This window comes from Pseudomonas fluorescens (genome assembly GCF_902497895.1).
Lineage (GTDB): Bacteria > Pseudomonadota > Gammaproteobacteria > Pseudomonadales > Pseudomonadaceae > Aquipseudomonas > Aquipseudomonas fluorescens_BP.
Genome location: NZ_CABVHQ010000034.1, coordinates 1 through 57,671, shown reverse-complemented (window position 1 = coordinate 57,671; position 57,671 = coordinate 1). Strand labels below are relative to the sequence as shown.

The following is a 57,671-nucleotide window of genomic DNA, read 5'->3' as shown; positions in this document are numbered from 1 at the left end:
CCCCTGAACTCGAACGTGCGCAACAGTGCAATCGCAGGCTTGCTGCTGGTGACCCTGACCTTGTCCGGCTGCGGCGGCACCCTGTCCGGTGCAGGCCCCTACAAGGGCAGTATTGAAAGCAAGAACGATAGTTATGAACTGGTGGACATCAATGCCAACACCATCGCACCGTTCATGCGCCCGGCTACCAAACCCGCCGTCGTAACAATCACCAACCCACTGGCACCGACCGTGCGCCTAATGGGCGGTGACGTGATCAACGTATTGATCACCGACAACGCCCCCGAGGGGACTGGGCTATTCGCCCCGCTCTCCAGCGGTGGTACCCAACTCAAGGTGCGCATCGACTCCCAAGGTATTATCTCCTTGCCCTATGTCGGCCATCAATTTGTCGCAGGTATGACCCTGATCCAAGTCGAGGACATGATTCGCCAAAAGCTACACGGCTTGACCTCCGACGTGCAGGCGCATGTTGACTTGGTCGGCGACCTCTCCGGCTCCGTGCTGGTCGCGGGCGCAGTGAAAGTACCAGGGCGCTTCTCGACCCTGCAAGGTCCGCTGACCCTGCTCGATGCCATCAATCAGGCCGGCGGCCCGGTGCTGGAGCCCCACCTTGTCAACGTCACCGTGCGCAATGGTGATCAAGCCACCACACTCAACTACGAGGAAGTGCTGGCCGGTAATAACGCCGTTCTGAGACCCAATTCAGAAGTAATTCTGGAGCGCGCCCGTCAGCGTTTCGTGGCAATGGGTGCCGTGGGCGAGCCCGGCTTGCACGACCTACCGGCGCAAAACACCAGCTTGCTGGATGCCCTGGGCTCCGTTGGAGGCCTGAAAGAAAGCAACGCAAACCCTCAAGGGGTTTTCGTCTTCCGAATGGGTGAGGCCAAAAACAGCAAGCCTACGGTTATGCGAATAGATATGCGTGACCCAGCAGCCATTTTCTACGCACAGCAGGTTGCGCTGAAGCCTGATGACACTATTTATGTGACCAATGCCGCGATTTATGAATGGCAAAAAATTATTTCGCCAATCGTACAGACGCTGGTGCTTGGCAGGACTGTTGACGGTCTATAACTCGAACATGTGATTTATCTACCCATCAAAAACAGCAGTAGCGGGCAGAAACTAACTGTCGCATATAACTCTGCCCCTACCACAGTATAAGCTCGCCCTTAAAAGTGCTTGAGAGGATTTACCAATGGAAGCAATGCAAAACTTAATCATGTCCCCAGGCAATCTTTTTAGGGCCGTATTTAAGGCAACAAAAAAAAACATCACAGGCACTCCAACTTACGTTGTTGGCTTCAGCACGTGGAAGCAATATCTTCGCAAATACTTCCCCCAAAGAAACCTACATTTTCTTGCCAAAAACATAAGCAAACAAGAGTTTGAGAGTGTATGGCGCAAAAAAATACTTTCCCAGTCAAAATCGGAAATTTTTATATGGGGTTTAAAGGCACCTGATTTTATTTTGAATTTTGCAAAAGAAAATGATAAAAAAATCTTCTTTGTTGAAGATGGCTTTGTACGATCGGTCGGATTAGGCGCTCAAAAAACGCCTCCCATGTCGTTGACAATGGATTCAAAAACCCCCTATTTCGACGCACGAGAAGCATCTGACCTCGAATTATTATTAGGAAGTTATAATTTTTCTGCCGACACCGCACTGATGAAGCGTGCCGACTCAGCTATACAGCAGCTCCTAGCGAACGGGATCAGCAAATATAACAATTCTGAAAAAATCGACATCGAAAAATTCTATGGAACCAAAAAGCAAAAAAGAATCCTAGTTATAGGCCAAGTTGAAGATGATGCATCCATTCAACTAGGCTGCAATACAAAACTTTGTAACAATGATCTCGTTCGAATAGCAGCCAAAGAAAATCCAGGTGCCCAGATACTCTACAAGCCACATCCTGACATTCTTTCAGGAAACAGACCTCTACAATCCAATCCCGGAGACGTGAAAAGTATCTGTTCCATTATTGAAAGTGACATTCCACTTTCTCAATCGTTTCACTTAGTAGACCATGTATACACTATAACTTCATTAGCCGGATTCGAGGCGTTACTTCGCGGAATCAAGGTAACAACACTTGGCTGCCCTTTCTATTCTGGCTGGGGCCTAACTGATGACCGCCAAGCTAATCCAAGACGGACACGAACTCTAAAAGCTAATGAGCTTTTCGCCGGAGCGTATATTCTATATGCCAAATACTTCGACGTGGACAACGGCGGATCGTCCGCTCTTGAGTCTGTAATGGACAAGATATCCGAGGAGGCTACATCAGCTAGAAAAGTCGGCGATAACACATTAACCAGTGCCCTCTTAACGCTTTCTAACTCTAATGTACGCACACCTTTAGCCATTGCCTCCCCCACAAAAAAAAAACCTACGGTGCCTACTGTAAAACCGGCTGTAAAACCGGCTGTAAAACCTCCCACTAATGAAACGCTTCCAACCTGGTTTAACTCACGTCCTGGTATAGAATTAAAAACCGCCATCACAGATGGCAAACCAGTATTTCTTTACATCCCTTGGATCGCTGGGCATGGCGATACATTGGTAGAAAAACTCACAAATAAAGAATCTTACAATCTCGCCCCATTAGATTTTATTATTGGACTTGATACTCCGGGCGTACGCCAAGATGTATTAAAGTTTACCCGCTCAAACCCCGCACTATATCGCAAGATGCTAATTAATAGGATCGTACCATTACGACGTCATATCGCAGGAGTGATATTCACTTTTGATTGGTCTCCAGTAATGCGTTTGGTTGCTAGCATCTGCGAAGAGTTGCAAATCCCTAGAGTTCTCATACCTCACGAGTCCGTATTTGTAGACCGCGAAAAATACTACTGGGATATAACATCCAAAGCATCAACTCCAGTTGCGGACATAGTACTGGGGTGGGGCGGCATGCAGAAGGAAATCTTTACGGAGAGAGGTTATCCTGTTGAGCACTTCCGATCCGTAGGCGCTCCAAAATTCGACACCCACAAAAACTATCAAGCACAGCTCACCAGAGAACAATTCTGTCGATTGTTTGGCTTGCAGCCAAAAATGAAAATTATTTTATTTGCCTCACAACCACTAGATTCTCAATTAGATAAAAAAACGGCTCTAACTTCTCAACGCCTAGCAATTAACGATCTTTTAGACGCGGCCGCTCTAAACAACGCACAATTATTAGTTCGACTCCCCCCTAATAAGGAAGATATTTTAGGCGCATCGCTACGCAGCATCATCAATAACTCTTCTACTTCAAGTATCGATGACGGCAAGTGCTATTTAGTTTCACCGGAAGAAGCGATATATCACGCCGACATTATTACCTCCATCAATAGCACCATGCTATTTGAAGGACTATTAATGGGACGTCCGGCACTCTCCTTAAAATATGTTCACTTCGACCAAGTTTGGGAACACGCAGGAATTCCAGCCGCTAACAACGCCTCTGAATTGAACGCCCAACTCCCTTCAATGCTGTTAGGGGAGTGGTCTCCTTCAAGTGAAGGCATGGCATGGGCAGCCCAAATGTTTGGTGTAGGCGAATTTGATGGTAAGGCATCTGAGAGAATTCGCGCAGAACTAGCGACGATCGCCTCTAACAATAAAACAGTAGCACTACGCCCTTCTGCCCTAGAACGTCTTTTCAACAAACAACCGATTGATGTGATGGCAATTCCATCATCAGCAACAGCCATACGCGCAACCCAACGTTACATGCAAGCGATGCTACAAGCACGGACATGCGTACTTACGGTTGGACCCCAATTCAATAAACAAGAAGCTACATCAGTAGATATTTTCTTCCAATGGGGAATAACCGAAACGACCGGTAAAAAAAACCAAAGGGCCCTTGCGAAGGAGCTCGGACGTCCAATTGTATACATTGAAGACGGCTTTATTCGCTCACTTGATATTGGCCTATCCAAAGAGCCTGGGCTTTCTATTATTTTAGATGATACAACTGCATACTATGACGCAACGCGCATATCTAGACTTCAGCGGCTTTTAGAATCTGGGCCAGTCCTTTCAGAGGACCAACTTACACGATCCCGTAAAGCGATCGAAAAGATCGTTGAAAATCGAGTCTCAAAATATAACCACGCACCAGATGTAAAGCTTAATATTGGAGTTCCTGGTCGTAAAAAAATACTGGTCATCGACCAACGCTATGGTGACCAATCAGTTGCTTCCGGACTAGGAAGTGACATGGCTTTTGATCAAATGCTTCGAGATGTTTTTAGAAATCATGCCGATTGTGACATCATCATAAAACAGCATCCAGACGCAATCAAAGGCGGTAAATCTAGTTATTTCAGTAATGAAAAACTTGCTTTTTCCCATTACATGGATAATGTTCACCCCATTCTCTTTGACGTTAACCCTTTTTCACTATTCGACCTTGTTGACGAAGTTTACGCAATGACCTCAGGAATGGGATTTGAGGCCTTGATGGCAGGTAAAACGGTACATTGTTATGGAGTACCTTTTTATGCAGGATGGGGACAAACACAAGACCAACAATCGGTGTCAAGCCGCACGCGAGTGCGTTCCCTCGAGGAAATATTTCACTTTGCCTACATCGAAAGCAGCCGTTACTTTCACCCAGTGCGCAACGAGGTAGTTGAAGTCGAGGATGTCGTGGACTACATTGTTTCCCTTCGCGACTTCCGCAACTAACTTCCTTTACGTTCGGCGTCAATATTATTGGCGCCAAACAATATTTTATATCATATATAAATAAATAGTTTTTACTCATAAAAACCTTCTACACCCAGAAAACTCATGCTTAATTAACGATAAAAGAAAAACCAAGCCGTCGTTAAGCCCTTATCGAGGATAAAATAAAATGATAACGATTTCTGACAAAATAACTATTAGCAATACCTCCCCTTCGCTCTCTTTGGCGGTATCAATTATCTTGTAAAATCACACTGAAAAAAATTAGTTGAGTTTTACAAAAAGATTAGATTAGGCAAGGAAAGATTATCAATGGCTGTTTTTCCAGAACACGGCATTAAATACGCTGCCAAAAACATACAAGGCTCAATACTTATCGAAGCCCCTGTAAGCCTTGGAGCAATAGTCAAAGGAAATTGCGCAATTGGATATCTGTCTTATATTGGAAGAAACTCTGAAATATACAACACAGAAATAGGTAGATTTTGCTCCATAGCAACCGACTTCGTTTCCGGTCCTACCAATCACCCAACAGATAGACTCTCCAGCCATCTATTTGCATTCTCTAATAACGGCCCTTTTAAAGGCTGCCAAGAATATCTTGAGTGGATGAGAAAGCCACCACTTCCTTCCAACAATGAAAAAGTCATAATCGGCAACGATGTGTGGATTGGAAGAAACGTTACAATCAAAAGGGGAATTACTATAGGTGATGGCGCCATAATTGGGGCTGGCGCCGTAATAACAAAAGATGTTGAACCCTACACAATTGTAGGGGGAATACCTGGGAAAACAATCCGAAAAAGGTTTGATGACAATACTATTCAGCGCCTGATCAATATCAAGTGGCATAAATACGACCTAAGAAAATCATTAGTCCCAGACTTAGACATAACTAACATATCGAAAAGCATTGAAAAAATTGAAACACTGATCAGTACTAAAAATATTAAAACCTTGAGCTGCAAGACTTACAAGCTCAGCATCGAGGGTATAAAAGAAATATCCACCTAGAACCAATAACAAGACATTATTGATGATATACGCATCGAGAACAGCCTTAAATATGCAAGACACTTTATGATCCCAAAACCTCTTCGTTGAGAACACACAAAAAACCGAACTGAACAAGGACAATGATAATGAATATAGCAATATGTTTAAGTGGCCACCCACGTACATTTAAATTGGCTGCCGCGCAAATTAAAAAAACTTTCGGGGAAGCAGACTTTTATTTTTCGACTTGGAGCAGTTCCGAAGACCAAGAATTGCTTGAAACATTTCAGGAACACAAATTCAACTTAGTAGGCTATGAGTTTATTTCGGAGCCTGCTCAAATCGAAAATGAGAGAAAAATTGCAAATGATTTTCAAGACAGTTTTCCTGACTTCTTCATTCTTAATCAATGGTATGGGGTAAAGCGAGTAATACGGCTGATGCAGGATTATGAACTCATAGTGCAAAAAAAATATGATTTTGTTTTCCGCTGTAGATTCGATCTAAGTATCAATTTTTCTCTTGATCAGGCTATAGAAAAATCAATACCCAACGGTTTAAACTACGTCTCGGCACATACAGGAGGAAGTGATCAGTTTTTATACGGCCCACCGGAAGTCATGACGCATTTTTTAAATTTCGAAGCATGGCTTTTAGGATTTTCTGAGAAATTTGGCACACAGTACGGATTTTTTGCCAGCCCCCTAGTCAGGGCTTATTTTCTAGACAAGAATATACCAATCAACCGTGTAGATTTAAGTATGAAAGTTCTTAGAACTGCTACTGCTAAAGCAAAAGAAGATCGAGAAAATCGCACAAGAAGCTATATAAAAACGCATTTTCCTGAGCTGTCCAATACAACATGGAATGGTGAAAAAAATATTAAACACATATTAAAGCCAGGCCCTTGGGATAAAAATTACCATATGGGGAAAAAGCTTTTTCTCGAAAATGGTGAGCTAAAATAACCTTCCTCTTACTGAACTATTTATTTATGGGCGCTATAGAAATCTCATGAAGCGAATTATCATGGATCTCGATGAAACTATTTGTTCAACCATCAACGGAGACTACAATAACTCTGTATTGCGACCTGGCATTCTGGAAAAACTCTTAGAATACAAATCTCTTGGATTTGATATTGTAATATCTACAAGTCGCAATATGCGAACCTACGAAGGGAATGTAGGAAAAATTAACGCAAACACATTGCCAATTATCATCAAATGGCTAAAAAAGCATGAGATCCCTTACGACGAAATTTACATCGGGAAGCCATGGTGTGGAAATGAAGGCTTTTACGTAGATGACAAGGCAATTCGGCCGAATGAGTTCACGAATTTAAGCTACGAGGAAATAAAAATTATCGTTGGAATGAATAAATGATCATTATTAATTCTGGTGCTTACATTATCCCAGAGCTGCAGGCTGAGTATGGAAAAATCCCTCCGTGCATGTTGCCACTTGGTAATAGAAGACTGCTCCAGCATCAAGTCACTGCAATAAGAGAAAAATTTCAATTGGCGAGAATTGTTCTTTCTCTGCCTGAAAGTTATAAGCTGACTATTAATGATGGACTTTTGTTGAAGCAAACTGGAGCGAATGTCGTCCGGGTGCCAGATGTCTTCTCCTTGGCCGAGTCCGTTTTATACGTTCTAAATACTCAAGACGAGGACCCAGCAGATCCAGTTATTCGTTTAATGCACGGTGACACTCTAATTACTGATATACCTGATACTAATGACACCATTGGTATCAGCAAGACCACCGATGATTATGGCTGGGAACTTGAATCGAAAGACGACTCGGAAGAACTTGTTTGGTGTGGCTTGTTTACCTTCTCATCCGTACGATTGTTGATCCAATCCTTGACACTGGCGCGGGGCAACTTCATTGAAGCAATTCGCCGATACTCAGCTAAGTGTCCACTTTCATCTTCACATATAAAACAATGGCACGACTTGGGTCATGTCAATACATACTTCAAGTCTCGGTCTTCCATAACTACCCAGCGCTCATTCAATTCGCTACATATAGAAAATGGGATTGTGTACAAGACCGGACATCCTAATAAGAAAATCGAAGCAGAAGCCCAGTGGTTTCTGAATATTCCTCCGCGAATCAAAAAATATACGCCTCAACTCATCGACATGGGTAAGGATGACGCAGGGCTTTCATTCTATTGCCTTGAGTTTTTATCTCTCGCCCCCTTGAACGAAATTTTCGTTCACGGCCGAAATCCTCCTTTTTACTGGAGGAAAGTCTTCGATTTATTTGGTAATTTACTAGGCGAATTCAGTTTTTCCGATGTTGGCCAGGTTAAAAAACTGAGTAATCTGACCGCTGAAACAGAAACACTCTACAAGGAAAAAACTTACAGAAGATTGGCCGAGTTTGGCGAATGTAACTTTTACGATATACATAAACCCACGCACTACGCCGATCAAGACGTCCCATCGCTGATGGATCTGGCGACAATATGTATCGAGAGAACGCTCGCGCTGCCGGTCGTCCCATCAATACTTCATGGCGATCTTTGCTTTAGTAATATCCTCTATGACTCTCGTAGTGAGGCAATCAAAGTTATTGATCCGAGAGGTATTAGCGAATCAGGGGAGCTATCGATATTTGGCGATCAGAAGTATGATGTGGCAAAATTGGCTCACTCCGTCCTAGGTCTCTATGATTGGATCATAGCTGGCAGGTACGAACTTCATGTCAATGAAAATAATATGGTTTTGGACTTTCATTTGGATGAGCGGATTCTTGCGATCCAAAACACATTTGAAAAAAAATCGTTTATGCCTAATATTACCGTAAGAGAATTGATGCCTGCGGTCGTGTTACTTTTTATATCCATGCTACCACTTCACGCCGATCGTGCAGACAGGCAAAAAGCAATGGTGGCGAACGCATATAGAATTTATCTTAAATACTGTACGATGGAGCACCTATCTTGATTGTTATTCCAATGGTTGGTAAAAGCAGCCGTTTTTTTAATGCAGGCTTTAAACGTCCAAAATATGAATTACTTATAGGTAGCGAATCAGTATTTTCCCTTGCAGTAAAATCATTTGAAAAATATTTCAAATCAGAGCATTTTTTATTTTTAGTAAGAAATGACTACTCTGCCAAGACTTTCGTTGAATCAGAGCTCAATAAATTAGGCATTAATAACTATTCTATAAAAGTATTTGAAAAGGAAACTTTAGGGCAAGCAGACACTGTTTACCAAGGGTTAAAACACATACCAAACGAGACCAATATATATATATTCAATATCGACACATTCAGACCAGGATTTACAAAACCTGAATTTAGTCACTCGTGCGATGGATACCTTGAAGTATTCAAACACCACGGGGAACACTGGTCTTTTGTAGAGCCTGCTGAAGACTTAAAAGTAGCTCGTACCACAGAAAAGGAAAGAATTTCGGACCTATGCAGCGATGGGCTATACTACTTTAAATCTAAAGGTGACTTCGACTTTGCTTTTGAAGAAGCATTTAAAGCTAATGAAACAGCCAAGGGAGAATATTATATAGCACCTCTATACAACAATTTAATAAAAAATGGAAAAAACGTAAAATATGACTTAATCAATATAGAAAAAGTTATTTTTTGTGGAACTCCTGATGAATACTACCTAATTGAATCAGGTCTTAATAGCGATATCTGGAATACTTAAACTTTGTGAGGGCACGCCATCAAACCCCACAATCTCGTCATAAAACCATATCAAAAATCAGCAAAATTGGCACTGAGCTGCGCTCCTAACTTCTTTGGAGCCAGCCCCTCATGGCGCCTCAAAGTCAAAGTAAATTTTACATTCCCTTTTCCGTAGTACTTATCAGCAATAGAAAAGTTTTTCCACAAAGCCGTTCCTTCTCCGGCGGGGCTTATGACGCGATTACATAATATCGATTATAATCAACCCCCTATGCCATTTCGATCAAAAATAACAAATCAATCCATTATCCAATAATTTTACACTACTTGGAAATTCGTTATTTGGCTCTGTGCCACACCCTTCTAAAAAAATTTTATTTTAATCACTCCAACAGGCGTGATATTTATCATTATCCAAAAAGCTTGTTTGAACCGCCAAACTGCGCACACTTTCCCTCAACCCAAAACACCGCCCCGCACAAACAACGGTAAGCGCTTCATAATCCCCACATTCAAAGTCACCGCCTGATCCCCGATGCCGGCGTTTTTCAAGGTAGTTGTCGCGTCAACCGTCTCGCTATGCGACTTTTATTTCGACCGTCAGCTCTCTTTCAGGATTCAGATAAACCGTACCGATCGGTTCCTAGTTGCTAATAAGGCCAGTGGTACAAAAATTGGTACGGGCTTCACCCCTCTAAGCGTCCTGCCGATCCCTTCGGCGTAAGCATCGTAGGAGAACCCATGACCCGCTCACACCTCACAGCAGAAAACGCTGCTCTAATCATCGGATCAGCATTCGCTCCACTGCGCTGCGTAGCTGAACCCTGGGACTACGGCGAACGTGTACGATTTCGGGTGTTCTCCAGTCATGCTTTTCTTTAGGCGAAAAAAACCCCGGAGACCAGGGTTTTAATTTTAAGTGCGTAGCTATTTCGCGAGATCGCCCAGATAAACGAAGCGATCGTTGGCCGGCTGAGTATGCATCGGTTAGAGATCAGTCATAACCTGTTACAACTGAGGCGGCCCGCTCCCGAGCTCGACAATTTAACTGCCATTAATGAATGATGGGGCGCTGTGACATTCGCCAGAGCAAAAGGGGCGTCAGCGTGTCGAGCCTGCCACACTCGACAGAACAAGCTTCTCTGGTGCGTATCGCACGACCTCTCCAGAGCCTATGCGCTTCTCAAGCTCATCGCAAAAACCGAGAGGGCTTTGAACGTCAATCCCTGAGAAGTCGGTAAATTTGTAGTTCCACCACTCACTAGAAAGCAGCCTATTTACAGTCTTGTCATCGAAGCGTCGCTTGATAATCTTCGCCGGATTCCCTCCAACTACCGAATAAGGAGGAACATCCTTCACCACTAGCGATGAAGCAGCAATAACAGACCCCGTTCCAATCGTAATACCAGGCTTCAAGGTCACGTTTCCGCCGATCCACACATCATGACCAATCACTATGCGACTTTCAAAGACTGGTCGCTTAGCAGGCTTGAAAAGACCGCCCTCTGCATCATTTAGCTCTTTGAAGAGCGGGAATTTTCCGTCGTATGTGAACGACGAGGTTGAGACCCACTCCATCGGGTGGCGGCCCCCCAGAAGCTTTAATCCAGCCGCGATTGAGCAATATCGACCGACGCGAGCATTACCGTGCAGCTTGGACCATGAGTACGAGAAACTCCCCATTTCAAATAGATTATTCCCACCGAGAAATCCGCAATGGGGCTCGATGCTGCATCCTTCAACATATGTAAGCACGTCAGAATCTGAAAACCTACTGCTGCCTTTATTGGTGAAATGCACCGATGCAGCCTTCAGCCTATCCTTCAAAACCCCGTAAGCAACCCGCATCCTTGTACCCCACCTTTATCAATTCAAAACTGCACGCAGATTGTATCGGCCACAATACAAAATTCTAAATAGGGATGGTATTTGGTCCGCTAGGTGCCCGATCTTTGCCTCAAGCGTCTTGGGGCTGTATCCCTTAAAACGGCGGACATGATCAGGCGTATCGAGCCGTCGACGGCCTGGTACCGAAAGTCCGTGGTCAAGACCCACTCACCCTGGGCATAGGCGCGTAGGATCAGTGGGTGGAGGAATTTTTCAGCGCTTATGGCACATCCTTGAAAAAGATGTGACGGCCCAACTTCAGTGTCTGCTTGGCCCTCGCCGTCCAGGCTGGGGCCTTCGGCATCGTGGTCGCGTAGTAATGGGTTGCACCACCGGTTGGGTCAGGCTGCTTGCCATCTATTACGCCCAAGGCCGCCTGCTGGGCCTGTGCGTACTGAGCGGCAGAAATGGGCTTCGCACCAGACAGGAATGGGAAGTTCGGATCGTTCTTGTTCCAGCAGCTGAACTGCCACGCCTTCTGGCATACACCGGCATAGCCCTCGCCCCACCAATCAGGCTTGCCATCGTTGTGCAAATCCATTTCCACCCGGTTGCGGATAGTCCAAGCGACGGCGATCTGGCCCGCCAACCCTTCCCCGCGGGCCTCCCCCCACAGCGTGCGCGCAAGGATGTCCCGGTCCTTCTCAGTTGCAGTCATACTTTTCTCCAGGCGAAAGAAAGCCCGCGCGAGGGCGGGCTTGGGCGGACTTATTGGTATGCGCGTAGAAATTGCAATCGGATGATCATTGCGCAGCCTCAAGCGCTGATAGGCGCTGCTCGAACCCCTTGGCAATAAAGGCCAGCAAGCCCTCCATCCTGAAGCTGAATATTTCGCCGGCCGGGGTAACCAAGGTGCTGACGCCTTCTACATCCTCATACTCGTCCTCCCATTTGTCGTAGCATATGAACGAGTAATTAAAGGGGTCCAGGTCGTTCCGTTCCATAATTTCTACGGCGCGCTGCACGGTCATGCCGCAATGCTCGCGAGCGGCGTCGACGCCTTTTAGGCTTACAGCATCCAGGAACTTGTACAGGCCAAACTCCGCGCCGAGTTCTTTTGAGGCGGCTAATTCAGAGGATGATAGTTTTCGAACTGCCGTTTTGTGATTTGCGTCGGAAGTGTTGATGGCTCCGGTTTGCGCGAATACGGTGCCCCAGCGTCGGATGGTACTGCCCAGATCTGCGGCCTGATAAGTCTCAAGGCTTGTTCCCTGAAAACGAAGTCGGGCGGTAGCAATTGCGCCTGTACCGTACCTGTTTAAGTACAGGTTCATTTGAGAGGTATCGCAATTTATTGACACCTCATTGGTCGCGGTAACTATGTGATCCGAGACCGTAGAAACCAGCCCAGCCAAACGGAGGTATCGTGCGGTTGCAGTAGCACCAAACGACGCGCTAAGCCCGCCGACCACAGTGAAGTCGCTTTGCCCCGAAGTGATAACAGACCCGCATCTGTCAGTGCCGTAGAAGCCTCCGCTTGCGGTTGTTTGACCAGCAGCCTGCGTAAGCGTCTGCCCTTTGGTTATGGCTCCGGTTATTATTTCAGAAATCACATAGGCGCGGCCTGCCGACGCATCAAAACCAACACCTCGGACCACCAGGCTACCCGTAGCAGTGGTCATCACAGCCCCTATCCGAAGCTTTTGCTGCAAGACATCTATGCGCACATTGTCCGTCAAGTACACCCATCTCAACGTCGGCACGGTGCCGGAAGCACCGGTCCACTCCGCCCCCCCATTTGCAAGTTTTGTGATGGCGCCGAGCGCGTCAACTGTCTTCCTCAGAAGCGAGGTTACGCAACGGTCTGGGCGGGTCTCTCCGTAAAATGCGTCAAACTGCTCAAACCTGCCCCTGTCCAGGAAAACCGCATACGCGCTCTGGCTCCCAATGCGGCTGTTCGTGTGGTACCGATTCTGGAAGTCGTTATGCACGTCTCGATAGTATCCGCCCGAGTCCTCTGGGAAGTTGGGGCTGATTCCTAAAGGCTCGTTATCTACTCGGTTGTTTATTTCGCTTAGGTTTGAAACGCCGCCCGGCGACCACATGTTTGCGGACGTGTCAGTTCGATTGGTGCCCTTTACCTTGAGGCCCCAGTTCCCGCCATGCAGCCAGCAAGTATCCAGGGTGACCTCGTTTGAACCTTGGTCAGACGGAATTGCTCGACCGTAAGTGAGGGCGTGCAGATTTTGCAAGGCGGTATTGGTGTTTGACCACGTTGCGTCGATATAGCAACCAGAGATTTTGAAGCGCCCCATCGTTTCGCAGCGATAAAGTGCAGTGCGTTTTACGGAAGGGTTGAAGAATCCGATGTCAAAAGAGTCGCTGCCGTCTGCAAGTTCGCCCCCTTCGAGAGTGATAAAGCTGACGGTATCCCAGCTCCCGGTGAAAACGAAGGCCACCGATACGGGCTCATCTACGAGCGTTCCGGCAGAAGTCGCTGCCAGACCTATGTCAGTCCAAATTCGTTTAACCCCAGTTCCATAGGTCTTTATCCGACTGCCTTTTATAGAGGAACTGATCCCAATGTTGTCCCCTGTTGACACACCGGTCACGGTTGACGCCGGAGACATGTAGAGCGTGTCAGTAATTAGGTACGTGCCGGCGGGGATATGGAGGTTCCCGCCTACCGTTGCGTCTAGACCCGCTTGAATAGCTGCCCAGTCAATGGAGTCGGTTGCAAGCTTTACGTGCGGGTAGTCGACTTGTACCGCCGCAAGGTTTGCGTAGCCTCGATATGCCGAAAAGCCCTTGGTGTACCAATCGGAAACCGGGTGATATACGCCGTCACCAATTGCGCCGAAGTCCTTAACGGACACGGTATCGCCGAGTTTGGCTGACACCAGTCGAGGCACCCCCGATGGCAGAGGCGACCGACAACCCAGCATCTCTGCGCCGGTATCCGAGGCAAGCTCCTGCCGCAACGAGCTGTCCCCGTTAGAAATCCATTTCGCCTCGTCTGCTGCGAAGGTCGTGGTTACGAACGGGATTGCATTGTCCTTCGGGCGGTACAGTTCGCCGAGGTAGCGAACTTGCTGCGTGGTGCGAGTGATGCTAATCCCCGGCGCGTAGTCTACCGGCGTCTCGTACCCGCTTGAACTAAGGAACTGCTTGAACTCGACAACTCGCTCGGCCTGATCGGTGTCAAATTCAGACTCTCGTCGAACTTGGTCGGCGTCGAACTCAGACTCACGCCGCGCCTGGTCTGCATTGAACTCGCTCTCCATCCCCTTCCACGACTTACGTGGCACCCCTTTACGATCAGGGTAAGACGGATTGAGCCCTAGAGACAGATAGTCCAGATTCCGAGCGTTATCGGACAAGTCTTTCGGGGATGTTGAGCCAATCGGATTGCCGGTGTTGTAGGCCATGGTTATCTTGCTCGCAGAGTACGCCAGCGGCACCGCGAAAGACGCGGTGCCGAGGGCGCTGAGTTTTAACAATTGCCGGCGATTAACCATGACGACCAAACCTAGAAACGGGAACGGCCGGCAGTATACCGGTGGGGATGTGTTCGTGAAGGCCAGGGCTGGCCATCACTGGACGTTATTCGTCGAGGTGGCGAGGCCACTCCTGGTTCATGGCCCTGTCGAAGATGCTCGACATGAGGATGTACTCAGGTGCAATCAGCACCCACTCGGCGTCTATGAGGGGACGCTTGAGCAGCCAGAGCGGTGATTTGAGTGGGCACTCAAATGGCAGCGTTCCAGAAATCAGAACGTGCTCAAACCAGCCCTCGAACAATTGCGCCTCGGAAGCACTGAGCAACCAAGTGACAGAGGTTCTGGTCGGCACGTTCTGATAGGCGCGGCGCCGGATTTTCCTTCCGGTCACCAGTGTCGAACTGGTCATCGGGCTGACAGGATCAAAGCCATATCCCTCCCTCAGCGGGAAAGGACGAAGTCATGCCTGAAACAAAAGAGCGGCCGATCCTGTTCTCGGCGCCGATGGTGCGCGCCATCTTGGATGGCCGGAAGACGGTCACACGCCGGGCGATCAAGCCTCGACCAGAGGCCTGCGATCACACGTTGTGGTCAGACCGCCCGGATACCGCCTGAGGCATGGACCCGGACGACGAGGGGTGGTGGTGCGGTATTTGTGGAAACGGCATACGGCTAAGCAGGCGCACGGCCACAGGAATTAAATGCCCGTATGGCAAGCCTGGCGACCGGCTGTGGGTGCGCGAGACCTTCGCACTGCTGGGCAACGAAGATGGCGTCTGCGTCGACTGGAACGACAACCTGCAGAAAGGCGATGAGAAGTCAGCTGCCAAAATCTACAGGGCGAGCTGCAACCAAGGCGACTATGGCTTGTGGGAGGTTCCCGACGCAGCAGATTGGAAGCCGAAAACCGATGGCCTTTTGTATGAGGGCGCCTGGTGCCCCAGCATCCACATGCCGCAATGGGCCAGCCGCATCCTACTGGAAATCACGGACGTTCGGATCGAGCGGTTGCGAGACATCACGACAGAACAAGCTGAAGCCGAGGGCTGCTTCTTCACCGACTACGGCCGCAAGTGCTTTCACAGCGGACTTGGATGGCGCAACGTGGGCGATTGCGAATACCCGGACGCGCATCACCGGCAGCGTGAAGGCTGGATGTGGGGCAAGACAACGAGTCACGAGCAGTGCCTAGGCTCGGCACGCCACGCCTTCGGCAACCTCTGGGAGAAGACCGGCGGCGACTGGGACGCCAACCCCTGGCTCTGGGTCGTCGAGTTTAAGCAGGTGACATGATCCTAGCTTCGACTGCAGTCAGCTCTATCTTCGCCATCGTGGCGAGATGCTCGATACTTTCTTTAACGTCGCTGCAATCGCGATCTATACGATAGAAGTCATCGTTTATCTGAATGGATCTAGCGAGGAAATCATGGAGACGTAAAAGCTGCCGCCGCATTTCAAACACGAGAGTCACCTTGTTCGTGAGTAAGCGCTCCATGAACCCCACATTTTAAAAGTGGGGATCTATGGCTATCTTGGAATTTGCGGCGTGCAGTTCCACGGCAGCAAGGCTTCGAAGTCTTCTAAGCTCATGGCTTGTGACAGGCGCTCAAGTGCGTGGCGCAGCCAAGCATAGGGCTCTTGGCCGTTGGCTTTAGCCGTCTCGACCAAACTGTAAAGTTGAGCGCTGGCCATCGCGCCTTTGGGCGTGTCACTGAACAGCCAGTTCTTGCGCCCGATAACGAAGGGTCTGATTGCACGGTCGGGTAGTCAGACGCAGTCACCCGCGTCCAACCCCCTAAGAACCGTGCATGCGAGTTTCCCAGCACACGGCTCAAGCCTCTACGAAGGCACTGTTAAGCACCCGGTGATACCTCTTTAACATTGGCATACTGCTGATCTCTGGGGCAACGCAGATGGTAGATTTCAAGATTGACTGCCGCGTCCGTTCCTCCATGAGCCCGTTTCACGATGTGGCGAACATCCCACGGCGTGTCTTTGGTAACGGGCTTATGACCGGTGGAGCACAGGCCGTGTTGCTGCCGCCAGATCCGGTATAGCTTCGCGCGCCCCCGTATCGAACTGAGCATTTTCTTGCCCCAGCGGGACTCGAAGTACTCATGCCAATGGTCGGAGCTACGACCTCTTCTTCAACCGTTTCGTCGACAGACTCGGCCACGCTTTCAGCTTCGTTGAACAAGGCCATTTGCGGGGTCGCGGGATCGGCTGTCTGCTCTGACTTGCGTCCGAAAAGGCGCTGACGCAACAGCGCATTTTCTTCTTCGAGATGAACGATTCTGCCCTTATCCGACTCGCGCTCACTCAGCATTTGCTCAAGCAGTTGCTTGAGCAAAACAGGGTCGTCAGGAAGGTCTTGGGGCATGGAAATCATGCCCTGGATTATACCGAAGCAGGCGACGAATCGAGGCGTCAAAACTTGATGCGGACGGTTGCGCCACAAATCAAAACCGTCCAATAACCAGTTGAGTTCTTGAACCGTCAGCACGATGGCTTCATCCGAACAATCCGGCGATGTTTTGAAACGCTCGGATTCCAGACGCTTTAACCAAAGGCAAAAGCCGTTGCGTTCCCAATATAAAATCCTCACTCGGTTTCGAGCCTTGTTGAGGAACACGAAAAGCACCGGGTCAAACACCGAGACCTTGATGTCCAGTTCGACCAGAGCAGCGAGGCCATCGATGGATTTTCGGAAGTCGACGGGCTTGGGGTAGAGATTTTTCGACTTTTGCGTCGGGACGCATCATGAGGTGCTGGCTCCGGAAAGGAATTGGGAGCACAGCATTGGGGATTAGATGGTGACTTTGAATGTGGGGTTTATGGAGCGCTTACAAACAACGGGCCTTGAAGACGTGACAAAGTATTAAAGTTCCGTCTACAAGCCCCTAACTCTATAACCTCCCATCAAATTAGCGACCTGGGACACGTTGATGTTTTTGCCTTTGGCTGAATGCCGGACGCAGTACAAATGAATGAAGTGAGAGTCGCTTCGAGTCATCTCGACACAATCCAATGATTTAGCTGAAGAGGTGGCCTGGGCGTATAAGCTTACCGATAGCTACTCAGGGGCGTCACTTCAATAAAGTTCACGGTTTCGAATGCGAGCCACGTAATACCGGTTTGCCTAAGGTGTCCCGCGCCACCTCGTTCCATGGTTGCGTGCTGGTCATGACCTCCAAAAAGCAAACTCAGTCGGCATTCCGCCAGACGAGAGCGAGAGCCCTAGTTGCATGCCAGCAATCTACTGGAAACACAGTGGAGTCCTGCGAAGATCGTGGCAATTTGCAAAAGGCGCATGCAAATCGAAGAAGGCTTCCGGAATGTGAAAAGTGAGCATCTAGGCATCGGTTTAAATTTGCATCGAAGCCACTGCCCAAGACTCATTGAAGTGCTATTACTTATCGCCGTATTGGCCAACTACGTCATTTTCCTGACTATAGGCACGTGAAGGCGGCCATCAACAGCGCTTTCAGAGCAACAGTCTTAATCGTAAACGAGTGCTCTCGCTGTGGCGATTGAGTCTGGAGTATTGGCGAAGCGGCAGAGGTTTAAAAAAAAATGGCACTACCGAGAGAAAAGTACGCTTACCTCTTGGCCCTACCCCTCTCTTGCGGACCATATATCTACCGTAACAAGCCCTGCCGATAGTACACGAAAGCGACGTTCGGCAGTTCCTTACGCATTCGTCCGACACAACAGCGGCTACGCCATGCCTTCACGCCAAAGGCCTTTCACTTATCGGAAGATTGAACCAGTTCCGCCCATTTCACACACTCTTTTGCCGGCAGCCTCTTCCTCACGCCAACGCTCAGCATCGATAACGTATGAAGTGCCAAACACATTCATAGATTCACTACTTCATTGACTTTCTCTACTTATTTCCAGAACATGCCGCCCCAAATCAATTCTCAAACATGGACCGGTAAATTGATCTCTATCTCCAGCAACATCTCTGTCGGTAATAACGCGCCCTTCGTCCTCTTCGGCGGCATCAATGTCCTCGAATCTCGCGACCTGGCACTACGCGCCTGCGCGGAATACGTTCGCGTCACCGAGAAGCTCGGCATTCCCTACGTCTTCAAAGCCAGCTTCGATAAGGCCAATCGCTCCTCGATCCACTCCTACCGTGGCCCGGGCATGGAAGAAGGCCTGCGCATTTTCGAAGCAGTCAAGGCCGAGTTCGGCGTACCGATGATCACCGACGTGCACGAAACTTTCCAGGCGGCCCCTGTCGCTGAAGTCGTCGACATCCTGCAACTGCCCGCATTCCTGGCACGTCAGACTGACCTGGTGATGGCGCTGGCAAAAACCGGTAAACCGATCAACATCAAGAAGCCACAATTCCTCAGCCCTTCCCAGGTGCAAAACATCGTCCACAAGTTCAAGGAAGCCGGTAATGACCAGCTGATCCTGTGTGATCGTGGCACGTGCTTGGGTTATGACAATCTGGTAGTCGATATGTTGGGCTTTGGGGTGATGAAAAGAACCTGCAACAACCTGCCGATTATTTTCGACGTAACTCATGCGCTGCAACAACGTGACCCTTCCGGTGCTGCCTCAGGTGGCCGTCGTGAACAAGTCGTCGAGCTGGCGCGTGCGGGCATGGGCGTAGGCCTGGCCGGACTGTTCCTGGAAGCTCACCCTAATCCAAATGAAGCAAAGTGCGACGGTCCAAGCGCCCTGCCGCTGGATCAACTGGAGCCGTTCCTGGCGCAGATCAAGGCACTGGATGATCTGGTCAAGTCTTTCGCACCGCTGAAAATTGTCTGATCGGAGCCTTGTGAACATGGATGCCCCAAAACAACGTGTCGCCATCGTTATTCCGGCGCGCTTTGGTTCTACCCGCCTTCCAGGGAAACCACTGGCTGACATCGCCGGCAAGCCGATGGTCCAGCACGTTTATGAACGTGCGCTGCGGGTTCCACAGGTCGATATCGTTTTGGTCGCCACCGATGACGAACGCGTCGCCGAAGCGGTCCGTGCCTTCGGCGGCCAGTGTGTGATGACATCGCCGGACCATCCCTCCGGCACCGATCGCCTGACCGAAGTAATGGCCCTGGTTGATGCCGACATCTATATCAACCTGCAGGGCGACGAACCACTGGTTCGTCCGGATGATATTGCGATGCTGGCGGCTGGCATGCTCGCCGATGCTTCGGTCATGGTCGGCACGCTGTGCCATCCAATCGAGGCCAACGAGGCGAACAACCCCAATACCGTGAAAGTGGTGCTTGGTCATACCGGCAATGCCTTGTACTTCAGTCGCTCGCCGATCCCCTACCCTCGCGATGGGGAAGTAGCGAACTACCTGAAGCACATTGGCGTCTACGCCTATCGCCGGGAAGTATTGTCGAGCTATGCCGACCTGCCGCAATCGATGCTGGAGGATGCCGAGAAACTTGAACAACTGCGCCTGCTCGCGGCCGGGTTACGCATCCGCGCTTATCAGGTCGAGCCGACCGGGCCTGGCGTCGATACGCCTGAATGCCTGGAACGGGTTCGGGCCCTGATGACAGGCCAGCCTGCCCCCGTACAACCATCGCTCAACGATATCCGCCTGGTGATTACCGATGTTGATGGGGTACTCACCGATGGCGGTATTTTCTACGACGCCAGCGGTGAATGCCTCAAGCGCTTCCATGTCCGCGATGGCCTGGGCATGCGCATGCTGGAAGAAAACGGTGTGCGAGTGGCGGTACTTTCCGGACGTGATTCCGCGACGCTGCGCAAACGCGTGGCTGACCTGGGCATCGAACTGTGTCAGTTCGGCATCAAGGACAAACAGGCCGCGTGCCAGCAACTGATGGCTGAAGCTGGAGTGACTGCGTTTGAAACAGCCTGCATAGGCGACGACAGTATCGATCTGCCGGCGTTTGCGGCCTGCGGCTTATCGTTTGCCGTGGCCGATGCCTCGAGCTATGTGCAACTGCAAGCCTCGCAAGTGCTGCAAAGCAAAGGCGGGACAGGTGCTTTCCGTGAGTTGGCAGATGCCATCTTGATCGCGCAGGGCAAGGGAGATGTTCTTGGATCGGCGGCAGGTTATGCGTCGGTGATGGCCAAGATGTCGCAGTAAATCTGGATGAACCACCGACATCCGTCGGTGGTTCAACTGATTGCGGCAATCATTGGCGTGGAGAATCCAAGACTCCTTCTTGCCAAAAAACTCAGTCAAAAATCTCTACAACACCCACTACTTCATCACTGTCATCCGCAGTCACCGGCAGCGCCCGAATTTTGTGGTCCAACATATAAGCTTCAGCTTCAGACAATTGAGCAGAGGCTTTGACGGTGTGTGGGTTCGCCGTCAGGAAGCTCGAAACGTTTTCGTTGATGACACCCGGGTTCTCCAGCAGCGCGCGGCGTAAGTCACCATCAGTGACAATGCCAACCAGTTTGTCCTGTTCCATCACCAGGGCCAGGCCGAGGCGACTGGAGGTCATGACCAGCAGGCAGTCATGGAACGAAGTGGCGCGGGACACTTTTGGCAAACCTTTATGCATGACATCGCCGACGCGGGTCAGCAGTTTGCGACCGAGGCTGCCGCCGGGGTGGTAGCGGGCGAAGTCCATCGGCTTGAAGTCCAGCGCGGTAATCAGGGCCACGGCCAGTGCATCGCCCATGGCCATGGTGGCAAGTGTCGAGGTGGTCGGTGCCAGGTTGTTCGGGCAGACTTCGCGCTCGACGGAGATGTCCAGCCAGATGTCGGCGTGTTTGGCCAAGGTCGATTTGCCATTGCCGGTCATGGCAATGATCTTGTTGCCGAAGGATTTCAGGCTCGGAATCAGCTTGATGACTTCTTCAGTTTCACCGCTGTAGGAGATCAGGATCAACACGTCGATGGGCTTGATCATGCCGAGGTCGCCGTGAAAGGCTTCAGCGGGATGCAGGAACAGGCTCGGGGTGCCGGTGGAGGCGAAGGTCGCGACCATTTTCTGGCCGATCAGCCCGGACTTGCCCATGCCGCAGACCGCTGCACGGCCTTTGCAAGCCAGGATGAGTTCTACGGCACGCTGAAACTCGCCATCGAGACGTTCTGCGAGCTGGCTGATGGCTTGCGCCTGGGCACAGAGTGCTTCTTTAGCGATTGGAAGGTGATTCATGGGGACGCGATCGTTCCTTGATTTATGTGCCGCATATGTTAACGATACAATGAGCCAGATGGAAACTTCACCATCGATAATTCCCATTAATGCGTAGGAAGTTTCTCCTATTCTTCACCTTTATCGCCATCAACATGGCAATAGAGCGATGGAATCCGTACTATCACGGCCTCATCTGATCGACTGTTACCGATATTGGGCAAGGATCGCTCCGCCCTTCACTTGCGTGTCAGGCCAGAAATCGAGTTGTTGTTTACAGTTGGAAAGCATGAGTACCGAACCCAATACAGACGCATTGACCAGCGGCAGAAATGCTTTCTGGTTGAGCCAGGCTACTCTGGAAAAACGCTTGAGCTTTCTCCTGCCCGCCTATCGTGCGGACAGGTTCAGCATTACCAGCGTCGACCTCTCGTCCAACGCCTCTTTTGTCAATTACGTTCGTCATCACCGGCTGACCGATCTCGACACTGGGGCCACGCAGGACCTGGTCGAGAAATCGATTCGTAAGGTCCTGTTCATCACCAGCCTGGAATCGCGGTTCTACCGGGAGCGGGACGTGCTGACCGACAGCGTTCACTTCAAACATCCTGAGTGCCTGGGCGTTATCGAAACACCTTGGGAAAGCTTGATTTTCACTCAGTACATCCAAGGGCGCGCACCACGGATGGCGGCTATTGCCGGCAACGTGGCACGGGGCATTGCTGAAATCGAAAGCTTGTCCAATCGACACCTGCAGCCGACTTCGTGGCGGCAAGCCTGGAAGTTTTGGGAAATGGATTTTTTCCGGCCCTGGTATCTCCTGCGGTCGCGCTTCAGTTTCGAGCGTTTTTTGCCATCCTTGGAAAGCCTTGCCCGAAATGATGACCGATTTATCGGGCTGACGAGCCGCTTGCGCGACTTGAGCCCAATGATACGCCAGGCGGCCAATGAGGCCAGAACCAGTCAGCGCTGCTTCTGCCATATGGACTATTTGCGCAAGAACCTGTTTCTCTCGCCGCAGGGTTTGCAGTTGATCGACTGGAGCGAGGTCAAGGTCGGGCGGATCGGCTTCGATGGCGGTGCCTATCTGAGCGCTATCTTTCGGCGAAGTGACATGCAGGGCTTTATCAAGGCCCGCGATGAGTTTCTGAGTGCCTATATCGATGCCCTGGATGCCCGACTCAATCGGCAAAATGCGCTGTTCAATCTCAACTACATTTTCCTGCTGAACTCGCTCTGGCACTGCCTGCGGCCAGAGACCATCGCCGAATACCAGAAAAAAGAAAAAATGCCGCTGCTGCGGGAGAAATACGACTACCTCCTGGCCCTGCCCCTTTCTTGCGGATCGTAAGTACCCCTTAGTAAATTCTGCCGACAGACACACGACCGCTGGTCGGCAGTTTCTTACGAATTTGTCTCCACCTCTAACTACAGACCTTGCTCTATCGAGAGCGATTCCCCGCTACCCATATGAAAGCGCAATCCTGTAATACTTTTCCGTTTTTATCGTTAGAGAATTTCGGGTTTTGTATTATCATCCGCGCTCACATTAGGTAGACCCTTTCCTGAGACGCGGTGGCTTTTTCCGCGCCTCACAGCAGAGTGCGTTCGTTACGGATACCCGCTGTTTTTTATGGATAATGATTTTCCGATTCGCCCCTGCTTGCTGATCCTGTCCAAAGGCGCTCAGCAGATTTCGACCCTGCCCGCACTGTTGCCAGACTATCAATTGGTCTCTGGCTCGGTGCGCGACATTGCTCAAGCCGATTTCCTGTTGGCGTGGGGGCGCAAACCCAGTGCATTGCTCGCACAGCGCGAAGCCGCTAAAGCCGGTCTTCCCGTGTTGACGGTGGAAGACGGTTTTTTACGCTCGGTCGGCCTTGGGGCGGACGAACCGCCGTTGTCGTTGATCGTCGATGACCTGGGCATCTATCACGAAGCCGATACCCCATCTCGCCTGGAAAGGCTCATCGCTCAGCCGCTGAACGAGGCGCAGACACTCCGCGCCCAAGCCCTGCAAGCCAGCTGGTGCAGCGAGCGGGTCTCGAAATACAACAATGCTCGAATAGAACCCTGCCCACTGCCGCAGCCTTGCGTGCTGGTCGCCGATCAGACCCGCGGCGATGCCTCGCTTCAGGGTGCTGGCGCGGCTGATTTCGAGCGCATGCTCCAGGCGGCCCTTGATGAACATCCCCTGAGCACGGTGGTGGTCAAGGTCCATCCGGATGTCGTCGCCGGACGCAAGCAGGGGCACTTCGATCTGGCGGCGCTGAGCCAGCGGCCGCGGGTGCAGATCATCAGCCGCAATGTGCATCCGGCCGAGTTGCTGAGCGAAGTCCAGGCGGTTTATGTGATGACCTCGCAACTGGGTTTCGATGCCTTGCTGTGGGCGGTGCCGGTGCATACCTTCGGCATGCCGTTCTATGCCGGCTGGGGTTTGACCCGGGATGCCCTGCCCGCCCCGGCGCGGCGTCAGCCGGTGAGTCTGGAACAGTTGGTTCACGCGGCGCTGGTTGAATACCCGCGTTACGTCGACCCGGAGTCCGGTCAGCCCTGTACACCCGAAGTGGTGCTGGCCTGGCTGGGTCTGCAGCGGCGGATGCGCAGTCGCCTGCCGGAAAACCTGCAGATGTTCGGGTTTACCAAATGGAAGCACCCGCTGGTGGTTGATTTCTTTAATGGTTCGTCAACTCGATTCATCGACCGTCTCACCCATTTGAACAAAACCGCAGCGGTGGTTACCTGGGGTTGCCAACATGACGCGGCATTGCTCAGGCAAGTCGACAGCAACCACATCGGCCGGGTCGAGGATGGCTTTCTGCGCTCGGTCGGATTGGGCGCCAGGAAAACCCGGCCCCTGTCATGGGTCATTGACGACCTGGGTATCTACTACGACGCAACCCGGCCCTCGCGCCTGGAGCACATCCTGGAAAATGATCCGTGGGACAGCGGGTTGTTGAGCCGCGCCGGCGCATTGCGCGAGGCGATTTGCGCGGCCGGGGTGACCAAATACAACCTGCCGGGTTCGCAGTGGAAACGGCCTGCCGGGGTCAGCCGGGTGATTCTGGTGCCCGGTCAGGTGGAATCCGATGCCTCGATCCGCTACGGCGCACACCGTATCCGCCGCAATCTCGATTTGTTGCGTGCGGTGCGCCAGCGTCATCCCCACGCCTGGCTGCTGTACAAGCCGCATCCGGAGGTGCTGGCCGGCACCCGCGCGCAGGGAGAGGACGAAGCCCTGACTGGCAACTGGTGCAATCAGGTGGTGGGCGATGTGCCGTTTCACGAATTACTGCTTGAGGTGGATGAGGTCCATGTACTGACCTCCCAGTCCGGCTTCGAAGCCTTGCTGCGGGGGATACCGGTCACCACCTACGGTCAGCCCTTTTATGCCGGCTGGGGTTTGACCACCGATGAGGACCTGCACCCTGAGGTCCAGGCCCGCCGCACACGACGTTTGAGCCTCGACGAACTGGTGGCCGGGACCTTGATCCGCTACCCGGTGTATGTCAGCCGGATTACCCAAAAATTTACCACCCCCGAACGCACGTTATTAGAGCTGAAGAACTGGGATGAAGTACCTACGCAAGGAAGAAGTTCAACATGGCGAGAGATGATTCAGCGTTTGCTCCACTTCGCTTTGAGAAGACCGCTCAAGAATTCCTGACCCCTGCGGTGGGCACCAGACGTCTGCTGTCGGTCAAGCCGCGCAACTCGTTCCTGTTCCTGCAAGGCGTCAGCTCGCCGTTTTTCGCGCGCCTGGCTCAAGCCCTGCGCGATGAGGGTCAATGGGTCCGGTCGGTCAATTTCAATATGGGCGATACCCTGTACGGCTCAGGCTCGCGGGTGTTTTATTCGTCCAGGCCCGAGCAACTCGCCGACTTCTATAGCCAGTGCTTTAAAGCCCACGGTATTACCGACCTGGTGCTGTTCGGCGATCGCCGGCCGGTGCATCAGCCGGCGGTGCTGTTGGCGAAAAGCCTCGGCATCCGCGTGCATGTGTTCGAAGAAGGCTATTTCCGGCCGTACTGGATCACTCTCGAGCGTGACGGGGTGAATAACCACTCCTTGCTGCCCCGTGATCCGGAGTGGTATCGGGAAGTCGGCAAGCACATTCCGCGCTACCACAACGGTGAAGCGTTTCGCCTGTCCTTTGCCTCGCGGGCGTTCCACGATGTGCTGTATCACGTCGGCGGCGTGCTGAATAAAGTCTGCTTCCCGCACTACCGCACCCACGCGCCTTACAACGCCGCGGTCGAGTATGCCGGGTACATTCGCCATGGTCTGCGCCTGGCTCGCGCCAGGTCTCGGGATGCGGCGCTGATCAGTCAGGTGGCGAGCAATCGCCAGCCGACGTTCCTGCTGCCCTTGCAGCTCGACAGCGATGCGCAGATCCGCGATCACTCGCAGTTCTCCAACATGAGTGAGGTGCTGGAGCATGTGCTGGGGTCTTTCGCGACCAACGCGCCCGGCGACGCCCGGCTGGTGGTGAAGAACCATCCGCTGACCCCCGGCATCGTCGACTACCATCGCATCACCCGCGCGATGGCGGCGAAGTACGCGATCGCTGACCGGGTGGACTTCCTTGAAAGCGGGCATATGCCGACCCTGCTGTCCCACGTTGCCGGCGTGGTCACGGTGAACAGTACTGTGGGCGGTTCATCGTTGATGCACAATGTGCCGACCCTGGCCCTGAGCAATCCGATCTATGCCCTCAAGGGCCTGACCCACCAGGGCAGCCTCGAGGATTTCTGGCGCACGCCGGAGCCGCCTGACAGCACCTTGTTCCAGCGTTTTCGCAGCACGGTCATCCACACGACCCAGGTCAATGGCGGCTTCTATACGCGCTGCGGGATCGACATGGCGGTGAATAATTCACTGGAAGTGCTGATGGCCAAAACCTCCAAGATCGAACGGTACCTATGACGCTGCACAAGACTCCTCGCTGCATTCTCATTACCGGCGCCACGGGCGGAATCGGTGGTGCCCTGGCGCCGGCCTATGCGGCGCCGGGGGTGACCCTGATTCTCCAGGGCCGACGCCTTGACCGCCTCGAAGAAATGGCCGAACAGTGCCGTGCCGCCGGCGCCAGGGTAATCCTGCAACCCCTCGATGTGCGGGATCTGGATGCCTTGCGCGAGTGGATCAGCCGCATCAGTGAAACCGAGCAACCGGACCTGATCATCGTCGGTGCCGGGCTCAACACCTCGACCGGGCCGAACGCCGAAGGCGAAGTCTGGGAACTGTCCGAGGCGCTGATCGAGGTGAACGTGCTCGCGGCCATGGCCACGGTGCAGTCGGCACTGCCGGCGATGCGCACGCGCAAGCACGGGCAGATCGCCCTGTTCAGTTCCCTCGCCGGTTGGCGCGGCCTGCCCGCCACTCCCAGCTACAGCGCGAGCAAGGCGGCGATGAAGGCTTATGGTGAAGCCATGCGTGACCTGCTGGCCCCGGAAGGGGTGAAGATCAATGTGATCATGCCGGGCTATGTCGAATCGAAAATGTGCTTCGAGATGCCCGGGCCAAAACCGCAGTTGTGGGCCCCGGACAAAGCAGCCAGGCGTATTCGTCGCGGCCTGGCGGCGAACCAGGCGCGGATCAGTTTTCCGTTCCCGTTGAATCTGGGGTGCTGGGCCTTGGGGGTGATTCCGCCAAGGATGTCTTCGGTTATTTTGCGGTGGCTGGATTACGGTGCTTGATTTTTTGAACGGTACTTTGTGCTCGGTGTTGTTGCTCGGATTCCTGCTCTCGTGCGGCATTGAAGCATTGCTGATTCCACGGCCGGCTTTGCGCCGGCCCGTGCGCAGCTGGTTGTTGCATGCCGGTGCATGGCTGTTTGCGGTGGCCCTGCTTTACGCCATGACCGGGCGGCCTTTTTTCAGTGCCGTGAATGTGCTCGCGCTGTGGTTATTGATCGTGTTGGTGAGCAACTCCAAGTACCACTCGCTGCGCGAGCCTTTTGTCTGCGCCGACTTCGAATATTTCAGCGATGCGCTGCGCTATCCGCGCTTGTACCTGCCGTTCTTCGGCATTGGCAAGGCGATTGGTCTGGCGCTGGGGTTTATCGCCTACCTGGGCTGCGGCCTGTATTTCGAGCCCGCGGCCGAGGCTGCCTTGCCGGTGGCTGCGGTGGTGATGCTGGGCGCTTTGCTGTTGCTGATCGGCGGTGGTTTGAAGCCGCTGCAACCGAGTTATGACGCCAGTCTGGATTTGACCCGCTGGGGGCTGGCCGCCTGTTTGTGGACTTACTTTTGTGCCGCGCGGCGCAAGGTACAGATCGATGATCTGCGCTCTCCATTTGCACTGCAGCCTTTTGCGATCAACCCGGGTGAAGTGCAGAGCCCATCCATTGATGTGCTGCCTGATCTGGTTTCGGTCCAGAGCGAATCGTTTTTCGATATTCGCCCGCTGTGGCCCGGCATCCGCGAGCAGGTGCTGAGCCACTACGACGTGCTGCGCGCCGAAGCGCTGGCTCATGGCCCCTTGCAGGTCGCCGCCTGGGGGGCCAATACCGTGCGCACCGAGTTCGCTTTTCTCAGCGGGATTGCCGGTGACAAGCTCGGCGTGCATCGTTTCAATCCTTACCGCCATCTGGCGCGCCAGGGTTTGCCGAGCATCGCCAGCGAGATGAAGCGCAAGGGTTATCGCACTGTGTGCATTCACCCCTATATCGGCAGTTTTTACGGCAGGGACCAGGTGCTGCCGGCGCTGGGTTTCGATGAGTTCATTGATATCCGCAGCTTCGATGACTCGCAAAAGGCCGGCCCGTTTATCGGTGATTGCGCGGTGGCCGAGAAGATCATCGAGCGACTCGCAGAGAGTTCGCGCACTCAACCTTTGTATATTCATGCGGTGACCATGGAAAATCACGGCCCGCTGCACCTGGAAAAGGTTAGCGCTGACGAGTTACCGAGCTGGTTCGATCGCCCGCTGCTCGACGGCCTGCGCGATCTGGGTCCTTATGTGCGGCATTTGAGTAATGCCGACCGGATGCTTGGCCGGTTGCGCCAGCACCTGCTGGCCCAGGCCAATCCGGTCGGGCTGTGCTTCTTTGGTGACCATGTGCCGATTCTTCCGGAGGTGTATGCGGCACTGGGCGCGCCGGATGGCGATACCCATTACTTGATCTGGTCCAACCAGGCGCGCACCTCCAGCGCCCCCAGGGCGATGGGTGTTGAACAGCTGGCCAAGGCCTTCGTCGAGCAGGTGAGCCGAGGCAAGAGCCCGGTCAAACACCTGCGCCAGGCCCAGACTGAACTCCATGACTGAACAGGCGACCGAGTCCCTGCACATCGTCCTCGGCTCCAGCTTACTGGAGCGGGACGAAGCGATTGCACGACTGATCACCTCGGGCCGCGGCTCGCTGGCCTTCATCCTCGGCGATGAAGCCTGCCGTTATCGCCTGCTGGGCCGGGGGATCAATTGGGACCGGATTCTGATTGCCTATCGGGACTCCACTGCGCTCGGCTATGCGGCCTTCAAACACCACCGGCGCGGGCCCTTCTCGCCGGGGCTGGCGCCGTTCCTTGGGGAATTCGGCCGACTCAGGGGTGCACTGCGCTACCTGCTGTTTGTGATTGCCGAACACCGCGAGTGGTACTACGGGTTCTATCTCTATGGCTTGCGCGTGATCAAGCCCGTGCGCCATCAGGGCATTGCCAGCGCCCTGCTGGCGCAGACATTCGCTCAAGCCCGGCAAGCCGGCTATGCAAAAGTCGAGCTTGAGGTCCAGGTGAAAAATCAACGTGCTCAACGGCTCTACACGCAGCAGGGGTTCATCCGAGTTAGAAGCACTCCGGTGAATTGGCTCGGCCGGTTTCTGCCCTTTCCCGCGGTGATCAACATGCGCCGTTCGCTGACGCACTGCCCATGAGCGGCGATGAGATGAATCGATCCGTACCCGTTGTCGAGTCGCTGGTGCCAGGCCCGGGCTGGGTCGGGATCATGTCCCAGTGGGTGCTCTGGAGAGTCTTTCACCTGAATCAGTTCCTCGGTCCGGAAGGTGTGCCCTTCTGGCTGTGGCGCCGAGGCACGCAGGCGCCCAAAGGGCTCAAGGGCATTGCCGGGATTGGCTACAAGCGCTCATCGGATCATGCCCGCGTGCTCTGCAAGCGCTGGGGCATTCCTTACATCGCCCTCGAAGACGGCTTTCTGCGCTCGTCTTCGCTCGGGGTCGAGGGCGATACGCCGATGTCGATGGTGGTCGATCCGATCGGCATCCATTACCTGGCCGATCGACCGTCGCTGCTGGAAAATATTCTGCAAAAGCCTGAGCAACTGAGCGCCGCCGAACTGGCAACGGCGACGGCGCTGATTGCGCTGATGCGCAACAGCGGCATCGGCAAATACAACAATGCGCCAGACCTGAGCGACGACGACCCGCTGGGGCGCGAGTCGCGATTGATTCTGGTGGTGGACCAGACCTATGGCGATTTCTCCATTCCCGGTGGCGGCCTGTGTGAAGCGGATTTCATCCGCATGCTCGATACCGCGCTGGCGGAGAATCCGGGGGCCGATGTCCGGGTGCGCATTCACCCGGATTGCCTCAGCGGGCACAAGAAGAGCTGCCTGCTGGACGCCGCTACCGAGCGCGGGGTGACTCTGGAAAGTCGCAATCTGTCCTGGGCTTCGCTGGCCCGGCGGGCCGCGCGGGTTTACATCGCCACCAGCCAGGCCGGGTTGGAGGCGTTGATTCAAGGCGTTCCGGTGAGCTGTTTCGGCCTGCCCTTCTATGCCGGCTGGGGTTTGACCGATGACCGCCTGGCCATACCGCGCCGCCAGGCCCGGCCCAGCCTGGAGCAACTGGTGGCGGCGGCCTACATTCGTTATTGCCGGTACGTCGACCCACTGACCGAGCAACTCTGCGATGTCATGACCGTGGCCCAGCAGTTGGCCCGGCAAAAGGAACAGGACACGCTGTTTGCCGGCCCCTTGACCGTGTTGGGCGTGCCTCGGCGCAATCAATCCAGGGTCCGGCGTTTTCTCACCAGTCGTTGGGGCAGTCTGAATTTCGCCAGGGACCAGAGCGAGCTGATGCCGCAGGTCGCCCGCCAGGGCGGTAAATTGCTGGTGTGGGCAACCGGCGAAGCGCAAAACCTGCAGGCCCGGGCCGATGCCCATGGCCTGCCACTCTGGCGCCTGGAGCAGGGTTTTCTGCGGCCCTTGGGTACGTCGCTGGTTCTCGATCGCAGCGGGATTCACTTTGAAGCCAGTCGCCCGAGTGATCTGGAAACCGATTTGCAGCAGGGGGATTTTGATCCGGCTACGCTCGCGCAAGCGCGCCGGTTGCGTGAGCGAATCGTTGCCCGGGTCGAGACTGCGGCTCGGCAGGTTGCGGCCTCTTCAGGGCAGCGACGAATTTTGCTTGCGGGTCAGCTTGAAGACACCTTGCTCAGCGACCTGCAGCTACTTGAACGGGTACGCGCCGCTGCACCGCAAGCCTGGATTGTCTACCAGCCGGCGACTGGCAAGCGCCTGGGTCACCTGGCCCGTGAGCAGATCATGAAGCTTGCCGATCATCTGGTGCTCGGTGGGGATGTCGCGAGCCTGTTCGCGCAGGTCGATGAAGTCCATACGCAGGACTCGCTGGCGGGTTTCGAAGCCTTGCTGCATGGCCGCGAAGTGGTGACCTATGGCGCGCCATTCTATGCCGGCTGGGGCTTGACCAAAGACCACCAGCCCCTGCCCCGCCGCACCCGCCGGGTGACCCTGGATGAACTGGTGGCCGCCGCGCTGTTGCGTTACCCGCGCTACACCGACCGCCGCATGAACCTGCCTTGCAGCGCCTGGCAGGCCCTCGAACACGCCTCGACCCAGGACAGCTCCTTTGCGTTGTACCACCAGGTGCGTCGATACCTCAAAGGGATGTTTGCCGTTGGGCAGGTGCAACCGGATTAGCCCATTCGGTCGTTGAACATCAAAAGATCGCAGCCTGCGGGATTGGCGTTCATCAGGTATTGCGGGTGTACCCGGTCGGCGTAGGCTTGTTCACCAGGTTTTTTCGCGGGTGTACCGGATCGGCGTAGGAGCTGCCGCAGGCTGCGATCTTTTGATCTTATTGCGGTCGTCCAGAATCGTCGGAAGATCAAAAGATCGCAGCCTTCGGCAGCTCCTACGGGGGGATTGGGTGAATCCGTGGAATTCGGGGGGCGCGCAGTCGGGGAATGGCAGAGATTGCGGATGTACCCGGTCGGCGTAGGAGCTGGCGCAGCCTGCGATCTTTTGATCTTTTGATCTTTTGATCTTTTTGCGGCCGTCCAGAATCGTCGGAAGATCAAAAGATCGCAGCCTGCGGCAGCTCCTACAGGGGGATTGGGTGAATCCGTGGAATTCGGGGGGCGCGCAGTCGGGGAATCGCAGATATCGCGGATGTACCCGGTCGGCGTAGGAGCTGGCGCAGCCTGCGATCTTTTGATCTTTTTGCGGTCGTCCGGAATCGTCGGAAGATCAAAAGATCGCAGCCTGCGGCAGCTCCTACAGACGCTTCAATTCCTCGGCCACTGCGGTGACGGTTTCGGCGATTTGTTGTTCGGTGTGCTGGCACGAGACGAAGAAACGCACGCGGGCGGCTTTCTCTGGAACGGCGGGGTGGAGAATCGGCTGGGCATTGATACCGCGACGGGACAATGCGCCAGACAATTGGGCGGCCTTGAGCGAGCTGCCGGTGATGACCGGGATCACCGCCAACCCGGTGCTGGTTCCGGTGTCCAGCCCCGCCTCTTGGGCCAGTTGCAGAAATTGCCGACCCCGCGCCTGCAAGGTGGCCACCCGCTCGCCATCCTCACGCAGGCAACGCAAGGCCGCCAACGCCGCGGCGGCAACCGGGGCCGGCATGCCGACGCTGTAGAGAAAACCCGGCGCAAGGAACTTGAGGTGCTCGACCAGCGCCGCCTCGCCCGCGATGTAGCCACCACAGCTGGCCAGGGATTTGCTCAGGGTGCCCATCCAGATATCCACATCCGCTCCGGCCAGGCCGAAGTGCTCGCGGATACCTTTGCCGGTCTCGCCCATGACGCCCAGCGAGTGAGCTTCATCGACCATCAAAAACACCCGGTGCTTTTTCTTCAGCTCGACGAAACGCGGCAGGTCGGGATAGTCGCCGTCCATGCTGTAGATGCCTTCGAGCACCACCAATACCCGCTCGAAATGCTGGCGCTGATCACTCAACAAACGGTCTACGGCCTCCCAATCGTTATGGGCAAAGCTCAACCGCCGCGCTCCGGATAACTGGATTCCTTGCAGCACGCTGTTGTGAATCAGCTCGTCGTGCAGAACCAGATCCCGCGGACCAAACAAATAACCAATCGCGGTCACGTTGGTCGCATGGCCACTGACGAAGGTAATGGCATCGTCCACTTCGTAGAGCCGGGCAAGCTCGCGCTCCAGCTCGCGATGGATCGGACGGTCGCCCGAGACCGGACGACTGGCCGAGACAGACGTCCCGTACTGATCAATGGCCGCCTTGGCCGCTTCAGCCACAACTGGATGCCCTGAGTATCCCAGGTAGTTGTAGCTGGCGAAATTCACATAGCGGGTGCCTTGAATCACCGTTTCAGCGCCCGCCAGGCCTTCATGCAGTTTGAAAAACGGATTGCTCAGCCCGAAGCGCGCCGCACCCTCGAGCATGACGCGCAATTGCTGGTACCCGGGATGCTTGTCGAAGCGATAAAACTGTTCCGGGACCTCATGCGCAGCGCCTTTGACCCCTTCCAGCGAAGGGGCCGGGGTCAGGTTGCCGGTCTGGCGCATGCGCTTTTCCAGCGCTTGCTGGATCAGCTTGTCTTTCATCGAAGAAGCAAGCCCTGGCGAAGTTTTAGGGGTCATAGTCCGGATCAGTTAATCAAACGAGAAAGTTTCGAGTCCGGGTTACGCAACCCGGCGCTCAGCTGTGCGAGGTCCTCCCCGGAAAGCTCGGCGCCGTGACGGGAAAGCGCATCGGCCGCCAGCAACTGCAGGTTGGCCCCGGCATCCTGCTGCGCGTCCTGCTCCTGATTGCCGCGCAACAGTTCGAGAATCCGCCCGGTCAATTTAGCAATGCTCGAGGTTTCGCTCAGCTCCATGACCGGCAAACGAATACCGAAGCGCTCCTCGACGGCCACCACCAGCTCCACGCTCATCAGCGAATCCAGGCCGAGTTCCTGAAGCGGCCGGTTGATGTCCAGCTTGTTGGTCGGCAACCGCAGGATCTCGCTGATTTCCTGCTTGAGCATTTCGCCGAACAGTTCAGTCAGCTCCTGGTCATCCATTTCAGCCAGCAGCCGCTGGATGTCATCTACATCGCTTTCGTCGTCCTGCTCGCCGCCATGCAGCCGGGCCAGTTCGCTGAACTTCGGCGATCCGGCAGCCGGCAGGAAGCGCGACAGGGCTTTCCAGTCCAGCTCCAGCACACCCAGCCCGGAACGTTGCTGCAACAGCAAGCGTTCGAGGGTGTCGAGGGCCACTTGCGACTGCAATGCGGCGCCGCCCATGCGACTTTGCAAAGCGTCCTTGATGTCCTGGTTGCGCGCGAGGAAACCGGCGTCGTCGATCGCGCCCCAGAGCACACTGGTGGCCGGCAATCCATGGGCCAGACGATGGCGCGCCAGGGCTTCGAGCCAATGGTTGGCCGCGACGTAATTGGCCTGCCCGGGGTTGCCGAACAAGGTGGTCGCCGAGGAGAACAACACGAAGAATTCCAGCTGCAGCTGCGCCGTCAACTCATGCAGGTATTGCGCGCCCTTGGCCTTGGGTTCCAACACGCGCTGCAGTTGCGCTTGAGTCAGGTTACGGATCAGCCCGTCATCGAACACGGTTGCCGCATGCACCACGCCACGCAAGGGGTTGGCACCCGCTGCGATCCGCGCCATGACCGCCGCCAGTTGCGCGGCATCAGTGATGTCGCACGCCAGCGCCTGAACCTCAATACCCTGCTCGCGCCATGCCGCAAGTGTCGGCTGCGCCTCTTGCGTCTGAGCACCACGCCGGCCGAGCAGCACCAGGTGACGAGCGCCTTTTTCGACCAGCCATTGCGCACTGCGCAGGCCAAATCCGCTGAGACCGCCGGTCACCAGATAGGTCCCTTCGGCAGACAGCTGCAAGGTCGGCTGTTGACTGGCCGGCGCGGTGTATACGTGCTGGATCGGCGTGCGGTAGGTGACGACGATCTTGCCGATCTGCCGTGCCTGTTGCATGTAGCGGAACGCTTCGACGACTTCATTGGCGTCGAAGGCGCGGTACGGCAGCGGACTCAGAATCCCGTCGCGGAACAGCGCCATCATTTCCCCGAACAGCCGCCGGGTCAGCTGCGGGCGTTCGCTCATCAGCTGATCGGCATCGATGCCGAAGTAGCTGATGTTGTTGCGAAACGGCCGCAGACCGATCCTGGTGTTCTGATAGAAGTCGCGCTTGCCCAATTCAAGGAAGCGCCCGAACGGTTTGAGCACCCGCAGATTGCGGTTGATCGCCTCACCGGCGAGGGAGTTGAGGACCACGTCCACTCCCCGTCCCCCGGTGACGGCCAGGATGTCATCGGCAAACGCCAGGGAGCGCGAGTCGAATACATGCTCAACCCCGAGCAAGCGCAGGAAGTCACGCTTCTCGTCACTGCCGGCAGTGGCATAGATTTCAGCGCCGCACCATTTCGCGATCTGGATCGCGGCAATGCCGACGCCCCCCGCCGCTCCGTGAATCAGGATCTTCTCGCCGGGTTCCAGGCGCGCCAGGTAATGCAGCGCGTAGTACACCGTAAAGAAGGTACTCGGAATGGTCGCGGCCGCTTCGAAGGACATGCCGTCGGGGATGCGCGCCACCGCATTGGCATTGGTGATCAGGCGGTTGGCAAAGCTCGACGGACCAAAACCGACAACCCGGTCACCCGGCTGGAAATCACCTTCGACCTGAGCGCCCTTGCCGCGAACCACGCCGGCAAATTCGAAGCCCAGGGTCGGACCGGAGAAGCCATTTTCGATCGCCTCATCGGAGAGCAGACCCAGCGCGTACATGACATCGCGAAAGTTCAGGCCGGTGGCCTGGACTTCGATATCCAGTTCATCGCCCGCCGGTATCCGCGGCGCTCGGGCTTCCCAACGCAAGTTGCGCAATTGCCCGGGCAGATCGAAGCCGAGCTTGACCTGCTCCGGCGCCCCCTCAAGGGCATTGCCTGGCCGTTCATTGGGCTGGATCCGCAGACGCGCGACATAGCGATCGCCGGTCGCCGTGATCGCGAATTCGGTCTCTTGATCGGCATTCAGCAGCGCTGGCAGCAGGGCATCGACGCCCGCCCCTTGTGCCAGGTCGAGCAGCCGCACGCGGCAACCAAGCGCCTCGTTGGCCAGGGTCCGACCGAAGCCCCACAGGGCCGAATCGGCAAAGCCTTGCACGCTGGCGTGGCGCTGCGCGCTGCGCGGCAACAGATGGGCCGCGGCGCCAGAAGTCAGCAGCCAGCAATCCGGGGTTATCCCCACGGACTCGCAGGCCTGGGTGATCGCCGCGGCCAGCATGCAGCGGTCAGCCTGGGCATCCAGCCCCTGGGTGGCGAACAAACCCGCCAGCAGCACGATGTGCTGCGGTGCCGCCGGACCTTGAGCCAATTGCCCGGCCAGCGACGTTGCCGAACCCGCAGCGATAAACGCCACCTCATGCCCCTGTTCGCGCAATGCCGAGGCCAGGCCTTGGGCCAATGGCGCTTCCGGACCTTGCTCGCTGGCGACCAGCAACCAGTTCTGGCGGGGCAAAACCTCGGCCTTGAAGGTTTTCTGCGAGTCCGCCGCGGCCACCAGCACATAGCTGCCCGACGCGGATTGTGGAATGAATTCCACAGGCTCGGAGACTTTCAGCTCGTGGCGGCGCAGTTCCTGCTGCCAGAAACCGGGACGCTGCTGCACCGACAGGGCCTGCTGCGCATGCCCGGCAAGCCACCAGCCAGGCTCGGCACCGAAGGTGAAATCGGCCCACAGCGCTGGATGTTGCGCCAACAGCAGCAATTCACCCTGGGCGCAAAGCCGTGCAGCGCCATGCCGCAGCCCTGCGCTGACGGTTTCCAGCGGCGCCAGGTCGGTCGGTGCGAGTACCAGATCGAAGCTGTTGCCAGGCAACGCGGGCAACTGCGCAGCCTCGGCCAGGTTGAGTATTTGCAGATCAGGGAAGTCCGCGTGGAGCATCGATACCTGATCGAGATCCTGGGCGCAGTATTGATAGTCGACCCGATCGAAATCCAGGCTGGCGCAGAGGTCTGCAGCGAGCGGTGCTCCGCCAAAACCGAGTTCAAGAATGCGCAGGCGCTGGCCTTCGGGCAGCACCGCCAAGCGTTGGGCGATATGTGCCCGGACCGACCCCAACAGCGCGTGATAACCGCTGGCGCCGAGGACCTGGCGAGCCAGCAGCGCCGGCGAGGTTTCCCGAGGCAGCAGTTGTGCAATGTTCACTTGCCCGCTGAGCAGCGCCAGCAGATGGCTGCCGATCCGGCCCACCGAATGAATGATCTGGAAGTGTTCAGGGTAGCTGCGGAACAGTTCCTGCCAGATTTCCTGCGCGCTCGGGCGCTCGCCCTCGTCAGCCACACGCCAGCAGCCGGCACCGACCGCGATCAGGCTGCCATCTTCCAGCGCCTGCTTGAGCAGATGATCCAGATACCCGGACAGCGCCTGAGCTTCCTGGCTCCAGGTCGAACGCTGCTGCGCAGTCAATTCACCGCCCAGTTGCTCGATGGCTTCCAACAGGAAACTGCCACACAGGCTGTCGAGCAGCGGATCGATCTCATTGGCATAACGCAGCAGCGCCGGATCATCGGCCACCGCCGCCAGGTGCTGTTGCAGCTGTGCACCCAGCAGCGAATCGGCCAGTGGCAATGCGCGGCCGGCGACCGCCCAGGGTTTGGCAATCCCGACAAAGTCCACCAGCTTGAGGTCGCCACTGCGGTCTCTTTGCAGGCGCACGCCGCGGAAACGCGCGTCCTTGATGCAGACCACCGCCTGACCCTGAGCGTCATACAAGGTGAAGTCTGCCAGCAGCGAATGTTCCGAACGGCGCACCAGTTGAACTTCGGCCAGGCAAGGTGGCTGGCTGCCGACAGCGAAATTGATCCGCCCGAGTTTCACCGGGATAAAGGCCAGGCCTTTGCGGTTGCCGAGATCCTTGCTCAGCAACTGAGTGATCAACTGGAAGGCACTGTCCAGTAGCGCCGGATGCAGATGCAGGGTCGCCAATTCGGTCTCGATCACGCTCGGCAGACTCAATCGCGCCAACACTTGATTGCCATCGATCCAGCCGCCGTCGATCGCCTGATACGCCGGGCCGTAATTGAGGCCGACCGCGCGGGTCAGCGCCAGGTGCTCGGCCGAGGTGAAATCAACAGCGCGTTGGGGCAGGACTGGAGCAGTGCGCGCCAGCATCCCGCCGCGCGCTTCGCCCGGCAGTCTGGCGACGACGTGCTGGACCCACGGCTCGACCTGAGAGGTGCTGCGCGACACGATGGAAACGGCACCATCGGCGCTGTCGATCTGCACCCGGAGTTTCTTGCTGGAATCCGCATGGAGCAAGAGCGGGCTGTGGATTTCCAGCTCTTCGATGTCTACGTACTCACCGGGCTGGTACTGCAGCGCCGCGGCCAGCACCACCTCGGTGAAACCGGCGCCCGGGAACAACACGGCGTCGCCGACCCTATGGTCGCCCAGCGACGGGAACAACTGGGTGTCCAGACGATTTTCCCAGGTCAGCTCGTGCCCCGGCACCGGATAGCCCAGCAACGGATGGACGCGGTTGCGGAACAGCGACCCGGAAGTCTCGGGCGTATCGGCGTACCAATGGCGCTCGCGTTGCCAGGCGTAATTGGGCAGCTGCACGAAACGGCCGCTGCGCGGGAACAGGCAGTGCAGATCGATGTCGACGCCGGCGATCAAGACCTTCGCCACGCTGCGATCGATCAGCTGCGGCGATTCTTCAGCGCGCAGCAAGGTCGCAATCACCGCGCCTTGCCGTTCATGCCGGGTCAGGGCATCGGCGACATAGGAACGCAGGATCGGGTGCGGGCCGACTTCAACGAACACGTTATAGCCGAGCTCGGTCAGCCCTTCACTCGCGGACTGGAACAGCACCGGGCAACGAATGTTCTGCCACCAGTACTCGGCGTCCAGACGCTCGCCGGCCAGCACGCCGCCGGTCACGGTCGAATACATCGGAATATGACTGGCAGCGGGGGCGATGTCGCTCAACGCATCGATGACCCGATCGCGGATGACATTCATCGCTGGCGAGTGGAAGGCATAGTCCAGACCCAGGCGCCGGACGAAGACCTGGCGCTCGGTCAGCGCCTGCTCCAGACGCTCGAGACCGGCAACCGAGCCGGCCACGGTAGCGCCCTTGAAGCTGTTTTCACCGGCCACCACCAGTTCACTGTCGAGGTCGAGCTCTTGCAACAGGCTCGCGGTGTCCGCCCCGGACAAGCCCACCGCGGACATCTGCCCGCAACCTTTGGTCAGGCCCTGCAGACGACTGCGATGGAAGATCACCCGGGTAGCATCGTTCAGCGTCAGCGCACCGCAGGCCCAGGCAGCGGCGACTTCGCCGACGCTATGGCCGATCACGGCCACTGGCAACAGACCTTTTGCGGCCAGCATGCGGGTGACGCCCACTTGCAGGGCGAACAAGGCCGGCTGGGCAATTTCCGTCAAGCGATAGCGCTCATTGCCATTCTCGCCCGCCAATTCGGCCAGCAGCGAATAACCCGACAACGCCTGGAAAACCCTGTCGACCTCGGCAACCGCGGCGTGGAACACGCTGTCGGCGAGCAATGTCTTGCCCATGCCCTGCCACTGCGAACCATTGCCGGAGTAGACGAATACCGGGCCTTTGGGTTGTTCGAGAGCGGTGCCGCTCTCCACCACCGAGGACAAGCCCGAGACCGCCGGGTCCGCGGCAAAATCCACCAGCGCCTGGGCACTCTCTTGCGCATCGGCGGCAAACACCACCACCCGCCGCGGATGCAAATCCCGGCCAAACAGCGCCTGATAGGCGACGTCGTACAGGTTTGCCTCGGGGCTGGCGCTGATGAACTGCGCGAGTTGTTCCGCGGTGGCGGCCAGCCCCGCGCTGTCCTTGGCAGTCACCATCAAGGGCACCGAACGGGCGCCGGCAACGGGTGCGGGGGCAGCGACCGGGGTTTCATGACTCTGCAGAATGACGTGGGCATTGGCCCCGCCGAAACCGAAGGAGTTGACGCCGACCACCAGCCTGCCACTCGGCTTGAGCGCTTGCGTCTCGGTGACCACGCTGAGATTGAGCGCGGTGAACGGGATCTTCGGATTCAGCTTGTTGATGCCGATGGTCGCGGGCACCTTGCGTTCAATCACGCAGAACAGCGCCTTCATCAGGCCGGCGACTCCGGAGGCAGCTTCCAGGTGACCGATGTTGCTTTTGATCGAGCCGATCAACAGCGGTTGATCCGCCGGGCGCTGCTGGCCCAGGGCTTCACCGATGGCCCGGCTTTCGATCGGATCGCCGACCGGGGTCCCGGTGCCGTGGGCTTCGAGATAATCGATCTCGGTCGGGGCAATGCCCGCCGTGGCATAGGCCTGCTTCATCAGGGCGATCTGCGCATCGGCGCTCGGTACGGTCAGGCTCGACTTGCGGCCATCGGTATTGGCGGCACTGCCGGCAACCACGGCGAGGATCTGGTTACCGTCCTCGAGCGCCTTGTCGTAATCCTTGAGGAAGAACAGCCCTGCCCCTTCGGAACGGACATACCCATCGGCGGACTCATCGAACACATGGCATTGCCCGGTGCGCGAGAGCATCGAGGCCTTGGAAAAGATCAGGAAGCCGAACGGGTGCAGATGCAGGCTGATGCCGCCGGTAATCGCCTGGTCGATATCGCCATTCTGAATCGCCTGGCACGCCTGGTGGAAGGCAATCAGCGACGAAGAACAGGCCGTATCGATGGCCATGCTCGGGCCTTGCAGGTCGTAGAAAAACGACAGGCGATTGGCCGCGATGCTTAAGGTATTGCCGGTGGCGGTGGCGGCCTCAATCGTGCCCAGGTCATGGGTCATGCGATAGGCGTAATCGGTGCTGGCGATCCCCAGGTAAACCCCACAGTCGCTGCCGCGCATGCTCGAGGGCTTGACCCCGGCATTCTCGAACGCCTCCCAGCCCAGTTCCAGCAGCAGGCGCTGCTGCGGATCCATGACCGCGGCTTCACGGGGGGAAATATTGAAAAAGCCCGCGTCGAAGGTGGAGATATCGCCCAGGGAGCCCGAGGCAAAGGTATAGGAAGTAGCGGGATGGGCTTTGTCGGGGTGCAAGAACTCGTCTTTGGACCAACGAGAAAAATCCACCTCGGTAATAAAACTTCGCCCCGCCAGCAAATCCTGCCAAAAAGTTGCAGAAGTGGAGCCTGGAAAACGGAACGAAGCCCCTATAATTGCAACTTTCTTGCGCATTGCTGAATCCACCTTTTTTAAATTCCCGGCGATAACCATCACTTCTTATGATGGCTGAAGACAGTCAACATCCATTGACCCGAACACCGGGAAAGTTATCTACATTTTATTAACGTTCATGACTCTAATTATTATTAAGTTGACCCGATAAAAAACCTTTGAGACGCCGTCACTACCGACAGGCGGTTCACACTGCCTTTGGGTATCAAAATCGGCCGCGAATCATACGCTGCCAGCCCCCCTCAGGGAAACCCTGAAAAGCCCCCAATCTCGACTGTTCACGCCCCTCGATCCCACAGAAGCACCCAGCTCCGGGGGGTTGCCTGCAACCACTGATTCGAGACCGGCGCCGATCATGGAAAAATAGGCTCAATAAATCCCCGACACTGCCGACAACCCGACAAAGCCTTGCGGATTGATAAAAACATGCGTAATAACCAGCCCACCACACAACGTGAACGCACCTTCCCCGCTCAGCAACGGTTGATTTCCACCACCGATGCCAAAGGCGTGATCACCTACTGCAACGACGCGTTCGTCGAGATCAGCGGTTATTCCCGCGAGGAGCTGGTCCGGGCGCCGCATAACCTGGTCCGTCACCCCGACGTCCCGGCCGCGGTGTTCGCCCATATGTGGGGCACCCTGAAACAAGGCTTGCCGTGGATGGGCATTGTCAAGAATCGTTGCAAGAGCGGTGACCACTATTGGGTCAACGCCTATGTCACACCGGTGTTCGAAGGCAACCAGGTAGTCGGTTTCGAGTCGGTCCGGGTCAAACCCACCGCCGAACAGATCCGCCGCGCCGAAGCGCTCTACCAACGCATCAACCAGGGCAAGTCGGCTATCCCCAAGCGGGACTCATGGCTGCCGGTGCTGCAAGACTGGCTGCCGTTCATCATGGTCAGCCAGCTGAGTTTCCTGATTGGTATCTGGCTCAATTCCCATTGGGGCTTCGCCCTCGCGGCAGGGCTGTCGGTGCCGCTCGGCCTGCTCGGCTTGAGCTGGCAGCAGCGCGGCCTCAAACGCTTGCTGCGCCTGGCCGAACAGACCACCTCGGACCCGCTGATCGCCCAGATGTACACCGACAGTCGCGGCGACCAGGCACGCCTGGAGATGTCCATCCTCAGCCAGGAAGCCCGTCTGAAAACCTGCCTGACCCGGCTCCAGGACACCGCCGAGCACCTGAACGAGCAAGCGCGCCAGTCCGACGCCCTGGCGCACAAGAGCTCGACCGGGCTTGAGCGCCAGCGGGTCGAGACCGAGCAAGTGGCGACCGCCGTCAACCAGATGGCGGCCACTACCCAGGAAGTTGCGAGCCATGTGCAGCGCACCGCCGACGCCACCCAGGAAGCCAATCGCCTGACCAGCCGCGGTCGCGACATAGCCGGTGAAACCCGCGAGGCCATCCAGCGCCTGTCGGTGGTGGTCGGCGAAACCGGCGCCACCGTGACCCAACTGGCCAAGGACAGCAATGAAATCGGCGGGGTGGTCGATGTGATCAAGGGCATCGCCGACCAGACCAACCTGCTGGCGCTGAACGCTGCCATCGAAGCGGCCCGCGCCGGGGAAATGGGTCGCGGGTTTGCGGTGGTGGCCGATGAAGTGCGGCAACTGGCACAACGCACCAGCGAGTCCACCGGGCAGATCCACAGCCTGATCGCCAAGCTGCAGCAGACTGCCAACACCGCCGTGCAAACCATGGACGCCGGCCATCGCCAGGCCGAAGAAGGTGTCGCCCGAGTGCTCGAGGCCGACAAGGCCTTGGTGGGGATCAGCGAAGCGGTAGCCCACATCACCGACATGACCACCCAGATCGCCGCCGCCACCGAAGAACAAAGCGCCGTGGCCGAAGAGATCAGCCGCAATATCAGCACCATTGCGCAGCTGGCGGACCAGACTTCGGAACAGGCCCAGCACTCGGCGCTGTTGAGTGAAGAGCTGAACAAAACCGCGAGTAGCCAGTATTCGTTGGTGGAGCGATTTAACCGCTGACAGCCGCTGCAAAGACAAAAACCCGGGAGGTGATACTTCCGGGTTTTTTATTGCCTGAGGGAAATCAGCTCAGGGATGGTGCGTTCTGATCCGAAATCCACCCCTCACCCTCTCCCCAAGGGGCATAGGTATCTACACATTTTTTGATGCTTGGCAGGGCGTAGCAGCTGTCGAGTAGAACGAGGCAGCGTCCGGCTGCGAAGCAGCCGTAAGACCCTGCACCTCGGTGCTTCAGATAAACCGCGAGCACAGGCTTTACGAGGACTCCGTCCTCGGACGCTGCCTCGTTCCACTCGACAGCTGCTACGGAAGTTCTAGCCTTTCGAGATGTGTAGATACCCATGCCCAAGGGGGCGAGGGGACTGATTGGGGGTTATTCAAGATTTACTGCGACCTGAAAAACCTGTTTCGAATCCATAATCGACACGATTTTTCAGGTCGCAGCATACAAACAGACATCTCGGTCAGTCCCCTCGCCTCCTTGGGGCGGTCCGACGTTTCGGGAGGGTTAGGGTGAGGGGTGGGTTTTGAGCCTGGCAAATAATCCAAAGCCATCCCGCAAAAAAATGACTCTTAACTGACCGGCATTGGTTCAATGCCCGCCCACAGGATTTGTCTAAACAATACCCGGTGTTCGCTGGCGGAGAGTTTTAATCGCTGACAGCCCTATTTGCAAGAAACCTCAAAGAACCCAAAGACTCGACACCGAGATTTTTAATTTCTCGCCTTATCCTCGATACAAACTCTCACTAACTAAAAAGACCGCAAGTCAACTGTCAACCCTGACAGTTGACCAAAGATCAAAAGCCCACAACACTCGCGCACAACAACTTTCAAACCTTCTCTATCAGCAAAAACCGCGAGAACGGGTATGAAAACAAAAATCGCCGGAATCGTTTTATTGATTGTCACTGTGGGGATTAGTGCTGTATTGCTTTTCCTGAAAGGCGCCTACTTTCATGACCGCGGCCCTCCTCCGCCAACCTTCAGTGCATCCGAAGTGGCGGATGCAGAATATCCCTTCATGGCGTACATCATCACCCAGCCGGTCAACACCAATAACACTCAGTGTGGCGGGACCTTGATCGCGTCGAACCTGGTATTGACCGCCGCACAGTGCGTGGTCAAGTTTGTCCCCGGCACTCAGGTCTGGATTGGTCGCACCGTGCGCAGCGATGCAACCCAAGGTTATGTACGCACAGCAACTCAACGAGTGTATTGGAATTCACTGTTGGATATGGCGGTATTAAAACTGGATAAGGAAGTGACCGGCGTCGTTCCGATTGCCATGCCAGACAACGATACAGAATATCGAAAACCGGGAAATTATTTTATAACGACAGGCTGGGGCAGAATGCCGGACGGCAAGTATCCAGACCGCCTGCATCAAGTTGAAGTGCCGTATGTTTCCCATGGCATTGATTGCCGGGGTTCAACCTGGGAAGCGTTTTTGTGTGCGGGTGGAGAAGTTGGCAAGGATGCGTGCATCGGTGATTCCGGTGGCCCTTTGTTCGTGAAGATTGAGCGCGGGCGATTCCTCCAGGTGGGTATGGTTAGCGCGGGTCACGGATGCGGCATTACTGCTGACCCTGGATTTTATGTAGATCTGAGCAATGAGAAAGTGGCGAGAATTATTTCCGAGATTATTTCCGCGCAAAAACTGGCAACAGCTTCCAACACCTGGTTTTTTCGGGGAGAACAGAACCACGTGCTATTGAATGATGAACTGAGCAAAGTGACGACGTTGCCGGTTTACAGGTTTTAGGGCCGCTGCGCATCGCCACAGATCACCATAGGTATATCTACACATCTTTTTTTGTTCTAGCTCTCGTAGCAGCTGCCGAGCCTGCGAGGCTGCGTTCGGCCGCGAAGCGGTCGTTAAATCAGGCAACGGGTTCTTTCAAGTAAACCGCGCACTCAGGATTTGCGAGGACTCCGTCCTCGAACGCAGCCTCGCAGGCTCGGCAGCTGCTACGGACTCGGCACTGTTATGCACAGTTCACAGAAGAAATCCGGCTACTTTTTCGGCCGCTGATTGCAAATGCTGTTCATGACTAAACCCCGATACCTTCAACGGCTTCAAGTCATGGTCGGCAGCGGCCAGCCAATACACCTCGATACTCGGCACCAACTCATAGCCTTCTACCGCCGCACGATTACCCAATGCATCCCGCTCGCCCTGCACGATCAAGGTCGGGGTCTTGAGTTCGGCCAGATGCGCCACTCGTGGCTTTTCCGGTTTGCCGACGGCATAGAACGGATACCCCAGGCATACCAGCGCATCCGCCGCCAATTCATCCGCCAGTAAACTGGCCATGCGCCCGCCCATCGACTTGCCGCCGATGGCCAGGCGCCCAGCGACATGACGCCGCACGAGGGCATACACCTCGCGCCAGCATTCCAGCAGTTTCGGCGCCGGATTGGGTGGGCGTTTACCGCCGTCCAGGCGTCGTTGCGCCATGTAGGGAAACTCGAAGCGCAACACGTTGACCCCATGCCCGGCAAGGCGTGCAGCCATGTCGTGCATGAAGCCACTGTCCATCGGCGCACCGGCACCGTGGGCGAGAATCAGCGTGCGCGGCTCGGCTTTCGCCGCCGTGGCTGAGGCAGCATTCCACAGCCAGCCATGCTCCGTCACACACCGCAGCCATTGATCCCCGTCAATACTGGCCTTGTGCTCTTTGCCCATGCTTACCTCGCATTTAGTCTGCCTATAACTCCAGAAGAAGTGAGCGCGCCGTCGCCATGCGCAGTCGCTCTTGCTTCAGCTGAACCGTGGATGGGGAACCATGAACACTTCTAACAGTACCGCCTATAACTACAAGGTGGTCCGCCAATTCGCCATTATGACGGTGGTGTGGGGCATCGTCGGTATGGGGCTCGGGGTTTTTCTCGCGGCTCAATTGGTCTGGCCTGAACTCAACTTCAATTTGCCGTGGACCAGCTTCGGGCGTCTGCGCCCGTTGCACACCAACGCAGTGATCTTCGCCTTCGGCGGTTGCGCACTGTTCGCGGCGTCCTTCTACTCGGTCCAACGCACCTGCCAGACGCAGCTGTTTGCGCCGAAAGTCGCCGCGTTCTGCTTCTGGGGCTGGCAACTGGTGATCCTGCTGGCGGCCATCACCCTGCCGCTGGGCTACACCAGTTCCAAGGAATACGCCGAGCTGGAATGGCCGATCGATATCCTGATCACCATTGTCTGGGTCGCCTACGCCGTGGTGTTCTTCGGCACCCTGGCCAAGCGCAAGACCAGGCATATCTATGTCGGTAACTGGTTCTTCGGTGCGTTCATCATCACCGTGGCGATCCTGCACCTGGTCAACAACATGGAGTTGCCGATCAGCATGACCAAGTCCTACTCGGTGTATGCCGGTGCGACCGATGCCATGGTTCAGTGGTGGTATGGCCACAACGCGGTAGGCTTCTTCCTCACGGCGGGCTTCCTCGGGATGATGTACTACTTCGTGCCGAAACAGGCCGAGCGCCCGGTGTACTCCTATCGCCTGTCGATCGTGCACTTCTGGGCACTGATCACCCTCTACATCTGGGCCGGCCCGCACCACTTGCACTACACCGCGCTGCCGGACTGGGCACAGTCGCTGGGCATGGTGATGTCGCTGATCCTGCTGGCTCCAAGCTGGGGCGGGATGATCAACGGCATGATGACGCTCTCCGGCGCCTGGCATAAGTTGCGCAGCGACCCGATCCTGCGGTTCCTGGTGGTGTCCCTGGCGTTCTACGGCATGTCGACCTTCGAAGGTCCGATGATGGCCATCAAGACGGTCAACGCGCTGTCCCACTACACCGACTGGACCATCGGCCACGTACACGCCGGTGCGCTGGGTTGGGTAGCGATGATCTCGATTGGCGCCATCTACCACATGATCCCGAAAATCTTCGGCCGTCCGGCCATGCACAGCGTCGGTCTGATCAACGCGCACTTCTGGCTCGCGACCATCGGCACCGTGCTCTACATCGCTTCGATGTGGGTCAACGGCATCGCCCAGGGCCTTATGTGGCGCGCAGTCAACGCAGACGGCACGCTGACCTACTCCTTCGTCGAAACCCTGGTGGCCAGCCACCCAGGCTTCATCGTGCGGCTGGTGGGTGGTGCGATCTTCTTCAGCGGCATGTTGCTGATGGCTTACAACACCTGGCGCACCGTGCGCGCAGCCCAGCCTGCCGAAGCCGTCGCTGCGGCGCAGATCGCCTGAGGAGTCCGTCATGAAACACGAAACAATCGAAAAAAACGTCGGCCTGCTGTTGTTGTTGATGGTCCTGGCCGTGAGCATCGGCGGCCTGACCCAGATCGTCCCGCTGTTCTTTCAGGACGTGACCAACAAGCCGGTGGAAGGCATGAAGCCCTACACCGCGCTGCAACTCGAAGGTCGTGACATCTATATCCGCGAGGGCTGCGTCGGCTGCCATTCGCAGATGATCCGTCCGTTCCGCGCCGAGACCGAGCGCTACGGGCACTACTCGGTGGCCGGCGAAAGCGTCTGGGATCACCCGTTCCTGTGGGGCTCCAAGCGCACCGGTCCGGACCTGGCCCGGGTCGGCGGTCGCTACTCCGAAGACTGGCACCGCGCGCACTTGTACAACCCGCGCAACGTGGTACCGGAATCGAAGATGCCCGGCTATCCATGGCTGGTGGACAACCAGGTCGACAGCAGCCACACCGAAACCAAGCTACGCGCCATGCGCACCCTGGGCGTGCCGTACACCGACGTCGACATTGCCGGTGCCAGCGACTCGCTCAAGGGCAAGACCGAAATGGACGCACTGGTCGCCTATCTGCAAGTGCTTGGCACTGCGATCAAGAGCAAGAGGTGAGCCATGGGTTTTGAACTCGATAGTGGAATGATCCGCGGCCTTGGCACGCTGGTGGTGATGATCGCCTTCATCGGCCTGTCGCTCTGGGTGTTCAACGCCAAGCGCAACCCGGAGTTCGCCCAGGCGCGGCTGCTGCCGTTTGCCGATGAACCGGGCACGGCCTCCCTTCAATCTGATGAAGCCCAACCTGCAACAAGGAGCATTCGGCCATGACCACCTTCTGGAGTACGTGGATCTGCGTACTGACCATCGGCAGCCTGATCGGTCTGACCTGGCTGCTGATCGGTACACGCAAGGGCGAAACCAAGGGCAGCACTGACCAGACCATGGGCCACAGCTTCGACGGCATCGAGGAGTATGACAATCCGCTGCCGCAATGGTGGTTCATGCTGTTCGCCGGCACCCTGGTATTTGCCGTGGGTTACTTGATCCTTTACCCCGGCCTGGGCAACTGGAAAGGCATCCTGCCGGGTTATGAAAACGGCTGGACCGGTGTGCACGAGTGGGAAAAGGAAATGGAAAAGGCCGACGCTAAATTTGGGCCGATCTTCGCCAAATTCGCGGCCATGCCCCTGGAAGAAGTGGCTAAAGACCCGCTGGCGTTGAAAATGGGCGGTCGCCTGTTTGCCTCCAATTGCGCGGTGTGCCACGGCTCGGATGCCAAGGGCGCTTTCGGCTTCCCGAACCTCGTCGACAACCACTGGCGCTGGGGCGGCAACACCGACACCATCAAGACCACCATCATGGGTGGGCGCATGGCGGCGATGCCGGCCTGGGGCGAAATGCTCGGTGAGAACGGCGTGAAGAATGTCGCGGCTTATGTGCGTAATGGACTGGCCGGGCTGCCACTGCCTGCCGACAGCAGCGTCGATCTGCACGCCGGACAGCAAGCGTTCGGCACTATGTGCGTGGCGTGCCACGGTCCTGCCGGGCAAGGCGTGCAGGCCATGGGCGCGCCGAACCTGACGCAACCCGCCGGCTTCATCTACGGCACCAGCCTGGCACAACTGCAACAGACCATTCGCCATGGTCGCCAAGGCCATATGCCAGCACAGACCGAGCTACTCGGTAATGACAAGGTGCAATTGCTGGCCGCCTACGTGTACAGCCTGTCTCATGACGCTACCCACGAAGGAGAGTTGGCGCTGGACAAGAAACAGTAACCGTCCATCGTTTCGCTGCCGCATCCGCTCAGGATGCGGCAGTTCCCTGCTTCTGCGCGACCAAGTGTCGCACCCTCCCAAAGTCCTTCTTCCCAGTCTAGAGATTCGGGTTTAAGCTTTTCCGTTGGTGGAACGGCACGCGCCGGCCACGGCTAACTGTAACCGATGCGTTCGACGATTGTGCTCGATGGACAGGCCGCAAAGGCCGGTTTATAACGCCTGTCGAGCACGTTACCGTCTCCCGGCTGACCCCCGGTTTCAACACACCCGGTTACATCTAGCCATTACCCCTGGTCTTTTCCATCCTCCGTGGCGGTTGTCCAAGGTCATTTTTGTCCTTACTCGGCGCATGGAAAGGCCGCAGAATAAGCCTCGGAAAGAATTGACCAGGGTCAAGGCGCGTTGCAATGGCACCTTGCTTTCTCCATACTTGCGACCGTTTTTTACCCTAATAAAACACCCAAACCGTGGAACCTTAGAATGAGCACAGCAATCAGTCCGACTGCTTATAACTATAAGGTAGTCCGCCAGTTCGCCATCATGACGGTGGTCTGGGGGATCCTTGGCATGGGGCTTGGTGTCTTCATCGCCTCACAGCTTGTATGGCCGGAATTGAATTTTGGCCTGCCGTGGACGACTTTTGGACGCTTACGCCCATTGCACACCAACCTGGTGATTTTTGCCTTCGGTGGTTGTGCATTGTTTGCCACTTCTTATTATGTCGTGCAGCGAACCTGCCAAACGCGACTGATTTCCGACAAATTGGCGGCCTTCACCTTCTGGGGATGGCAGGCAGTAATAGTCGGCGCGATCATTACCTTGCCGCTGGGTTACACCACCACCAAGGAATACGCGGAACTGGAATGGCCATTGGCTATTTTGCTGGCCATCGTCTGGGTGACCTACGGTGCGGTGTTCTTCGGTACCATCACCCAGCGCAAGACCAAGCACATCTATGTGGGTAACTGGTTCTACGGTGCCTTCATCGTCGTGACGGCGATGCTGCACATCGTCAACCACGCGTCGCTGCCGGTGAGTTTCTTCAAGTCCTACTCGGCCTACGCCGGTGCGACTGATGCGATGATCCAGTGGTGGTACGGCCACAACGCGGTGGGTTTCTTCCTGACCACCGGCTTCCTGGGGATGATGTACTACTTCGTGCCGAAACAGGCCGAGCGTCCGATCTACTCCTATCGCCTGTCGATCGTGCATTTCTGGGCGCTGATCACCCTGTACATCTGGGCCGGTCCGCACCACCTGCACTACACCGCACTGCCGGACTGGGCTCAGTCCCTGGGCATGGCGATGTCGATCATCCTCCTGGCGCCAAGCTGGGGCGGCATGATCAACGGCATGATGACCCTGTCGGGCGCCTGGCATAAGCTGCGCACCGACCCGATCCTGCGGTTCCTGGTGGTGTCCCTGGCGTTCTACGGCATGTCGACCTTCGAAGGTCCGATGATGGCGATCAAGACCGTCAACTCGCTGTCGCACTACACCGACTGGACCATCGGCCACGTACACGCCGGTGCCTTGGGCTGGGTAGCGATGATCTCGATCGGCGCCGTCTACCACATGATCCCGAAACTGTACGGTCGCACGCAGATGCACAACATCGGCATGATCAACACGCACTTCTGGCTCGCGACCATCGGTACCGTGCTCTACATCGCTTCGATGTGGGTCAACGGCATCACCCAGGGTCTGATGTGGCGTGCAATCAACGATGACGGGACCCTCACCTACTCCTTCGTCGAAGCGCTGCAAGCCAGCCATCCTGGTTTCATCGTTCGTGCCCTGGGCGGTGCGTTCTTTGCCAGCGGCATGCTGTTCATGGCCTACAACGTATGGCGTACCGTACGTGCCTCGAACCCGGTTGAAGCCAAAGCCGCTGAACAGATTGCTGTAGTTGGAGCTCACTGATGAAGCATGAAGCAGTCGAGAAGAATATTGGCCTGCTGGCCTTCTTCATGGTCATCGCCGTCAGCATCGGCGGCCTGACCCAGATCGTTCCGCTGTTTTTCCAGGACGTCACCAACAAGCCGGTCGAAGGCATGAAGCCGCGTACCGCGCTGGAACTGGAAGGCCGCGACATTTACATCGCCAACGGTTGTGTCGGCTGCCACTCGCAGATGATCCGTCCGTTCCGTGCCGAAACCGAACGTTATGGCCACTACTCGGTAGCCGGTGAAAGCGTCTGGGACCACCCGTTCCTGTGGGGTTCCAAGCGTACCGGTCCGGACCTGGCCCGGGTCGGCGGTCGTTACTCCGATGACTGGCAGCGTGCGCATTTGTACAACCCGCGCAACGTAGTGCCCGAGTCGAAAATGCCGGCCTACCCGTTCCTCGTGGAAAACAAGCTCGACGGCAAAGACACCGCGAAGAAAATGGAAGTCTTGCGCACGCTCGGCACCCCTTACACCGACGAAGACATCGCCGGTGCCCAGGATGCTGTGAAGGGCAAAACCGAAATGGACGCGCTGGTGGCCTATCTGCAAGGCCTGGGCACCATCATCAAAAGCAAACGGTGATTTAGATGGATATCGGGATGATTCGTGGCCTGGGCACCGTTGTCGTAATGGTGGCCTTTATCGGTCTGGCCTTGTGGGTGTTCAGCCCCAAGCGCAAATCCGAGTTTGAAGACGCGACCTTGCTGCCTTTCGCGGATGATCCCGAAGCCATCAAGCACGTCGAGCAAGCTTCTAGGAGTAACAAAGAATGACTACGTTCTGGAGTCTGTACGTCACAGTCCTCAGTCTGGGTACGATCTTCACCCTGACCTGGCTGCTGCTGTCGACCCGCAAGGGCCAGCGCGCCGAACAGACAGATGAAACGGTTGGCCACTCCTTCGACGGCATCGAGGAGTACGACAACCCGTTGCCGAAATGGTGGTTCATGCTGTTCGTCGGCACCATCATCTTCGCCCTGGGCTACCTGGTGCTGTACCCGGGCCTGGGTAACTGGAAAGGCCTGCTGCCCGGCTACAACTACCTGGACACCGAGAAGCAGACTGCATTCGCCAACGGCCAGACCGGCTGGACCGGCGTGCACGAGTGGGAAAAGGAAATGGCTAAATCGGACGCCAGGTTCGGTCCGATCTTCGCCAAGTTCGCTTCCATGCCGATCGAAGAAGTGGCCAAGGATCCGCAAGCCTTGAAGATGGGTGGCCGTCTGTTCGCCTCCAACTGCTCGGTCTGCCACGGTTCCGACGCCAAAGGTGCCTATGGCTTCCCTAACCTGACCGACGCCAACTGGCGCTGGGGCGGTGAACCGGAACTCATCAAGACCACCATCATGGGTGGCCGTCATGCGGTCATGCCAGCCTGGTCCGAAGTCATCGGCGAGCAAGGCGTCGCCGACGTTGCGGCTTTCGTGCTGACCAACCTCGACGGCCGCAAATTGCCGGAAGGCAGCAAAGCCGATCCGGTTGCCGGCCAGAAGCTGTTCGCCGCCAACTGCGTCGCGTGCCACGGCCCGCAAGGCAAAGGCACCCCGGCAATGGGCGCACCTGACCTGACCCACCCGGAGGGGTTCATCTACGGCTCGAGCTTCGCTCAGCTGCAGCAGAGCATCCGCCACGGTCGCCAGGGCCAGATGCCTGCCCAGGAACAACTGCAAGGGAACGACAAGGTTCACCTGCTGGCCGCTTACGTCTACAGCCTGTCTCACGGTGAGAAAGCTGCGGTTGCGGACGCCCAGTAAGGCAAACGCTTGATGCAACAAAAAACGGCCCCGCCAATGAAGATTGGCGGGGCCGTTTTGTTTATGGCGACGCGGTAATGGGCCCCGTGTAGCAGCTGCCGAGCTTTGCGAGGCTGCGTTCGGTTGCGTAGCAATCGTAGAACATGCGCCCTTGGGCAACCTGACACACCGTAGTGTCTGGTTTTGCGACTGCTGCGCAGCCGAACGCAGCCTCGCGGAGCTCGGCAGCTGCTACGAGGGATTGAGTTGAACATGCGCCCTTGGGCAACCTGACACACCGTAGTGTCTGGTTTTGCGACTGCTGCGCAGCCGAACGCAGCCTCGCGGAGCTCGGCAGCTGCTACGAGGGTCGAGGTGCCGTCAGGAAAGTCGGGATTGAACGCTCCTGGACGAAAATTCATCCATGCTTTACAAGTCAATTGACTCACATCAAGAATTGTTACACTTGCTACACCATCTCTGCTTTTCTCCCAACGCGACTAAAGGTCGCACCCTTGACCTGGAGCTACAGGCGTATCATTGCGCCACTGCAATACCTTTTTGACCGCGGTCGGCATGTACTGACCGGGGCATTTTTCCACTGCCGTGGGATGCAATGATGAGCAATCAGATTCCGGTACACGACGTTACCCCGCCTGCCAAAAATTCGAATAACACCGTCGATCTCTACGCCTCTCGGGAAAAAATCTACACCCGCGCCTTCACCGGCCTGTACCGCAACCTGCGGATGATGGGCGGTGCCGGGCTGTTTCTGCTGTATTTCGGTACGGTCTGGCTGAGCTGGGGTGGCCATCAGGCCGTCTGGTGGAATCTGCCGGAGCGCAAATTCTTCATCTTTGGCGCGACCTTCTGGCCGCAGGATTTCATCCTGCTCTCCGGCATCCTGATCGTCGCCGCCTTCGGCCTGTTCTTCATCACCGTCTATGCCGGGCGCGTCTGGTGCGGCTATACCTGCCCGCAGAGCGTCTGGACCTGGATCTATATGTGGTGCGAGAAGGTCACCGAAGGCGACCGCAACCAGCGCATCAAACTGGACAAGGCGCCGATGAGCGCCAACAAGTTCCTGCGCAAGGTCACTAAACACAGCCTCTGGCTGCTGATCGGTTTTGTCACCGGCATGACCTTTGTCGGTTATTTCTCGCCGATTCGTGAACTGACCATCGACTTCTTCACCGGCCAGGCCGACGGCTGGTCGTATTTCTGGGTCGGTTTCTTCACCCTCGCGACCTACGGCAACGCCGGCTGGTTGCGCGAGCAGGTGTGCATCTACATGTGCCCCTATGCGCGCTTCCAGAGCGTGATGTTCGACAAAGACACGATGATCGTCTCCTACGACCCGCGTCGCGGTGAAGTTCGCGGCCCGCGCAAGAAAGAAGCCGACTACAAGGCCATGGGCCTGGGCGACTGCATCGACTGCACCATGTGTGTTCAGGTCTGCCCGACCGGTATCGACATTCGCGATGGCCTGCAGGTCGAATGCATCGGCTGCGCCGCCTGCATCGACGCCTGCGACAGCATCATGGACAAGATGAACTACCCGCGCGGACTGATCAGTTACACCACCGAGCACAACCTTTCCGGGCAAAAAACCAATAAACTGCGCCCGCGCCTGCTCGGTTATGCGGCGGTACTGCTGATGATGATCGGCCTGTTGATGGGCGCATTCTTCATGCGCTCGCTGGTCGGATTCGACGTCAGCAAGGACCGGGTGCTTTATCGTGAGAATGCCGAAGGCCGGATCGAGAACGTCTACAGCCTGAAAGTCATGAACAAGGACCAGCGCGACCACACCTACCTGTTGGAAGCCTCTGGCCTGCCGGACCTCAAGCTGCAAGGCAAGCGCGAGATCAAGGTCGCTGCCGGCGAGATCTTCAGCATGCCGGTCGAGTTGTCGAGCGCGCCGGAACAACTGCCGTCGAGCACCAACGAGGTGAAATTCACCCTCAAGGATGCCGATGACCCGGACGTGCACATTGAAGCCAAGAGCCGTTTCATCGGCCCACAAATTCGTTGAGAGAAGTCACCATGCCCGCAGCAAACGCCGTAAGCCCTTGGTACAAGCATCTTTGGCCGTGGATCATTATCGGCATCCTGGCCTGTTCGATCACCCTGACCTTGTCGATGGTGACCATCGCGGTGAACAACCCGGACAACCTGGTCAACGACAATTATTACGAGGCCGGTAAAGGCATCAATCGCTCGCTGGACCGTGAACTGCTGGCCCAGACCCTGCAACTGCGTGCCAGCATGCATCTGGACGGAGTGACCGGCGAAGTCGAGTTGCGCCTGAACGGCAACAGCCAGCCGAAAAGCCTGGAGCTGAACCTGATCTCGCCGACCCAGCCGGAGAAGGATCGCAAGATCACCCTGGCGCAGAGTGATAGCGACCAGGGCCGCTATATCGGCCAGCTGACCGACAAGATCGAAGGCCGGCGTTTCGTCGAATTGCTCGGTGTGCAGGATGGCCAGACCTGGCGTATGTTCGAGGAAGAGCAGGTCAGCCACGACAAGGATTTGCTGCTCGGTGATGAGCCGCTGCAGGGTGCGGAAGATCTGAAAAAATAAACTGATCTGTAGGAGCTGCCGCAGGCTGCGATCTTTTGATCTTGGTTTTGCGGCGCTCCTGGAAAGATCGCAGAGCTTGCGGAAGATCTGTAGGAGCTGCCGCAGGCTGCGATCTTTTGATCTTGGTTTTGCGGCGCTCCTGGAAAGATCGCAGAGCTTGCGGAAGATTTGTAGGAGCTGCCGCAGGCTGCGATCTTTTGATCTTGGTTTTGCGGCGCTCCTGGAAAGATCGCAGCCTCGTTTCACTCGTCAGCTCCTACGCTCCTACGCTCCTACGCTCCTACGGCGATGAGGCCCTCCCGGACGATATAGACTCCACCCAATGACCACTCCAACCCCCTGCTACCACTGCGCCCTGCCCGTCCCTGCCGGCAGCCGGTTTACCGCCGTCGTTCTGGGCGAAACCCGCGAGCTTTGCTGTCCGGGATGCCAGGCCGTGGCCGAGGCGATTGTCGCCGGGGGCCTGGAAAGCTATTACAGCCATCGCAGCGAAGCCTCGGCCAACCCCGAGGCGCTGCCGGTGCAGCTGGTGGACGAGCTGGCGCTGTACGACCGCGCCGATGTCCAGCAACCTTTTGTCCGCCACGAAGGCGATCTCGCCGAAACCACCCTGCTGATGGAAGGCATCAGCTGCGCCGCCTGCGGCTGGCTGATCGAGAAACACCTGCGCAGCCTGCCAGCGGTGGCCGAAGCACGCTTGAATCTGTCCAACCATCGCTTGCACGTGCGCTGGGTCGACAGCCAGTTGCCGCTGAGCAAGGTGCTCAGCGAACTGCGGCACATCGGTTATGCCGCGCATCCGTATCAAGCCGACCGCGCCGCCGAACAGCTGGCCGGTGAAAACCGCCTGGCCCTGCGGCAATTGGGGGTCGCCGGGTTGCTGTGGTTCCAGGCGATGATGGCGACCATGGCCACCTGGCCGGAATTCAATATCGACCTGAGCCCCGAGCTGCACACCATCCTGCGCTGGGTCGCGCTGTTCCTCACCACCCCGATCGTGTTCTACAGCTGCGCGCCGTTCTTCAAGGGCGCCATGCGCGACCTGCGCACCCGCCACCTGACCATGGATGTTTCGGTGTCGCTGGCCATCGGCAGCGCGTTTATCGCCGGTATCTGGACCGCGATCACCGGGGTCGGCGAACTGTATTTCGATGCGGTCGGCATGTTTGCCCTGTTCCTGCTGGCCGGGCGTTACCTGGAGCGCCGCGCCCGGGAACGCACCGCCGCGGCCACCGCGCAGCTGGTGAATTTACTGCCCGCCTCCTGCCTGCGCATGAGCGCTGACGGCCAGAACGAGCGCATCCTGCTCAGCGAATTGCGCCTGGGCGACCGGGTGCTGGTGCATCCCGGAGCGATTCTGCCGGCCGACGGCAAGATCCTCGACGGCCAGTCGAGCATTGATGAGTCGCTGCTGACCGGCGAGTACCTGCCACAACCGCGCACCCTGGGCGACGCGGTCACCGCCGGCACCCTGAACGTCGAAGGTGCGCTGACCGTCGAAGTACTGGCCCTGGGCCAGGACACCCGGCTGTCAGCCATCGTCCGCCTGCTGGATCGGGCCCAGGCGGAAAAACCCCGGCTGGCGGAAATCGCCGACCGCGCCGCGCAATGGTTCCTGTTGCTGTCGCTGATCGCCGCGGCGGTCATCGGCCTGTTGTGGTGGCAGCTGGACTCTTCCCGGGCGTTCTGGATCGTCCTGGCGATGCTGGTGGCTACTTGCCCGTGCGCGCTGTCCCTGGCCACCCCGACTGCGCTGACCGCCGCCACCGGCACCCTGCACAAACTCGGCCTGCTGTTGACTCGCGGCCATGTGCTCGAAGGTCTGAATCAGATCGACACAGTGATTTTCGACAAGACCGGGACCCTCACCGAAGGGCGCCTGGTGCTGCGCTCGATCCGGGCGCTGGGTGCGCTGGGCAGTGACCAGTGCCTGGGCCTCGCCGCCGCCCTGGAAAACCGTTCCGAACATCCGATCGCCCGGGCGTTCGGCCGTGCGCCACTGGCCGCCGAAGAAGTTCTCAGCACGCCGGGGCTGGGGCTTGAAGGGCGGGTCGGTGAACAGCGCCTGCGTATCGGCCATCCGGCGTTTGTCTGCGAGCTCAGTGGCTGCCCGGTACCGGCGATGCCCGACGAGCCCGGTCAATGGCTGTTGCTCGGCGACAGCCAGGGTGCGCTGGCCTGGTTCGTCCTCGACGACCGCCTGCGCGCCGACGCCCCTGCCC

At 56.4% G+C, this 57,671-nt stretch carries 39 protein-coding genes and 4 pseudogenes; 32 read left to right on the top strand and 11 right to left on the bottom strand.

The features are described from left to right. Positions 1-15: 15 nt before the first annotated feature. The 7 genes from F8N21_RS17935 to F8N21_RS17905 all read left to right on the top strand — a co-directional run bounded on the left by F8N21_RS17935 (position 16) and on the right by F8N21_RS17905 (position 9,380). The gene (locus F8N21_RS17935) at positions 16-1,077 is read left to right on the top strand and encodes a polysaccharide biosynthesis/export family protein (RefSeq protein ID WP_150643392.1); all 1,062 of its coding nucleotides are present in this window, start codon (positions 16-18) and stop codon (positions 1,075-1,077) included. Positions 1,078-1,201: 124 nt separating this feature from the next. Next, complete coding sequence (locus F8N21_RS17930) at positions 1,202-4,696, top strand: hypothetical protein (RefSeq protein ID WP_150643386.1); 3,495 nt, start codon at positions 1,202-1,204, stop codon at positions 4,694-4,696. Positions 4,697-5,008: 312 nt separating this feature from the next. After that, positions 5,009-5,710, top strand: a complete 702-nt coding sequence (locus tag F8N21_RS17925) for a CatB-related O-acetyltransferase (protein WP_150643385.1) — start codon at positions 5,009-5,011, stop codon at positions 5,708-5,710. Positions 5,711-5,838: 128 nt separating this feature from the next. Further along, positions 5,839-6,660 (top strand): hypothetical protein, encoded by an 822-nt coding sequence (locus F8N21_RS17920; protein ID WP_150643384.1) that lies wholly within the window; start codon positions 5,839-5,841, stop codon positions 6,658-6,660. 46 nt (positions 6,661-6,706) lie between these two features. Beyond that, positions 6,707-7,078 carry an HAD-IIIC family phosphatase gene (locus F8N21_RS17915; protein WP_150643383.1) on the top strand — a complete coding sequence of 124 codons (372 nt, stop codon included), beginning with the start codon at positions 6,707-6,709 and terminating at the stop codon, positions 7,076-7,078. Next, positions 7,075-8,652 carry a hypothetical protein gene (locus tag F8N21_RS17910; protein ID WP_150643382.1) on the top strand — a complete coding sequence of 526 codons (1,578 nt, stop codon included), beginning with the start codon at positions 7,075-7,077 and terminating at the stop codon, positions 8,650-8,652. The genes F8N21_RS17915 and F8N21_RS17910 overlap by 4 nt, the downstream gene beginning before the upstream one ends. Beyond that, positions 8,649-9,380 (top strand): glycosyltransferase family 2 protein, encoded by a 732-nt coding sequence (locus F8N21_RS17905; protein ID WP_150643381.1) that lies wholly within the window; start codon positions 8,649-8,651, stop codon positions 9,378-9,380. The genes F8N21_RS17910 and F8N21_RS17905 overlap by 4 nt, the downstream gene beginning before the upstream one ends. A gap of 1,082 nt (positions 9,381-10,462) precedes the next feature. Here the strand turns inward: F8N21_RS17905 and F8N21_RS31370 are convergent. The 4 genes from F8N21_RS31370 to F8N21_RS17885 form a co-directional block, all read right to left on the bottom strand. Continuing rightward, the gene (locus tag F8N21_RS31370; RefSeq protein ID WP_150643380.1) at positions 10,463-11,209 is read right to left on the bottom strand and encodes a CatB-related O-acetyltransferase; all 747 of its coding nucleotides are present in this window, start codon (positions 11,207-11,209) and stop codon (positions 10,463-10,465) included. A 259-nt stretch (positions 11,210-11,468) separates the two neighbouring features. Beyond that, entirely contained in the window at positions 11,469-11,906 is a 438-nt protein-coding gene (locus F8N21_RS17895; protein ID WP_150643379.1) for a cell wall hydrolase, read from the bottom strand. Between the two features lie 85 nt (positions 11,907-11,991). Then, complete coding sequence (locus F8N21_RS17890) at positions 11,992-14,706, bottom strand: tail fiber domain-containing protein (RefSeq protein WP_150643378.1); 2,715 nt, start codon at positions 14,704-14,706, stop codon at positions 11,992-11,994. An 85-nt stretch (positions 14,707-14,791) separates the two neighbouring features. After that, a complete protein-coding gene (locus F8N21_RS17885) occupies positions 14,792-15,097 on the bottom strand; it encodes a hypothetical protein (protein WP_224788248.1) in 306 nt (101 codons plus the stop codon). A gap of 53 nt (positions 15,098-15,150) precedes the next feature. Between F8N21_RS17885 and F8N21_RS30985 the strand changes: the two genes are divergently transcribed. Both F8N21_RS30985 and F8N21_RS17880 read left to right on the top strand, forming a co-directional pair. Then, a complete protein-coding gene (locus tag F8N21_RS30985) occupies positions 15,151-15,303 on the top strand; it encodes a hypothetical protein (RefSeq protein WP_224788247.1) in 153 nt (50 codons plus the stop codon). 3 nt (positions 15,304-15,306) lie between these two features. Continuing rightward, on the top strand, positions 15,307-15,981 hold the full coding sequence (locus F8N21_RS17880; protein ID WP_224788246.1) for a morphogenetic protein: 675 nt from the start codon (positions 15,307-15,309) through the stop codon (positions 15,979-15,981). 234 nt (positions 15,982-16,215) lie between these two features. Here F8N21_RS17880 and F8N21_RS17875 read toward each other — a convergent pair. The 3 pseudogenes from F8N21_RS17875 to tnpB all read right to left on the bottom strand — a co-directional run. Beyond that, positions 16,216-16,449, bottom strand: a pseudogene (locus F8N21_RS17875) (transposase domain-containing protein); the annotation flags it as partial. A gap of 364 nt (positions 16,450-16,813) precedes the next feature. Continuing rightward, positions 16,814-17,077 (bottom strand): annotated as a pseudogene (locus tag F8N21_RS17865) (IS66 family transposase); the annotation flags it as partial. Positions 17,078-17,191: 114 nt separating this feature from the next. Further along, positions 17,192-17,359: pseudogene (tnpB, locus tag F8N21_RS30485) on the bottom strand (IS66 family insertion sequence element accessory protein TnpB); the annotation flags it as partial. A 522-nt stretch (positions 17,360-17,881) separates the two neighbouring features. Between tnpB and F8N21_RS30980 the strand changes: the two are divergent. The 3 genes and pseudogenes from F8N21_RS30980 to kdsB all read left to right on the top strand — a co-directional run. Then, a pseudogene (locus F8N21_RS30980) lies at positions 17,882-18,251 on the top strand (transposase); the annotation flags it as partial. Positions 18,252-18,630: 379 nt separating this feature from the next. Further along, a complete protein-coding gene (kdsA, locus tag F8N21_RS17850; RefSeq protein WP_150643375.1) occupies positions 18,631-19,473 on the top strand; it encodes a 3-deoxy-8-phosphooctulonate synthase in 843 nt (280 codons plus the stop codon). Between the two features lie 16 nt (positions 19,474-19,489). After that, positions 19,490-20,776, top strand: a complete 1,287-nt coding sequence (gene kdsB / locus F8N21_RS17845; protein ID WP_150643374.1) for a 3-deoxy-manno-octulosonate cytidylyltransferase — start codon at positions 19,490-19,492, stop codon at positions 20,774-20,776. A 91-nt stretch (positions 20,777-20,867) separates the two neighbouring features. Here kdsB and F8N21_RS17840 read toward each other — a convergent pair whose 3' ends face one another. Beyond that, on the bottom strand, positions 20,868-21,803 hold the full coding sequence (locus tag F8N21_RS17840) for a KpsF/GutQ family sugar-phosphate isomerase (protein WP_150643373.1): 936 nt from the start codon (positions 21,801-21,803) through the stop codon (positions 20,868-20,870). Positions 21,804-22,071: 268 nt separating this feature from the next. Between F8N21_RS17840 and F8N21_RS17835 the strand changes: the two genes are divergently transcribed. The 7 genes from F8N21_RS17835 (at position 22,072) to F8N21_RS17805 (ending at position 31,679) form a co-directional block, all read left to right on the top strand. Beyond that, entirely contained in the window at positions 22,072-23,133 is a 1,062-nt protein-coding gene (locus F8N21_RS17835) for a phosphotransferase (protein ID WP_150643372.1), read from the top strand. A 282-nt stretch (positions 23,134-23,415) separates the two neighbouring features. Continuing rightward, positions 23,416-25,449 carry a capsular polysaccharide biosynthesis protein gene (locus F8N21_RS17830; RefSeq protein WP_150643371.1) on the top strand — a complete coding sequence of 678 codons (2,034 nt, stop codon included), beginning with the start codon at positions 23,416-23,418 and terminating at the stop codon, positions 25,447-25,449. After that, on the top strand, positions 25,386-26,708 hold the full coding sequence (locus F8N21_RS17825; protein WP_150643370.1) for a capsule biosynthesis protein: 1,323 nt from the start codon (positions 25,386-25,388) through the stop codon (positions 26,706-26,708). The genes F8N21_RS17830 and F8N21_RS17825 overlap by 64 nt, the downstream gene beginning before the upstream one ends. Then, the gene (locus F8N21_RS17820) at positions 26,705-27,481 is read left to right on the top strand and encodes an SDR family NAD(P)-dependent oxidoreductase (RefSeq protein ID WP_150643369.1); all 777 of its coding nucleotides are present in this window, start codon (positions 26,705-26,707) and stop codon (positions 27,479-27,481) included. Before F8N21_RS17825 ends, F8N21_RS17820 begins: the two co-directional genes overlap by 4 nt. A gap of 16 nt (positions 27,482-27,497) precedes the next feature. Next, entirely contained in the window at positions 27,498-29,051 is a 1,554-nt protein-coding gene (locus F8N21_RS17815; protein WP_150643391.1) for an LTA synthase family protein, read from the top strand. Continuing rightward, on the top strand, positions 29,044-29,655 hold the full coding sequence (locus tag F8N21_RS17810; RefSeq protein WP_150643368.1) for a GNAT family N-acetyltransferase: 612 nt from the start codon (positions 29,044-29,046) through the stop codon (positions 29,653-29,655). The genes F8N21_RS17815 and F8N21_RS17810 overlap by 8 nt, the downstream gene beginning before the upstream one ends. 11 nt (positions 29,656-29,666) lie before the next feature. Beyond that, on the top strand, positions 29,667-31,679 hold the full coding sequence (locus tag F8N21_RS17805; protein WP_191624347.1) for a capsular polysaccharide biosynthesis protein: 2,013 nt from the start codon (positions 29,667-29,669) through the stop codon (positions 31,677-31,679). A 576-nt stretch (positions 31,680-32,255) separates the two neighbouring features. Here F8N21_RS17805 and F8N21_RS17800 read toward each other — a convergent pair. Both F8N21_RS17800 and F8N21_RS17795 read right to left on the bottom strand, forming a co-directional pair. Continuing rightward, complete coding sequence (locus tag F8N21_RS17800) at positions 32,256-33,605, bottom strand: aminotransferase class I/II-fold pyridoxal phosphate-dependent enzyme (protein ID WP_150643366.1); 1,350 nt, start codon at positions 33,603-33,605, stop codon at positions 32,256-32,258. A gap of 8 nt (positions 33,606-33,613) precedes the next feature. Continuing rightward, a complete protein-coding gene (locus F8N21_RS17795; protein WP_150643365.1) occupies positions 33,614-41,194 on the bottom strand; it encodes a type I polyketide synthase in 7,581 nt (2,526 codons plus the stop codon). A 426-nt stretch (positions 41,195-41,620) separates the two neighbouring features. Here F8N21_RS17795 and F8N21_RS17790 point away from each other — a divergent pair, with 426 nt between their 5' ends. Continuing rightward, positions 41,621-43,186, top strand: a complete 1,566-nt coding sequence (locus F8N21_RS17790; RefSeq protein WP_150643364.1) for a methyl-accepting chemotaxis protein — start codon at positions 41,621-41,623, stop codon at positions 43,184-43,186. 871 nt (positions 43,187-44,057) lie between these two features. Further along, positions 44,058-44,951, top strand: a complete 894-nt coding sequence (locus F8N21_RS17785) for a S1 family peptidase (RefSeq protein WP_150643363.1) — start codon at positions 44,058-44,060, stop codon at positions 44,949-44,951. Positions 44,952-45,185: 234 nt separating this feature from the next. On the opposite strand, the gene F8N21_RS17780 is transcribed toward F8N21_RS17785, so the two are convergent. Further along, positions 45,186-45,875, bottom strand: a complete 690-nt coding sequence (locus tag F8N21_RS17780) for an alpha/beta family hydrolase (RefSeq protein ID WP_150643362.1) — start codon at positions 45,873-45,875, stop codon at positions 45,186-45,188. Between the two features lie 100 nt (positions 45,876-45,975). Between F8N21_RS17780 and ccoN (F8N21_RS17775) the strand changes: the two genes are divergently transcribed. The 11 genes from ccoN (F8N21_RS17775) to F8N21_RS17720 form a co-directional block, all read left to right on the top strand. Further along, complete coding sequence (gene ccoN / locus F8N21_RS17775) at positions 45,976-47,400, top strand: cytochrome-c oxidase, cbb3-type subunit I (RefSeq protein ID WP_150643361.1); 1,425 nt, start codon at positions 45,976-45,978, stop codon at positions 47,398-47,400. A gap of 10 nt (positions 47,401-47,410) precedes the next feature. Beyond that, positions 47,411-48,019 (top strand): cytochrome-c oxidase, cbb3-type subunit II, encoded by a 609-nt coding sequence (ccoO, locus tag F8N21_RS17770; protein WP_150643360.1) that lies wholly within the window; start codon positions 47,411-47,413, stop codon positions 48,017-48,019. A gap of 3 nt (positions 48,020-48,022) precedes the next feature. After that, the gene (locus F8N21_RS17765) at positions 48,023-48,232 is read left to right on the top strand and encodes a cbb3-type cytochrome oxidase subunit 3 (protein WP_150643359.1); all 210 of its coding nucleotides are present in this window, start codon (positions 48,023-48,025) and stop codon (positions 48,230-48,232) included. Next, positions 48,229-49,182 (top strand): cytochrome-c oxidase, cbb3-type subunit III, encoded by a 954-nt coding sequence (ccoP, locus tag F8N21_RS17760; RefSeq protein WP_150643358.1) that lies wholly within the window; start codon positions 48,229-48,231, stop codon positions 49,180-49,182. The genes F8N21_RS17765 and ccoP (F8N21_RS17760) overlap by 4 nt, the downstream gene beginning before the upstream one ends. A 480-nt stretch (positions 49,183-49,662) precedes the next feature. Further along, positions 49,663-51,105, top strand: a complete 1,443-nt coding sequence (gene ccoN / locus F8N21_RS17755; protein WP_150643357.1) for a cytochrome-c oxidase, cbb3-type subunit I — start codon at positions 49,663-49,665, stop codon at positions 51,103-51,105. Continuing rightward, positions 51,105-51,713 (top strand): cytochrome-c oxidase, cbb3-type subunit II, encoded by a 609-nt coding sequence (gene ccoO, locus F8N21_RS17750; RefSeq protein WP_150643356.1) that lies wholly within the window; start codon positions 51,105-51,107, stop codon positions 51,711-51,713. Before ccoN (F8N21_RS17755) ends, ccoO (F8N21_RS17750) begins: the two co-directional genes overlap by 1 nt. 5 nt (positions 51,714-51,718) lie before the next feature. Beyond that, positions 51,719-51,904: a CcoQ/FixQ family Cbb3-type cytochrome c oxidase assembly chaperone gene (locus tag F8N21_RS17745; protein ID WP_003175465.1), complete on the top strand. Its 186-nt coding sequence runs from the start codon at positions 51,719-51,721 to the stop codon at positions 51,902-51,904. Continuing rightward, on the top strand, positions 51,901-52,884 hold the full coding sequence (ccoP, locus tag F8N21_RS17740) for a cytochrome-c oxidase, cbb3-type subunit III (RefSeq protein WP_150643355.1): 984 nt from the start codon (positions 51,901-51,903) through the stop codon (positions 52,882-52,884). The genes F8N21_RS17745 and ccoP (F8N21_RS17740) overlap by 4 nt, the downstream gene beginning before the upstream one ends. 598 nt (positions 52,885-53,482) lie before the next feature. After that, positions 53,483-54,898, top strand: a complete 1,416-nt coding sequence (ccoG, locus tag F8N21_RS17730; RefSeq protein ID WP_150643353.1) for a cytochrome c oxidase accessory protein CcoG — start codon at positions 53,483-53,485, stop codon at positions 54,896-54,898. An 11-nt stretch (positions 54,899-54,909) separates the two neighbouring features. Beyond that, positions 54,910-55,449 (top strand): FixH family protein, encoded by a 540-nt coding sequence (locus F8N21_RS17725; RefSeq protein WP_150643352.1) that lies wholly within the window; start codon positions 54,910-54,912, stop codon positions 55,447-55,449. Between the two features lie 322 nt (positions 55,450-55,771). After that, on the top strand, positions 55,772-57,671 hold a 1,900-nt coding region (locus F8N21_RS17720; RefSeq protein ID WP_150643351.1), incomplete at its 3' end, for a heavy metal translocating P-type ATPase.

Bases quoted from the DNA above. Each gene is read 5' to 3' on its own strand.
- F8N21_RS17820 (WP_150643369.1), top strand. From the start codon at position 26,705: ATGACGCTGCACAAGACTCCTCGCTGCATTCTCATTACCGGCGCCACG.
- F8N21_RS17800 (WP_150643366.1), bottom strand. From the start codon at position 33,605: ATGACCCCTAAAACTTCGCCAGGGCTTGCTTCTTCGATGAAAGACAAG.
- ccoN (WP_150643357.1), top strand. From the start codon at position 49,663: ATGAGCACAGCAATCAGTCCGACTGCTTATAACTATAAGGTAGTCCGC.
- kdsB (WP_150643374.1), top strand. From the start codon at position 19,490: ATGGATGCCCCAAAACAACGTGTCGCCATCGTTATTCCGGCGCGCTTT.
- F8N21_RS17880 (WP_224788246.1), top strand. From the start codon at position 15,307: ATGGACCCGGACGACGAGGGGTGGTGGTGCGGTATTTGTGGAAACGGC.
- ccoN (WP_150643361.1), top strand. From the start codon at position 45,976: ATGAACACTTCTAACAGTACCGCCTATAACTACAAGGTGGTCCGCCAA.
- F8N21_RS17830 (WP_150643371.1), top strand. From the start codon at position 23,416: ATGGATAATGATTTTCCGATTCGCCCCTGCTTGCTGATCCTGTCCAAA.
- F8N21_RS17790 (WP_150643364.1), top strand. From the start codon at position 41,621: ATGCGTAATAACCAGCCCACCACACAACGTGAACGCACCTTCCCCGCT.
- ccoO (WP_150643360.1), top strand. From the start codon at position 47,411: ATGAAACACGAAACAATCGAAAAAAACGTCGGCCTGCTGTTGTTGTTG.
- F8N21_RS17795 (WP_150643365.1), bottom strand. From the start codon at position 41,194: ATGCGCAAGAAAGTTGCAATTATAGGGGCTTCGTTCCGTTTTCCAGGC.
- ccoP (WP_150643355.1), top strand. From the start codon at position 51,901: ATGACTACGTTCTGGAGTCTGTACGTCACAGTCCTCAGTCTGGGTACG.
- F8N21_RS17890 (WP_150643378.1), bottom strand. From the start codon at position 14,706: ATGGTTAATCGCCGGCAATTGTTAAAACTCAGCGCCCTCGGCACCGCG.
- F8N21_RS17785 (WP_150643363.1), top strand. From the start codon at position 44,058: ATGAAAACAAAAATCGCCGGAATCGTTTTATTGATTGTCACTGTGGGG.
- ccoO (WP_150643356.1), top strand. From the start codon at position 51,105: ATGAAGCATGAAGCAGTCGAGAAGAATATTGGCCTGCTGGCCTTCTTC.
- F8N21_RS17895 (WP_150643379.1), bottom strand. From the start codon at position 11,906: ATGACTGCAACTGAGAAGGACCGGGACATCCTTGCGCGCACGCTGTGG.
- F8N21_RS17765 (WP_150643359.1), top strand. From the start codon at position 48,023: ATGGGTTTTGAACTCGATAGTGGAATGATCCGCGGCCTTGGCACGCTG.
- F8N21_RS30985 (WP_224788247.1), top strand. From the start codon at position 15,151: ATGCCTGAAACAAAAGAGCGGCCGATCCTGTTCTCGGCGCCGATGGTG.
- F8N21_RS17885 (WP_224788248.1), bottom strand. From the start codon at position 15,097: ATGACCAGTTCGACACTGGTGACCGGAAGGAAAATCCGGCGCCGCGCC.
- F8N21_RS17920 (WP_150643384.1), top strand. From the start codon at position 5,839: ATGAATATAGCAATATGTTTAAGTGGCCACCCACGTACATTTAAATTG.
- F8N21_RS17925 (WP_150643385.1), top strand. From the start codon at position 5,009: ATGGCTGTTTTTCCAGAACACGGCATTAAATACGCTGCCAAAAACATA.
- F8N21_RS17915 (WP_150643383.1), top strand. From the start codon at position 6,707: ATGAAGCGAATTATCATGGATCTCGATGAAACTATTTGTTCAACCATC.
- F8N21_RS17910 (WP_150643382.1), top strand. From the start codon at position 7,075: ATGATCATTATTAATTCTGGTGCTTACATTATCCCAGAGCTGCAGGCT.
- F8N21_RS17930 (WP_150643386.1), top strand. From the start codon at position 1,202: ATGGAAGCAATGCAAAACTTAATCATGTCCCCAGGCAATCTTTTTAGG.
- F8N21_RS17745 (WP_003175465.1), top strand. From the start codon at position 51,719: ATGGATATCGGGATGATTCGTGGCCTGGGCACCGTTGTCGTAATGGTG.
- F8N21_RS17835 (WP_150643372.1), top strand. From the start codon at position 22,072: ATGAGTACCGAACCCAATACAGACGCATTGACCAGCGGCAGAAATGCT.
- F8N21_RS17825 (WP_150643370.1), top strand. From the start codon at position 25,386: ATGGCGAGAGATGATTCAGCGTTTGCTCCACTTCGCTTTGAGAAGACC.
- ccoG (WP_150643353.1), top strand. From the start codon at position 53,483: ATGAGCAATCAGATTCCGGTACACGACGTTACCCCGCCTGCCAAAAAT.
- F8N21_RS17840 (WP_150643373.1), bottom strand. From the start codon at position 21,803: ATGAATCACCTTCCAATCGCTAAAGAAGCACTCTGTGCCCAGGCGCAA.
- ccoP (WP_150643358.1), top strand. From the start codon at position 48,229: ATGACCACCTTCTGGAGTACGTGGATCTGCGTACTGACCATCGGCAGC.
- F8N21_RS31370 (WP_150643380.1), bottom strand. From the start codon at position 11,209: ATGCGGGTTGCTTACGGGGTTTTGAAGGATAGGCTGAAGGCTGCATCG.
- F8N21_RS17805 (WP_191624347.1), top strand. From the start codon at position 29,667: ATGAATCGATCCGTACCCGTTGTCGAGTCGCTGGTGCCAGGCCCGGGC.
- F8N21_RS17780 (WP_150643362.1), bottom strand. From the start codon at position 45,875: ATGGGCAAAGAGCACAAGGCCAGTATTGACGGGGATCAATGGCTGCGG.
- F8N21_RS17725 (WP_150643352.1), top strand. From the start codon at position 54,910: ATGCCCGCAGCAAACGCCGTAAGCCCTTGGTACAAGCATCTTTGGCCG.
- F8N21_RS17810 (WP_150643368.1), top strand. From the start codon at position 29,044: ATGACTGAACAGGCGACCGAGTCCCTGCACATCGTCCTCGGCTCCAGC.